Consider the following 57671-nt stretch of genomic DNA (forward strand, 5'->3'; position numbering starts at 1 on the left):
AACGAAGGTCGCTTTCAAGTTTCCGTTCATTCCTTGGACGAGTTAGTCCCTAAGCATCATTTAGTACGTAAAATCGAGAATGCCATCGACTTCTCTTTCATCTACGATCTGGTTCGAGACAAATATAGCGCCGAAATGGGACGACCTAGCATTGACCCTGTCGTCCTCATCAAAANACCGGTGGTTTCTAGGCTACGACTTTACGCAGCCCATTCCTCACTTTACGACCTTCGGGAAAAACTATACGCGGCGGTTTCGGGACACGGATGTTTTCGAGTCGATCTTTGCCCGAATCCTCGAAGAGGCTGTCCAGCATGGTTTTGTTGAACCGGACGTTCTCTTCGTTGACGCTACGCATGTGAAGGCCAGTGCGAATAAGAACAAGTATGTAAAGGTACTCATTCAGGAACAAAGCAAAACATACCAGGAGCAACTAGAGAAAGAAATCAACGAAGACCGTGCCAAGCACGGAAAGAAGCCACTNATGTGAAGGCCAGTGCGAATAAGAACAAGTATGTAAAGGTACTCATTCAGGAACAAAGCAAAACATACCAGGAGCAACTAGAGAAAGAAATCAACGAAGACCGTGCCAAGCACGGAAAGAAGCCACTCGTAAAAAAGCCTGAGCCCGCTCAAAAAGAGGTCAAAGTGAGCACGAGCGATCCGGAGAGCGGGCTGTTTGTAAAGGGCGAAAAAGAGCGGGTATTTGCCTACACCTTTCATACGGCTTGTGACCGCAATGGCTTTGTNTGCTCATGGATGACGGCATTCGCCCGGTTATGCCGTACACGCGTCCACAAACGAAGGATGGTTTCTTTAAGAAATACGAATATGTGTACGACGAGCACTACGACGCTTACATTTGCCCCAGCAACGAATTTTTAACGTACGAATTGACGAACCGGGACGGCTACCAGGTGTACCGTTCTAACCCGGAGCGATGCANNNNACGACGAGCACTACGACGCTTACATTTGCCCCAGCAACGAATTTTTAACGTACGAATTGACGAACCGGGACGGCTACCAGGTGTACCGTTCTAACCCGGAGCGATGCAAGTCTTGTTCTTTCTTGAAACAATGTACGGAAAGCAAGGACTTTAAGAAGCGAGTGAGCCGTCATATCTGGGCGGATTACCTTGAAGAAGCAGAGCATCTNTCGGAAAACCGGAAGCCGTGGCGGTCGACGCCGGTTACAAGACGCCGTACATCAGCAAGCTGCTCATGGATGACGGCATTCGCCCGGTTATGCCGTACACGCGTCCACAAACGAAGGATGGTTTCTTTAAGAAATACGAATATGTGTACGACGAGCACTACGACGCTTACATTTGCCCCAGCAACGAGTTTTTAACGTACGAATTGACGAACCGGGACGGCTACCAGATGTACCGTTCTAACCCGGAGCGATGCAGGTCTTGTTCTTTCTTGAACCAATGTACGGAAAGCAAGGACTTTAAGAAGCGAGTGAGCCGTCATATCTGGGCGGATTATCTTGAAGAAGCAGAGCATCTGCGCCATACAGAACGGAACAAGCGGATCTATTCCAAGCGCAAAGAAACGATTGAACGCGTATTTGCAGACATGAAAGAAAAGCATGGCATGCGATGGACCACCTTACGAGGACTGCGGAAGGTATCCATGCAGGCGATGCTCGTTTTCGCGTGTATGAACCTCAAAAAACTAGCCACCTGGCTTTGGAGAACCGGTGGCTCAAAACAGAAACTTACTGCATTTTTGAGTTTTTTATTTCTCCAAACAAGACAAACTCCTGAGTTCCATTCGGAACAAAGGAGTTTGTCTGCAATCTGGGGTACTACAAATCGTAGTACCTTTTTTTGATGCGTTCTATAAAAGTTGGATCTGATGCGGGGAGGGGGTGCCGGTTTACAATGGCAAAGAGAGGAGGGGATAGCGATGAAGCAATCATCTCTGACGAAACAAATGATAAACCCTGCCCCCATTGTTCTGCTGATTGACGGCCCATGCAATTTATGTCAAGCCATATCACGGTTTGTTATCCGGCGGGATCCGGGTATGCGATTCCGCTTCGCTTCCATCCAATCCGCAGCCGGGCAAGAGCTTCTGGCCAGATTCGGCTTGTCCCAGAATGATCTGGATACCTTCGTGATGGTGATGGATGGCAGTTTCTATATCAAATCCGATGCGGCTCTGCGCGTATTCAAGGAGCTTGGAGGAATGTGGCCTCTGCTATACGGCGGTATTATATTCCCGCTGTTTCTGCGCGACAAAGTCTATGATGTGATAGCCAAAGGACGGTACCGCTGGTTCGGGAGAAGTGAGGTCTGTATGCTCTTGACCGCAGAACATAAGCAACGATTTCTGGAAGATGATTCGGGGGAGGCTACCGGTTATGAAAAGAAGACCGATTTATGTTGAACTAACAATCGGTACCGATCTGGAAACGATCTGGAAGCATACCCAGACGCCGGAGCTGCATCAACAGTGGGATCTCCGATTCTCGGAGATCACTTATCTGCCCAGAAGGAGCGCGGAAGATCCGCAGGAATTCCTGTACCGGACAAGGATCGGATTCGGGCTCGACATCTCGGGCACAGGAGCCGCAAGGAGCTTGATCCGCCCTGCGTCCAGCGAGCGGATCTCGACCTTGAAATTCGGCTCCGGTCAGCACCTGTCCCTGATCCGCGAAGGCAGCGGATACTGGAAGTATACGGAGACAGAAGGCGGAGTCATCTTTCTGACGCAGTATGGCTACCAGACGCGCTTCGGGGCCGCAGGCCGCTGGTTCGATGCGCTGCTCTTCCGTCCGCTGTTCGGGTATGCAACAGCGTGGAGTTTTGACCTGCTGCGTATCTGGCTGGAGCAGCGCATACCGCCCGCCGTCACGATCCAGCGGGCGGTACTCCACTACTTCAGCGTGCTTATGCTCGCGCTGCTGTGGGGGTGGCAGGGCCTGGTTCCCAAGCTGCTGTATCCGCAAGGCGGGGAACTTGCCCTGCTGCAGGCGACAGGCTGGCTCGCCGGATTCGAGCGGCCTGCGCTGGCACTGCTCGGCGCAGCGCAGATCGCGGCCGGCGGGCTGGCGCTCTGGCTGCACCGGCGCAGATGGGCGTACACGGCCCAGATCGCGGCGCTTGTCCTGCTTGCGGCTGCGGCGCTCATTCACAGCCCGGCGCTGCTGCAAGCTCCCTTCGGACCTGCGGCTCTGAGCGGGTCGATGATTGGCTTCTGTCTGCTGGCCGGCTGGTCCGTACAGGGAATCCCGCAGGCGGGGCGCTGCAAGCGCAGACCCCATCATTCTGCGAAGGAGTGTGATGAAACGTGACGTCCATCTATGAGCTGGCGTTAGGCCCTGCTTTTAAGAGCCTGCATCCGCGCATTCAGGAGCGCTTCGGGTTCTGCAGCTCCGACCGGACAGCCTCTATCGGTCAAGGAGTCATGGAGCGGATCTGGTTCAGCAAGTGGACCGCTCTCCCGCTGCTTCTGGGCACAACCCGCCATATCATGTTTCCGCAGGGAGGCACAGGCATTCCTTTTACGATAGAGAATTACGCTTATCAGGACAGCTATGGACGGGAAACCGTAACCTGGATACGTAAATTTAAATTTCCGGATGCGATCCGGTATTTCGACGCTACCATGATCTACAGTTCGCAGCGGCAGGGGATTGTAGATTATCTCGGTAACAAGCAGCATCTGGCGGTCGATTTGGAGATAACTGCAGCTTCTAACAGGGGGATTCGTATCCGCTCCGGCGATCAGCGCTTCTACGAAGGCTGGCTCGGCTTCAGGTTCCCCCGGATATTAACGGGTACGGCGGATGTATGCGAATGGTATGATGAGGACATAGAGCAATACCGTATTTCGGTAGAGGTCACGAACCCGATTCTGGGGACCGTTTTTCAATACGAAGGCAACTTTCAGGCGCATTTTATCGAAACGCAGCCTTCCTTCATTCCACTGGATGTGAAACCGCTCCGGGAAGAAAAACGGGAATAAGTACGTGTAACGGGAACCATTTCCGTTTTGAATGGTCTTATTGGTAGAGGTGATACTTTTGGAGCGGCATTACTTGCATGATTTAGCCCCTGGTTACGACCGCGATCAGGTTTTGGCTGATCTTATGACCGAATACGGGGAGGACGTCTGGAACTTTGCTTATTTTCTCACGCGCAAATCTCATGCCGCAGACGATATTTCCCAGGAAGTCTTTCTGGTCGTTTACAACCGTTTATATACATTCCGGGGCGAATCTACCGTCAAAAGCTGGCTGCTCAGCATAACAAGGAACAAATCACTGAATTATTTGAAAACCGCCTTCATTCGTAAAGTGATTCTTGTTGATGTTCTGACAAACCGGACGGAATCATCACCCTCGCCGGAAGCCGTCGTATTCGACCGTATGGCCACGAAGGAACTGTGGGATTGTGTGATGCGGCTACCGCTCAAATTCCGTGAAGTCATTCTGCTTCATTATCATTACGGACTGCCGAATAAAGAGATCGTTCTGCTGCTACAGATTTCTGAAGGAACGGTTAAGTCGCGTATGTACCGGGCCAAGAACAAATTGAGTGCCATGCTGACCGCGCAGCAGGAGGAGGGGAAGTACCATGAAGGACTCTGAACATCTGAAACTGTCTTGGGAGAACAAGCTGAGAGAGCGGCCTTTCAGGGACTCTCATTTTACAGAGGCCATCCGAAGCAAGGTGATGCAGCGGACGAAGCTTCGGAAGAACAAGCTGCGCTATGCGGGGGCAGCCGTCACCTTGGCGGGTTGTCTGCTTGCAGCGGGGCTTTATACCTCTTGGGACTATCTTAACAAGGACTCCTTCGGGATCGGCATAGTGAACCAGGAGGACCTGCGTGTCCGTCATTCGTATGCCAGGGAAGGAGTGGAGCTGCTTAATGTTTATCCGGACCCTTACTTGGAAGCAGGCCGCAGGATGGGGTACATGTTTAGCTTTACGGAACCATTTACGGCCTTTAAAGGGAAGAGCCTTGCGATTACGGCTGTACATCCGATAAGCGGCACCAGGCTGGTGGTGTCTCCTGCGCAGGAAGTCACACATCCGAGCTCAGGGTATGAAGGCCTGGAGAGATATACAACCTCGTTTGGACTGCCATTTGGGGGGATTTGGCGTTACGAGATTGAACTGGACGGACAAACTTATGCGGACGTAGTTCTTTCGGTTAGTGAACCTTCGTGGGAGATAAGTCCTGTGTTTCCTTATGAGATGTATACTTTAAGAGGGAAGAAAGGCGAGCTGGGTTTTATTGACGCTCCATTTATTGCAGGCCGGTCACAGAAGTATATGTGGCACTTGTGGAATAAAGGGGAAGCAATCGGGAATTTTCAAGTAAAAGCGGTAAAACAGGGAGAAACGAAGATCTACGACATTTTTACGACCGATTCTCCAGGAGAAGCTTCAAGTGACAGGGTTCACCGCATACCATCCCTGATGAAGCTTCCCGAGCCGGGTGTATGGCGCCTGCTTCCTTATGCCGACGGACAAATGGTGGACAGCATTGTGGTCGAGGTGAAATAAAAGAGGAGAAACGGATTGAGAAACGGATTCTTGAAAAGTGATTAGAAAGAATGATGCTCCTGTGATAAACTATACAGGAATAACCTTATGTAACTGGCGTAACGTGGGGGATACCACGAGGGAGCATAAGGGGGATAGAGCCGTACGCCTGGGCAAAAGTAGTTAATGGTTCATGCCATTAAGTACTTTTTTTGTTTTTTATAAGACAAATGGAGGGATTGGAAATGGGTATCGAACTTAAATCCAGGGAACTTGCCAATGGCGTGTCGGCAGCGATTATCGAAGAAGTAAATCAATTGAAAGCACAAGGGATCACCCCGAATATCACGACTATTCTGGTCAAAGGAGATCCGGCTTCCGAATACTATGCCAAAGCCAAAGAAAAGCTAGCGCTTAAGCTGGGCGTACACTTTACACTGCTTACGTTTGATGAAGAGGTGGCAGAGGAGAAACTGCTTGAAACAATCCGGCAGCTCAACGAAGATCCTGCCGTTCACGGAATCATGCTGGAACTTCCCGTTCCGAAGCACATTCGTGTCCAGAAATTGTCGGATGCGATATCTCCTCTCAAAGATGTGGATGGGATTTCCTCGGCTAACAAGCTGGCCTGCATGACAGGAGAGAAAGGATTATATCCGGCAACTCCGCAGTCCTGTATCCGGATTCTCAAACATTATGGATACGGGCTTCAGGGCAAGCATGTGGTTCTGGTAGGCCGGGGGGAGACGGTGGGCCGTCCTCTCATGCAGCTTCTTCTCCGGGAGAATGCAACGGTCACGGTCTGTCATTCGTATACGGACAATTTGAGCGATCACCTGGCTGGGGCGGACATTGCGATTACAGCCGCAGGCAGAGCGGGACTCATTGAACCATCTATGGTGCATCCGGGTCTCGTTGTAGTCGATGCGGGTATTAATGAGACAGACACAGGTATCACAGGAGACGTGAGTCCGGATACGATGGAAGCGGTTCAGGCGATGACACCCGTACCGGGTGGTGTGGGTACGCTAACGACGGTGCTGCTCTTCGAGAATTTAATTCATGCCATTAAATATCAACAGGAGCAGGATGCCGGGGAAAAAGTGAGCTTTGACCTGCCGATCCGGAGCTTCTTATCCAAATCGGCTTCAGGATCTCCGACGCCCGGGGGCGGAAGCATTGCGGCGCTCTCGGCGGCCATGGGCGCTTCTATGGGTTCAATGGTTGCTAACCTGACACAAGGTTCCAAGTTCCAGGACGTAAAGGAGCAGATGGTGCAGCTTGTTGAAAAGATGCAGGCGGGAATCCGTGACTCCGAACAGCTCATGCAGCAGGATATCGGTTCTTTTCAATCGTATATGGATGCACTGGGTCTGCCGAAAGGAACCTCCGAAGAGAAGGAGGTTCGTTCCGAAGCGCTTCAGCAGGCTGCTCTTAACAGCGCAGAGGTGCCTTTCCGGCTGATGCAGCGCTGTGTGGAAATGATGAAGGTTCTGGAGGCTATTACGGACAAAGCGAATCCGAATGTCATCTCCGATCTCGGTATCGCGATTCTTTCTCTGGAAGCAGCCGCGCAATCCGCCTGGCTGACCGTGGAAATTAATTTGAGCAGCCTCAAAAATGAGGAGCGGAGAAAAGCCTATCAGCACAGCGGAGAGCAGCTTATTCAGTCCTCGGAAGCAATCAAAAGCAGAGTGATGCAGCGTGTCCGGGAGTTACTTTAACCGGAGCAGCAGCGGGGGCGGGTGCCGGGTGCCGGGTGCCAGATGCCAGATGCCAGATGCCAGATGCCAGATTAAGCGAAATGCTCGTTTATATGCCGTATGACTCTGCATTAGGGTTGTCTATCTTGTACGGCGCCAAAGAATGATGAAGGAGCCTGCTCAATGGGTGAGCGGGCTCCTTTGTTTGTGATTTTAGCAGCATCGCTTCCGGTAATCTTCCGAATTCACCGATGATTCGAATAGCCGGTAATCGGCCGCCTTTTGTGTGAGGTCATTCTTTACAGATCAGCGGGTTAATCCCGCGGGTGTGCTGAACCATTAATCAGCTGAGGCGGAACCAGGAATTCTCTGCCTTCCATATAAGGCTGAAGGGCCTCCGGAATCCGGATCGAGCCATCTTCCTGCTGATGGTTCTCCAGCACCGGGATCAGGATCCGGGGCGAAGCGACCGCGGTATTGTTCAAGGTATAACAATACCGCAGCTTGCCGCTCTCATCCCGGTAACGGATATTCGAGCGGCGCGCCTGGAAATCATGCAGGCTCGACGAGGAATGCGTCTCGCCGTAAGCCTGGCGGCTCGGCATCCATGTCTCGATGTCGAACTGCTTGTAGGTCTTCTGCGACATGTCGCCGGTGCATACCGCCATGACCTGGTAGGGCAATTCGAGCAGCTGCAGCAGTTCTTCGGCATTGGCCGTTATCTCCTGCAGCAGCTGATCGGAGAGGGCCGGGTCCGCTTCGCACAGCACAACCTGCTCGACCTTGGCGAACTGATGGACACGGTACAAGCCGTGAACATCTTTGCCGGCCGAGCCTACTTCGCTGCGGAAGCAGGTCGAAGCGGCCGCAAGCTTCACCGGCTCGCGAAGATCAATGATCTCATTGCTGTAGTACGCAATGAGAGGAACTTCCGACGTACCGGCGAGCCAATTGTCGGAACCGGCAAGCCGGTACGTCTGATCCTGCCCGAGCGGGAAGTAAGCGGTATGGTACATCGCGTCCGTCCGGACCATCAGCGGAACTTCGAGCAAGGTGTAGCTTTTGCTCACCAGCAGGTCAAGCGCAAGCTGCTGAACGGCCCGATGCAGGAGGACACCGGCTCCCTTCAGGTAATAATTGCGCGATCCCGCCGTCTTCACTCCGCGCGGGATATCCATCAGATCATGGAGCTTGCCGAGCTCCACGTGATCTTGCAGCGGGAAATCAGCCTCGCGGGGTTGCCCGATTTGCCGGAGAAGCACATTGTCCGCGTCCGAGCGGCCATAAGGAGTATCCGGCGATACAGCATTCGGGACGAGCAGCATTAGCTGCTCCAGCTCTTGCTGCGCCTCAGCGAGCTCACGATCGATTTTGGCCAGCTTCTCATTAATTTCTCTTACATGCCGCTTGATCTGCCGTGCCCCTTCTGAATCACTTTGCGCGACCAGCTGGCCGATTGCTTTGGACCGGGTGTTGCGCTCCTGTCTTAACTGCTCCGCATCCTGCTGCAGATTCTTCCTGCGGTCATCGACTGCAAGGAGATGATCCAGGGAAAGGGTAATTCCCTTCCAGTCTGCGATCTTTTGAACCGCATTCTTGTTCTGACGAATCCATTTCATGTCCAGCATCCCGCCGCACTCCTTTTCGCATAAAATACAAAAAAGCGCCCTCGTCCGTTTGGGACGAGGAGCGCTGTGCTCGCGGTGCCACCCAACTTGACCAGCCAGCTGAGCTGACTAATCCTCTTTGGTTCCGCGGTAACGGGCGGGTCCGGTTAACTTAGGGAAGGGGATCTTCCCTTGGCGAGAACGCCTCCGAGTTGGATTCTCTTCACAGGCATAATGGATATCGATTTAATTTGTTAGTAGTATAGCTCATCATGAACTTATCTTGCAAGCCTCGTGATGAAAAAGTTTGACGTAGGGCCGTCCGCTCTACTTTTGCAGCCCCCGTTCTTTCCATACCTCAATTAGCTGTTTGGCGCTTTCACCTGTCGTTTTATACTGGAATTCTCCATCTAAAAACGTAGTGAATGTATCTAAGTAGAATACTTCAAGTTCAGTTGTTTGACCATTTTTTTCTGTGATAATAAGCTCATCGGAGCTTCCAATTGCACTGCTGGTACCCTCGGTAATTTTTTTAGCCTCTTTAACGGCTTTAACGAATAAGGCAATCCGTTTTTCTGATAGTTCAACTGCACCATCATTTGTTCCGGTTTCTTGGGCCGTCACTTTATTAATTTCAGAGGGATTGAAAGTATAAGTTTCTTTACAGCCAGCTAAAGTCAAAAGGCAGATAGAGAGTAAGACTAGACGTGTTAAATGCTTGAGAAACATACATGATCCCCCTTCTATAAAATTAATTTAAAACAAGAAAAAATCTCGGGTTATCGTATGATTTGTATCTTTTATTATTGGTATCTACTTACCAATCTCTTTACAGCCACAAAAAAAGCACCCTACCTGATTCAATCAGATAGGGTGCCCTGATATACTAATTGACTGAAGTTCGGCTTGTGCTCGCAGGAGTCGATCTGGATTGAGTGGCGAAGTTCTGAAATTGACCTATCAGTTTATCGCGTGCATCCTTATTTCTCATCAGATAAGCGGCTCCCAAACCTACGGCTGTAAACATCATTTTTTTATTCATTGAATTTACCTCCCTGTATTTTCAAGATGCTTTCTTATGTTATATATACCCCGTGTGCCCGATAAATAAACGTTTGTATCCATGAGTCCTCGGAGGATGCCCTTTCGTCTACTTACAGGGGGGTGAACATTTTTTTCTTTTTTCCTATGGAGTAGGTATAATGTGTAAGGGACAAACTGCGCCTGAATTTTGAAAGAGGATGGAGGCAGACGTGATTTGTAAGAACAGACAGAAGTAACAGTACTGAGGAAAAGGAGATTTTAGTGCATGGATTTTGTAACTATCTTAAAAGCGATTATTCTTGGAATTGTGGAGGGGTTAACGGAATTCGCTCCCGTGTCCTCAACCGGACATATGGTTATCGTCGATGATATGTGGCTCCAGTCCGAACAATTTCTTACTAAGTATGTAGCGAACACCTTTAAGGTCGTGATTCAGCTTGGATCGATCCTGGCCGTCGTCATTATTTTTAAAAACCGTTTCATAGATTTACTGGGCTTGGGACGATTCCGTAAGGCCAAAACAGTTGCAGGAGCAGCTCAGGACCAAGTTCCGGCAGAAGGCCGTTTAAAGCTTGCGCAAGTCATTGTCGGCTTAATTCCGGCTGCTGTACTCGGTCTGCTTTTCGAGGATTACATTGATGATCATCTATTCTCCACAGCAACGGTGCTGATCGGGCTCGTAATCGGTGCGATCTTCATGATTATTGCCGATAAGGCAGCTCCCAAACAGCCTAAGGTACAATCGGTTGACCAAATTACATACAAACAAGCTTTGTCCATCGGATTGATTCAATGTCTGTCTTTATGGCCGGGCTTCTCCCGTTCGGGTTCGACGATTTCCGGGGGCGTTATACTTGGAATGAGTCACCGCGCTGCCGCTGATTTTACGTTTATTATGGCGGTTCCGATTATGTTCGGTGCGAGCCTGCTTTCCTTAATCAAGAACTGGCAGTATTTCACGCTGGATGCCCTTCCTTTCTTTATTGCAGGTTTTATCAGTGCGTTTGTGTTCGCCTTAATTTCGATGAAATTTTTCCTGAAAATGATTAACCGCATTAAATTAGTTCCTTTTGCGATTTATCGTATTGTGCTAGCCGCAGTCGTTTACGTTGTTTTCTTCTTGTAATATTCAAAGAGCCGCCAAAGAGCCTCGTTTCTATTAGAAACGGGGTTTTTTACGTGATTGGTACGTATGCGCAGTAAATTTAAACCAATTTTAAACAAAATGGATCTTGTTCTTAACTTAAATCCACTAACATATAGAGGTGTTCAGAAAGAAAGTACAATTTATTAGGGGGTCCTGCCATTGTCTGTTATCCAACGTTCCGCTGCCAAAATCCTCGCGGTTACATTAGCTGCCAGCTGTTTATTCCCGGCTTTGGGCCATGCTGCCGTTGTCGGTGCAAAGGAAGACCCGGCGCCAATCGTGAGTTCCGTTGAAAAATTCAACAAGAACTGGTCCAAGTGGATCATGCAACATGCGTATTCGTTAACTTCGATTCAGCCGGAGAAGATGGTGAACGGTGCCATCCCCAGCAGTAAATTCCAAGATTTAACCTTCCTTAAACCTCTTTTGCTGGATAAAAAGCTTGTGTATCTCGGTGAAAATACGCATGGCGCAGCGGAGTACAATTTGTCCAAAACAAGGCTGATCCAATACCTGCACCAGGAGCTTGGTTATGAAGTTCTTGCATTCGAGTCAGGTATGGGTGACGCAGCAGCCGCTTACGCCAGTGCCAAGAAGATAACCCCGGAGCAGCTTATGAAGAACTCGATATTCGGAGTATGGTGGACACAGGAAACCTTGCCGTTATTCGCTTACATCCAAGAAAGCCTGAGTACGGATAGGCCGCTTATTCTGGCCGGATTCGATATGCAGATTCAATCGCCGTATTCGGCTTTCATGAAGGAATGGATTTCGGGCAAAGATAGTAAGCGGGCGGAGGCTTTTGTGAAAGCGGATCAGGAACTGGGGGAGTGGGGCTTAGGGACAGATGAGAAGGGCTATGCGAAAGCTAAACCGGAACTGCTTAAGACCTATGAAGAAATGAAAGTATTCCTCACCCGGAATGCCGAATCACTTCAAGCCGCATACCCGGACAATCCCTATCTGCTGAAGATTGCGGAGCGTGTCATGGATAACCGGATCCAAGTGGTTAATCAATATACAGAGGCAAGCATACGGAGTAACATTAGTTTAGAGAAGCAAGATTTGGAGCCATTCCTGGAGACAATGCGCCAGCGGGATAAGATGATGGCGGACAATTTGACCTGGCTGTCTGAGAAGCTGTATCCGGACAAGAAAATAATTGTCTGGGGCCACAATGTTCATATTCGCAAGAATAATGCCAAAATCATGAATTCCCCTTATTCAGGCTTGAAACTTATGGGAGACCTTATGCCGGAGCGTTTGAAAAAGCAGAGTTACGTAATCGGGCTGTATATGTATCAAGGCAAGGCTGCTAACAATGTGGGGGATGCCTATGAAGTTGTGAAGCCTGAAGCGGGCAGTCTCGAACACATCCTCCATGAATCCGGGCATGCTTATACGTTCGTCGATATGAAATACCGGAAGGACCGCCCGGGCACCTCCTGGATGTATCTTCCTCGAGTATCGCTGGACTGGGGGATAATGCCGGAAAGTTTCATCCCTCGCCAGCAGTATGACGGGCTTCTACTGATTGACACGGTCAAACCGCCCGCTTATATACGAATCAGCAAGTAATAGACGGGGTGTTAGAAAGGCGTCTGATATACTCGGACGTCTTTTTGTTTGGCTGTGTTAATTCTTAATGTTGTTTTATCCCGCAAAAAACCTACCCTTTGAAATGACGGTTAACTAAACGATCATTTCCGGTTAATGGTACTGAAACCCGAAGCATTGTTTCCTAATTTTTCTCTAATGTAACGAGTGAATAAACGCCTCCACCGCCACCCGCTCCTGACATAGCACTCTGAGAGACAACCTTCCATCCCTCTTGCAACAGTTGATTTAAATCATCCAAGTTATTCTTCTTTTCGGTAAGATAGTAAACTACGATTGCCTTTTGCATGATACGCCTCCCTTCAGAACACATTATATCATATAATAATAGTTCATCATTCTACCCCGCTTCTTCCTTTAACACCGCGTAGTACAACAAGAATTTCAACTAATGAGAAGTTTAATGTCATTAATTGTTCCGTGATGGAGGAGAAAGAATATGAATGACTCTATATCTCTATATGAAGCGATCAAGAATAAATCAATAGAGCAAGTAAAACTCGCAGCCGAGCAGGCGAATCTGAACGAACGGGATAAATTCGGACGGACTGCACTTCATTATGCCATTACGCAGAAATCAACCGGAGAGATGATCGAAACCTTGCTTAAACTGGGCGCCGATCCCGGAATTCCGGACAAGCTTCATGAAACTGCTCTGAGTAAAGCGATCAAATTCCAGAACAAAGAAGCGGTAGAGCTATTGCTGAATGAGCTGGATTCTCTGGACCATCCGGAGGGAATCCGGCATACGTACTGGTTCCAAGCAAGACATGATCCGTCGCTGGCAGATACGATGCTGGCAACGAAAGGGTCGGTCAGACTAACCTTGAATGAAGCGGAGAAAGATCTGCTCGATGAAATTCTGTACCCTGATTCAGATGAACAGGAACAGAAGTGGAGGGAGCTGGCCACACCGGAGCTGCTGCATGCACTGGTTATGAATTTTAACTGGGACGACGAGCCGGAGCCCATGCATGGTGTGATCGAGCATCCGGCTTGTCTGGAAATTACCGCAATTGACATGTATGATCTCGTTGACGGGGATTATTGGAGAAGCCTGGACGAAGTCCAAGAGGATTTTCAGAAATCGTATCTTTCTCTGGTAGATAAGATTGCGGCGAGATTTCCTTCCGTCCTCGAATAAGCCTAACTGATACAAGCATACAATTGTACAGAGGTGGGGCGGGTGAGTAAGATTAATGAACAGATTGATCAATTCCCGGTTGCAGAGGATACCAAATTTATGCTAAAAGAACTGGTTTCCCGCAAAAGGAAAACAGACGGACTTAAATCCAGAAGAAATGGTTTAACGCTCCTGAATGGAACCTTGATTATTGTTTTGATGTTTTGGTTGATCAAGGCTGCTTCATCCGCTTCGTCGGGTAATGTATTTAGCCTGATCGGCTATCTGGGTTCCAGCTCAGCTTCAGTGATCTTTATTCTGCTGGCCGTGTCTCTTTTCGCTTATTCGGGGTCTTTGTCCAAAGAGTATAAAAAACAGAAGCAAAAGTATGAGGATTTGAGAGCAGAGACACTCTTGAAATTAACCGCTTCTTGGAAATCGAGGGAAGATTCAAAACTTCGTGATGAAATTACAAAACTGTTAAAAGATCAGATGGATATTAATCTGAGGTTCTATAGCTGACAAAATCGAGAACAATTTGCACGGATGTTAACCCTCTGGAACTGCTGCTGAGCGGCAGTTTTTTAGTTTCTAAATCCAATGCTATCCCTTATACTATTAAAAATACTAAATGATTCCAATCTACTAAAGGAGCACTTGATCGATCATGACTTATGAGAGAGAACACCGGATTCAGTCGGAAGAGGAGCTGCGGGAATTTCTTGGCTATCCGAATCCGATTGTCAGCAGTATGACGATTCACAGGCTGGATCCCTACTGCCGCAATTATATCAGTCAATCTCCTCTGTTATTCCTATCTACTTCAGATGCGGACGGATATTGCGATGTGTCCCCGCGCGGAGATGCAGCGGGCTTCGTGCATATCGTGGACGATTATAATCTGGTAATTCCCGAGCGCCCGGGGAACAGGCGGATGAACTCATACCGGAACATTTTGTCGAATCCGCATGTAGGCCTTATTTTCCTGATCCCCGGGCTGGAGGAGACGCTTAGAATGAACGGGGAAGCGTATTTGACCCGGGACCCCAAACTACTGGCAGTCATGGAGGCGCAAGGAAAAGTTCCTAAACTGGCTATTGCCGTTAAGGTTCAGGAATGTTTTGTTCACTGTGCCAAAGCATTTAAGAGATCCAAGTTGTGGGAACCGGAATCTTGGCCTGCCCGTCTGCCTTCTATCCCGGATATGATCGCTGCTCACGTGAATAAAGAAGAAGTTACGGCAGAAGATGTTGCCGGAGCCCTGAAGGAAAGTTACGAGCGGCGGATGTACTGAAACGGCGGCGCGCGGGTTATTCTTTTGCAGCAAATAAGAGAAGATCAATAGGAGGAGGCACACATTCAGTGGAAGTTAAATTTGGCCTATATACCATTAGTGATCAGAAAGAACGGCTGGATATCGAAGCAATTGCAGGCTATTTGGCTAAAAGCTACTGGGCTAACAACCGATCACAGGAAACGATCGGTAAATCAATCGAAAACTCGCTTTGTTACGGAGTCTACGACGGAGAGAAGCAGATTGCTTTTGCTAGAGTAATAACAGATGATGCGACCACGTACTATCTTTGCGATGTCATCATCAATGAAGCGTACAGGGGTCAGGGGATCGGGACCTATCTCGTCCAGACCATTGTAGAATCCGAACGCTTACGCGGATTGAACGGTATTCTGGGCACACTGGATGCACACGGATTGTATGAAAAGTTTGGTTTTGAGAGAGTGCCTGACCGGTTTATGAGAAGGGCGTCAAAAGAGTGAGGACTGCATTCTGAGAATGTACAAATAAGTGTGTACGGATCGGCACAAAGGCTTAATCTGCTTCTGCATGACCTCATACTCTTCCATTAATCCCGTACTCATCTAATAATGGGTTAAGGCCAGACCCTGCCCGATCAACTTGCTCCCGCAAGAACTACTAAGCTGAACATGCAGCATAGGGACAGCGCCGATAAGGCGTTTTTTTGTGCTTTCAGTAGGAGATCGGTTGCTGAATTAGTTTAAAGGAAAATAGTAAAGGAAGTTCAAATATTAGAGACGACAGCTGCTAAAACTGTCGTTTTATAGTTGTTACAAGTGCTCGTTTCTAACCAATTTTGCAGAAAATAAATTGTTTTTGTTCCATGAAACATTTTACTGCTTATCAACGTGTTAGGAATGAAAGGCGGGTATAAATGGGTGATGACGATATCGTTAAGAGGGAACACTTTGCGAATATAGTAAACAAGTACGCTGATATGGTGCTGCGCCTGGCACTTACTTATCTCGGAAACCGGGCGGATGCCCAAGATGTCTATCAGGATGTTTTTAACAAGCTGTTTAAATATGAACGTCCCTTTAATGATGCTGAGCATGAGAAGGCTTGGATCATACGAGTAACAATGAATACGTGCAAATATGTGATTAGAAGTCCGTGGAAGAAATGGTTCGCAGTTATTGAAGATATGCCTGACAGGCATATTGAAAATCTGGATATCGTGTCGGTAGTAATTACACTCCCGCGGAAGTATAGACTGGTCATTCATTTATATTATTATGAAGGCTACAAAACTGCAGAAATTTCCAATATTTTTGAACATCAAAGAGAACACTGTCCGGACACAGTTAAGACGAGCAAAGGAATTACTGAAAGAAAGGATGTTGGGAGGATGGGACGATGAAATTTAGGACGGAGTATGTGAAAGAGATGAATGAAATAAAGGCGAATGAAGAGCTTAAAAACACAATTATTAACCAAGCAGCTTCGAATGCAATTGGTTTGCCAACAGTCGCCCATAGACGCCGGAGTAAGGTCGGAATAATTATTGCTTCTAGTGTGATTATGCTCATCCTTTTCCTGAGTATTGAAACTCTCTGGATTTATGACAAGGCGGAGAAATAGAGCAATGTTCTATCTCATTTATTTAAAGGTTTTGTAGTCACGGCTTATGCGGCAGACGGCACTTCTGTAATAGTAAGCCCTGATATAGAATTTCCACTTGGTCAATACTCTTTGATTATGAGTAATTTACCCGGTTTTCCTATAACCATTACTTGTCAGGATACAGACAACATTAGTTTACGAACCTCAGAAGGAATGCTGTTATCATGGAATCCTTCTGTTTCAAAGATAGTGCAGTTAGGAAAGGAAGCAAGCGTTAAGACAGGTACAACGATTTATTGGACGCCATTGGTTGAAGGCAGTCTCGCACAAAAAGCCACACTTGAATTAACGGCTTATAAAGATAAAAAAAAGCTGGGCAGCAGTTTAATTGAGATATCGACGGAAGATCACATCATGTATAAGGGGAAGCTAACTTCTAAATGACAACAAATGTGTATGCCTGGCGAGATTCTTGTAGTACCGCGTGCTGTGGTAACTCCGTGTAAAACAGTCTCGGTTTTCGTCTTGCCAGATCCATGAAGGCCCTTCCCGTTGGTTGCTGACTGTTGTTGCCCATGTCAAAAACACCTCCAAAGTTTGTCCTTCACATCTACGATATGAAGTCATCCTCTTGAAGGTGCTCTGATTTATCTCACGCTAAGGGAGCAGTCCCGCGTTCTCCGCCGGTTGTTCACTAATGATTCCATGCGCGGCTGCTTTGTTTGTCAAACACGACAAAGAGAGCAAATACGAGCAGGATGGCTCCAGTGAACACAAATCCCTCCATTATGGTGAAAGGCAGCCAGCCTATCACGGAAGAGCCGGCAACGACGCCCAGAGAGAAGAAGGCATAGAAGTATCCATATGCTTTTCCACGCAGCTCGGCGGTCGTAGCTTTGATAAGCATCGTATTGATAGACGGGAACAAGAACGCAAAGCCTACTCCATATAAACCTAATACGAGGTAAAGGGATAGGGTAATCGTCGATTGGCTGATAAGCAGTTGACTGAGTCCCATCAGACAAAGGCCGATCGCCATTGTCCTGGCTGGGGCCACACGATCGAATATCCGATTAGTCGGGAGTACAAATACCAGAACAGCAATGATCCCGAAGGTGCTCATTAAAGTGCCGCTTAACTTCGAATCATAGCCAAGCGCTTGAACATGCAAGGGCAGCAAGTAAGCGATCACGCCTTGTGAGAACATTAAGAAAAAAGCCCCGCCATACGCCTTTAGTATTCCCAGATTGAAAAGCGAGCCGGATGTCTGATTACTAGAAGCGTCTTTCACCTTCTTGGATATTTTGAACTTTCTTAGAAAAATAGCCGATAGAAGGGTTAATACAAATCCTAAAATAGCCACACACGTAAAGACGAACGGAACGGAAGTTTTGCTTGCCATAATTCCGCTGAAAGCAGGGCCGATAATGGCGGCTAGGCCTACAAAAGTACCGGTGAAAGCAACTTTTTTGCCTTGCTGATCGTTTCCCGTTGTATTCGCAGAGAATGTAAATGCAGCAGGGACTATTAATCCCGAGACAAAGCCATGGATGATCCGGACCCCTATCAATAAATAAGGTTGATCGACAAAATGATAAAGCAGCAAAGCGATACTGGTTAAAAACAATCCGACCATTAAAATCTTGAAAGGCCCGACCTTATCGGTCATAATTCCAGATAAAATATTGCCAATCGTATTGGTTAACGAATATAGACCCACAACAAATCCCGCAATAAACGCACTGGCACCGACTGATGTCGCGAACGTGCTCATGACCGGCAGTTGGGTGAATAAATCAATAAAAGAAAAGAACACAATGCTATACACGATCAGAGCGTAATTAAAAGGCTTTACTTGATAGTGAGCCTGCGCCTTCTTCAGCCTCCAATCGAGCAAGAAATTGCCGAATGGCACGAAAGCTGCCAGGACTGCCGCGGCCGGCCATAAGAGACTCCACTGAATCCGGATTGCTGCATATAGGATAGCTAGTGCATACAGAGTGAAAATTCCCCCGTGAATGCTTCCGACAATCGTAACAGCTTGATCAATTCCCCAGATATATTTCATGGGCATAGCGATGCCTAGCAAGACTAATAATGAAATCCCGTCTAGAAGACCTGTTATACGTAACATATGAATCGGATGTATCCGCAACTTGTTAAGCTCCTTATTTGTAATTTGAACTGATTACTCTATCCTAACATTTTATTAGCCGAGTAAAACAGGATAGATTTGGCGGAGTGAAAATTCTATAACAAGAAAGCGATTGCATTTCAATTGAAAGGTCGCGAAAGCCGCAGTTTCTCAAGAATCCGCACTAATGTGGCGAATTTTTAAATTTTATGCCGCTTAGTCTTTCTTATCATTTTGAAGAAACCTGACAATCGTTTAGCTAGAAAATAACCTTGACCAGTTGGTCAAGGTTATTAGGAATTCATCTATCAAAATGTTGTTTCAAAAGTTCTCTAAATCTTACGGAGTCAATCTTCTCTTTGGTAACGTCACCATGCTCCCGGATTGTTAGTGATGTGTCCGATAGGGTTACGCTCCCCCGCTCTGTTTGTTTCGTAATCAAAGGGTGTGTATTAAACGGAGATTCCGGGTGCTGGGCGATAATTGTCTGCACGCTGTTAAGTTCCGATACATCCGCAATAGGCAGTCCAGAATGGAATGCATACCCGACCTTCCAATCGGAGTCCTTATATCTCAGTTTCATTTCGAAGATAAAGTCTCCATACTCGCTGTTCACTCTCTTAGTCCGGAAATCCCCGTTCATGGACGTTATCATTTCTCCGTTCAGAGGAACAGGCTTAAGCGGCAAATTGCCTCCGAATCCCGTATCAACCAGATAAGTTTGTTCGTTATGAGTCAGCAGGATCGTGGCATGAGTTCTTCCAAAAGGGGCATAGCTATGGGTGTCGTGATTGTACACAATAGCTCGCGTGAGAACAGCGTCAAAGCCTTGATCGATTAAAAAGAAATAGAGAATCGTGTTCAGTTCATAACAAAGGCCGCCTTCTTGCTGCACGAATATTTTATTCATTAAGTTATCTTTAGTAATCTCACGGGTCCTGTTCTCCATAATACTCAAATTTTCAAAAGGGATATTCCTCGGCATTAATTCCAGAATGTTAGTTAAACTGGCGAAAGAAATCGGTTCATGGGCCGGAAATCCGATTCGTTGACGAAACCGTGTATTAAGCTCACTCACTAGACATGCCTCCACTATGTACTTCGAATATATTTCATTTCGCTTTCCTTACAAAATTGGGGATTTCGTTCGCGAACTTCTACCGGTATCTGAATGATAAAGTGTTTTCAAGCTGCGGACAATATCCTATCAGGTTAACTGTACCGATACAGATAAGAAATGATTTATAATAGATGAAGATAAGGGGGGAGTTATCTGAGAAAATACATGTCTTTTCTTTCCGATCTCGAGCAGAAAATTACGGAAGGACATTACGGCCCCGGTCAGAAACTGCCTTCCGTCCGCAGTGCGGCCAAGCTCTACGGATTCAGCATCAGCACCGTTATACGGGCTTACGCGGAACTGGAGAAGAAGCATGCCATTTATTCGGTACCGCAAAGCGGTTATTACGTGGTAGGCAAGCCGGAAGAATCGGACCTAACAGAGAATTCCCCGATTGATTTTGCCTCGGCGCTGCCGGATTTAAATGTGTTCCCCTACTTGGACTTTCAACATTGCTTGAACAAAGCGATTGATACCTACAAGTCTCAATTGTTCACGTATGGGGATGAGAAAGGGCTGGAGAAGCTCCGGTACACACTATCTTCATATTTGGCGGGCGATCAAGTGTTTGCGGACCCGCAGCAGATCGTGCTTACGTCGGGAATACAGCAGGCACTCGGTATTTTAGCGAAGATGCCGTTTCCGAACGGGAAATCGGTTATCCTTCTTGAGCAGCCCAGTTACGATATTTATATGCGGTTTCTTGAAGAGGAAGGCATACCGGTTTGCGGAATCGCTCGTACGGCGGATGGGATTGATTTGCATGAATTGGAAGAGAAATTCAAATGCGGCGGGATTAAGTTTTTCTATACGATGTCCAGGTATCACAATCCACTCGGAACCTCGTACAGCGCACAGGAGAGAAAAACGATAGCCCGGCTGGCCGGCAAATACGACGTGTATATTGTAGAGGACGATTATATGGCTGATTTGAGCGAAAATCAGAAGTTTGATCCGATCTATGCATACAACCGGACTTCTCATGTCGTTTATTTGAAAAGCTTCTCGAAGATCATTTTTCCAGGCTTGCGGCTGGGCGCGGCTGTATTGCCGGATAGCTTGCTTAAGACGTTTCACGCCTGCAAAAGATATGCGGACACTTCACTATTATCGCAAGCGGCACTTGAAGTGTACATCAAGAACGGAATGTACCAGCGGCACAAGCACAAAATATCCAGCCAATACAAGGAAAGAATTCGTGTTTTGAATGAAGCGGTAGAGCGGTACAATGAGAAAGGAATGATTGGAGTATCCAACGTTAATTCGGGTATGTACGTACAGTTTAAACTGCCGCAAACCGTAAATCTGGAACGGCTGATAAAACGGCTCGCAGCGAGAAACATCCGCGTTGTCTCCGGGAAACGATTTTATTTAACCTCGTACCTGAAGCGGGAAAAGTTTCTGCGGATCAGCGTCTCACGTGCGCAGCCGGCTCAAATCGATGATGGAGTCCGTGCAATCTTCGAAGAGGTAAGGCTGGAAGTATCCAGCCCTCACTTATCTTAATTACTTCTGCTTCGGATAGGATCACAGCGTATTTCAATTCCCGCCGTTCTGATACAGGGGGGCAATGCGGTCTATCCGGTTTGTCCAGATCCCGCCCGTAAAGCCGCCGGGGAGGCGCTGTATATCCTGGGGAGTATCAAATCCGCTTGAGAAATCGCTGCCGCTGCCTCCGACCACGATAACGCGGGTGTTAGCCCGATCCATCCGGCTGAGCAATCGGTCCGGCCATCCCCACAGCCAAGGGGCGATTTTCTCGGGGATGTGCAGCTGCGTGTTCTCGCATGCGGAAGGCATGTATCCGGTCCATCCGGCCGCCAAGTAGGGAAGCAGGCAGCTTTTCATCGTTGCCAGAGACATGACCCGGATGCCGGGGAGGCTTGATTGAAGAGCTGCGATAGGCTCATCGCCGCCATACACGGTAAGCTGCTGCAGTCGATTGTCCGGCAAAGTCTCCAAATACCGGGCTAACTGACCACCTTCTTGCGGATCATTGCTTTTTATATGAATCAGGAACGGCTGATCGGGAAAATAAGCAAGAACTTCTTCAAGCGATGGCATCAGGCCTATTCCTTGTCCGCGAAACGGGTAGGTCTGTCCTTGATCGGCGGTATATCCGTATCCGATATCCATTTTCTTTAATTCCGCCAGAGTAAAGTCACCGACCTTGCCTTGCATGTTCGTCCGGCAGTCCAGTGTCCAGTCGTGAAATACGGCAAATTGTCCGTCTTTGGTCGGCTTGATATCCAGTTCAACGATGTCTGCTCCGGCTCTAAAAGCAGCTTCCATAGATGGAATCGTATTCTCCAGGAAAGGATGCTCCGGTTCATAAATCCGTTCAGCCGTACAGGTATCTCCCGTGATGCCTTCCATGGTAAAGGTCTGGGCAAGCCCCCGGTGAGCGAGAAGAAGGGGCGCTCCGCTGCGTTGTTCCGTAAAGAAAGAGCTGTTATTCAAATAAACAAAGACGAAAAGTAAAAGAAGAAAGAGCACGAGCTTACTTTTGATTATACGTACGAATCGTTTCATGATTTCCCTCCGAAATCCAACCACCTTTCTTCCACTATAACGTATTGAAAAGAAAAAATCAGGCAAAGAGACGATGCGCAATGAATTCAATTGTTCACGTATCTCAGAGAACCGATCCAGTCAAGGAGGTGCATTCAAGTGACATTGCAACAACTGAAATATGTGATCGAGGCAGCGAACCGGGGATCGATGAATGAGGCGGCGAAGCGCTTGTTCATCTCACAGCCCAGCTTGTCGAGTGCCATCAAAGATCTGGAGGAAGAGCTTCAGATTGTGATCTTTGAACGCACGAATAAAGGAATTTCCTTGTCCGTGGAGGGGGCGGAGTTTCTCGGGTACGCCAGGCAGGTTATCGAACAGGCCGAGCTGCTGGAAAGTCATTATCTGGGTGCCAAACCTTCTCCACAGCATTTCTCGGTGTCGACCCAGCACTATGCTTTTGCGGTGAATGCCTTTGTGAATCTGGTTAGGGAATATGGCCAGCAAGAATACGAATTCGCTTTGCGTGAGACCAAAACGTTTGAAATTATCGAAGATGTGAAGAGTATGCGCAGCGAGATCGGAATTTTATATCTCAACGAATTCAATTCGAAAGTCATCCATAAGCTGCTTAAATCGGCCAGTCTTGAGTTCAACAGTTTATTTACGGCGAAGCCTCATATCTTCATCAGTATTCATAATCCGCTTGCCAAGCAGTCCATCGTTACCATCGATCAGCTGCATCACTATCCGTATTTGTCGTTCGAACAGGGAGAATACAATTCCTTTCATTTCTCCGAGGAAATTCTCAGTACACTGTCCCATCCCAAAAGCATCCGGGTCAATGACCGGGCCACGCTCTTTAATCTGCTGATCGGATTGAACGGATATACCATTTCTACCGGGGTGCTCAGCTCCGATTTGAATGGCAATGATATTATTCCAGTGCCTCTGGACTGTGACGAAACGATTAAAGTCGGCTGGATTTGCCATAAAAACATCGCATTATCCAAGCTTGCCCTCGCTTATGTAGAGGCTTTGAAGCAAGCCACGGCTTACTAATTTACTTGTTATAGTCTTAGGTTATATCTAGATAAAGTTATTTGGTGTTACGCTATAACTGAACATTCGTGATATCTTTCTTGTAACAAATAAGAATGACTAAAGGAGCTAACACGAATGAGCAATCTGACACACACGGCATCACAAAGAACGGTAACCCCTTTCAGATACGATACGGTTGGCAGTTTTCTGCGTCCGCTGGCGCTAAAGGAAGCGCGGAGTAAATTCCAGAATAATGAGATTTCTGGAGATGAATTGAAGAGAATTGAAGATGAAGAGATTATCAAGCTGGTAGAGAAGCAGAAGGCAGTGGGACTAAAAGCAGTTACGGATGGTGAGTTCAGACGTTCCTGGTGGCATCTTGATTTTATGTGGGGGCTGGACGGTGTAGAGAAGGCTCTTGTCGAGAAGGGCTATCAGTTTCAGGGAATTGAGACTAGGGCGGAGACGGCCCGTTTGACCGGCAGAATCGGATTTTCCGCACACCCGTTTGTCGAGCACTTCAAATTTCTGAGAAGTGTCGCAGGCGAAGAAACAATCGCGCGCCAGACTATTCCCGCTCCCGCACAATTTCTGGCCGAGCTGCAGCGTGCAGAGAACAAAGCGAGTACGGATGCTTATTACAGCAGTACGGACGAGCTCGCAGCAGACATTGCGAAGGCCTACAATGCCGCCATCCGCGCCTTCTATGAGGCAGGCTGCCGCAGCTTGCAGCTTGATGATTGCACTTGGGGAATGCTCTGCGATAAGAACTACTGGGAAGCGAGGCAAGAGGAGGGAGTCGATGTAGCTGAACTCGCGAAGCTCTATGCGCGTGTCAATCAAGAAGCGATCACGGGCCTTCCTTCCGATCTCATCATTACCACTCATGTATGCCGCGGGAATTACCATTCCACCTGGGCATCCTCGGGCGGTTATGAGCCCGTAGCGGAAACCCTTTTTGGAATCGCTCATATAGACGGTTATTATCTGGAATTTGATACAGATCGTGCGGGTGATTTTGGACCGCTGCAATATCTGAAAGATCAGCAGGTTGTGCTCGGACTGTTCTCCTCCAAAACAGGCCAGCTGGAAGAGAAGAAGGAAATCATCGACCGGATCAGGGAAGCCGCGAAGATTGTGGATCTCAATCACATTTGCCTCAGCCCGCAATGCGGATTCGCTTCCACGGAGGAAGGCAATATTTTGACGGAAGAAGAGCAGTGGAACAAGCTTGCTTTCATCAAAGAAATTGCCGAGGAAATCTGGAAGTAAGGGCAATGCTCCCGCTTTAACTTGTTAACTCAGCTGAATAGGACGGAAGGCAAGGACTCGTTAGTAAATGGATCCTCCACTGCCCCAACTTTAACCTTAAAATCCTAAAACCACGCAATTGAGCGTGGTTTTTGCTTTGGTAAGAAGATCCGGTGAAGACCTCGCTTGCGATTTGATCACGCGCTCATTCAAATTTTTCAAAAATCCGCTGAATCGGATCATCCTTTGAAGTAAAATAGTGAACATCTATTGGAATAGATGTTCAATAATGGTAGAAACATGGTTTATTACATGGTAGTGTCTAAAGGTATGGTCATCGAGTTACCGAAAGAAAAAACGTTTAATTCTTGCAATCATCCCGATATTCAACGAAAAAGTAGTCTGTGTTTGAGGCAGAAGGAGGTTACCTTGGATCGTTCTTTACAAACATCAGATCTCGAAAAACTGATTTTCAACAAAAAATATTGGCAGTATACCGGTGGTGATGTGGATCTTTTCGTCAAAGGGAGTGAAAAAGGTCCGGATGAGCATTATCTGGCTATGGCGCGGGAAATTGTTTCGAATATGGAGACTCATATGGAATCTGCCGTGGGTTTCCTCAAGCACTTTCTCAAGCTGGAAGGCGAGTGGTCTCTTTATACCGCAGACTTCGGCTGCTGCTGCAGCTGCGTTTCCCATGATTTCGAGTTCACGATTGAATTCGAGGAACCGGGTGATCCGTACAAATTCGTCTATACCTATTTTGTGGTTAGTTTTGATATCCAGAAATTCGGCAGGGAACCCTATGTGAAGCCGCAGCGCATTGAAATCGGCTTCAGATAGTCCCGGATTTTTAACCAAGGGTTAAAAAATTGATTTAAAGCAGGAATTTGTCCTATACTGTTGTAATAATTAAAGACAAATAGCCGGGAGGATTGTTATGACTTTTGAATCCAATCTTGATAAATATGCGGATCTTGCCGTGAAGGTAGCGGTAAACTTACAGCCGGGGCAAGACCTATGGATTAACGCACCCATTCATATGCCGGAATTCGTGCGTTTGATCACGCGTAAAGCTTATGAAGCGGGAGCCAAACATGTACATATCGAATGGCAGGACGAAATTTGCACGAGGATTAAATACGAGCATGCGCCAGAGGAAGCATTCGAAGAATATCCAGCCTGGCGTGTAAAGGCGCTTGAAGATAATGCGGAGAACGGGGGCGCTTATCTGTTCATCGAATCCGGCAATCCCGAGCTGCTGAAGGATGTGGACGGCAAGCGCGTAGCGGCTTTCTCCAAATCCGCAGGCACGGCACTGGCCAAATGGAGAACTTACATGACCTCCTACAAGATGACATGGTCTATTATAGCCGCGCCTTCGGCAGAATGGGCGAAGAAGGTGTTTCCTGGCGTAAGCGAAGAAGAGGCTATCCGCGCTTTGTGGGATGCGATTTTCAAGGCAACCCGGGCCGATCAGGATAATCCGGTTAAGCTGTGGGCGGATCACAATGAAGTTCTTAGCAGCAAGCGGGAAGAGTTATCCGCTAAGCAGTACAAGAAGCTTCACTACCGCGCTCCCGGAACGAACTTGACTGTCGAATTGCCTCACAACCATATTTGGAGGGGCGGAACAGCCAATAACGCCACAGGCGAAATCTTCAATCCGAATGTTCCGACGGAAGAAGTATTCGTATCTCCTCACCGGGCAGGAACAAGCGGAACCGTTTGCAGTACGAAGCCTTTGAGTTTTCAAGGCAAGCTGATTGAGAATTTCTCCTTAACGTTCGAGAATGGCCGTGTTGCGGACTTCCAGGCGGAGAAAGGGTATGACGCGCTCAGTACGATGCTTAACATCGATGAAGGTGCCCGGTATCTGGGCGAAATTGCACTGGTTCCGGACGATTCTCCGATATCGAACTCCAATCTCATTTTCTATAACACATTGTTTGATGAGAATGCCTCCTGCCATCTGGCGATCGGCCGGTCATTCGCCTTCTGCGTAGAGAACGGCACTTCGATGTCGCCGGAAGAACTGCAGAGAGCAGGTCTTAATGACAGTCTGACGCACGTTGACTTTATGATTGGATCACCCGAGATGGAAATTGACGGAGAGCTTGCGGACGGTACGCTGGAGCCGATCTTCCGAAAGGGCAATTGGGCGGTTTAATCCGTCTTTCGTCCTTCATAAAGACAGAACTCTGCAGAGCAAGAGAAGCCTGATGCAAGAAAGCCTGACGAATCAGGCTTTTCTTCTTGTGCGGATCCAGATACAGGAGGGAAACCATTGCCCCGTAACCCCGAGAAAGATCAACAATTGAGAGAACAGAGAAAACAACAAATTTTGCAGTCCGCCTTACAGGTTTTTTTCCGTAAAGGGTACAGCGGCGCCAAAGTAAGTGAGATTGCATCGGAGGCTGGAATCAGCCATGCGAATCTGTACAACTTTTACAAATCCAAAGATGACATGTACGAGGCTTTGCTCGATTATGTGCAGGATTTCTACGGACAGTTAACAATAGAAGCTTCCCGCCAGCTTGGCTCCGCAAAAGAAAAGCTGCTCTGGCACTGCCGGCATCTGCTGAATTCCTCCGTTAAAGTTGAATATATTTATCTCATCGTGCAGACGCCTTCTTCAGATTCTATACCGGAGAACATCCGGTCCAAAGCGGCTGCCAAAGCCCGTGAGAATCTGGAGCCATTAATCCGAATCATGCAAGAGAGCCATAGGGAAGGTAAGGCCGTGTCGGATCAGCCCGAAATGATGGCGTTATGTTATTTGTCTTTGATCCAAGGCTTGGCGGTATGCCGTTTTCGCGGATTCGGAGAGCTATCCCAACCGCTGCCGGAGGAAGTCGTGCGTTTTTTTATAGCGGATTAAAGGGGCCTGAGGAAATAAAAAAGAATTGACAGGGCAATAGCCGCTTGTTAGAATCAGTTCACAGGCTGACAGATTGATCGTTCTGTATTTTTTTAATCCTTATTCCCAGTTTCCTTATAGGATAAGTAAATATTAAGGATCCACCAGATCACTGGAGATTCAACGAATGATTAATCGTTGCGTCTCTTTTTTTATACCCGAAACCTGATGAAACTGGAGGAATTGAGAATGAGTGAAACGACTATTGCCGTAGAACGTCCATTGAATCTGCCCTACCGCAAGGGGGGACGTACGGGTCCGTACGTGCTAAATCGTCTGCCGGAAGGAGCTGAGGAGAAGCCGTACACCTTATTCACTGTAAAACCGCTCGGTCCGATTATCGGAGCAGAGATCGAAGGCATCGATCTGCGGATTCCGCTTACGGATGAACTGAAAGAAGAATTGAACCGGGCGCTGCTCGAGTGGAAAGTGATTTTCTTCCGCAATCAGCCGATTACATCGGAGCAGCATTTGGATCTGGCCCGCAGATGGGGGAGCCTGGAGACTCATCCTTTTATCCCGCAGGGAGATGTGGAAGAAGTCGCGCGTTTTACGAAGAACGAAAAAGCGGTCGGGTACGAGAATGTCTGGCATAGTGATGTTTCATGGCGGCTGAACCCGGCACTCGGCGCGATTCTCCGCCTGGTTGAAGCGCCGCCTGCCGGAGGCGATACACTCTGGGCTGATATGGGGGCTGCTTATGATAATCTGCCCGATGAAGTCAAGGAGCGGATTGAAGGGCTTACCGCCATTCATGATTTTACCCATGCCTTCGGCCGTCACTTGTCGGAAGAAGCGCTCGCCGCTAAGCAAATTGAGTTTCCGGCGGCGGAGCATCCCGTCGTACGCACTCACCCGGAAACCGGGCGGAAGACGTTGTTCGTGAACACGGCCTTCACTACCAGAATCACAGGTCTGGAGCAGGATGAAAGTGAAGAATTATTGCAGGTTCTGTTCAAGCAGGCACATACTCCCGAATATCAAGTCCGTTTTCATTGGGAGCCGGACTCCCTTGCTTTCTGGGATAACCGTGCGACTCAGCATTACGCGGCTTCCGATTATTTCCCGAATCGGCGCCAAGTGGAACGCGTTTCCATTGTGGGGGATCGTCCTTATTGAACCTGCACGGTTCCTTATGTTTACATACATGAAACCAGATCCGAGAAGGAGGTAAGACCTGACATGAATGTGCAGACAAATAGCGCGCAGACATCTTTTCAGGGTGTAATCGGCCGCACGGTCCAAGATTCCGTCCCCTGGTGGCCGGAGCGCCCTAAAGCTCCCGAAGGTGCGCCCAACGTGGTGTACATCGTGCTCGACGACACGGGATTCTCGCACCTGGGCTGCTACGGGTCGGATATCTCGACCCCTAACATAGATAAGCTCGCCGAGGGCGGGCTGCGCTACAGCAACTTCCACACGACGGCGATCTGTTCGCCGACCCGGGCCAGCCTGCTGACCGGCCGGGACGCCCACTCCGTCGGGCTGTCCTTCGTAGCCCTGAGCGACACGGGCTACCCGAACAACCGGAGCCGCATCAGCCGCGACTCCGCTCTGATCAGCGAGACGCTGAAGGCGAGCGGCTACAGCACATTTGCCGTCGGCAAATGGCACCTCTTGCCCGGCGATGAAATCAGCTTCGCCGGGCCGTTCGAAGATTGGCCGCTAGGCCGCGGATTCGAACACTATTATGGTTTTCTCGGCGGCGAGACGAGCCAGTGGAATCCGGAGCTCGTTATGGGCAACGAGCGTATTCCGCAGCCCAGACGTGCCGAGGAAGGCTACCATCTGACTGAAGACTTGACGGATAAGGCGATCGACTATATCCGGAAGCAGAAGTCGGCCGCACCGGAGAAGCCGTTCTTCTGCTATCTGGCATACGGTGCGACGCACGCGCCGCATCATGCGCCGCAGTCCTATATCGATGCATACAAAGGCAAGTATGATAAGGGCTGGGATGTTGTAAGGGAAGAATGGTTCAACCGGCAGAAGGAGCTGGGGATTATTCCGGCCCATGCCGAGCTGCCGCCTAGAAATCCCGGCATCCGACCTTGGGCGGATCTGAGCGCAGATGAGCAGAAGCTGTTCGCCCGGATGCAGGAAGTGTTCGCCGGATTTCTTCAGCATCTGGATGACCATGTCGGTCGTCTGGTCGGTTATCTGGAAGAAATCGGCCAGCTCGACAACACCGTTATCGTTCTCCTGTCGGATAACGGGGCAAGCCCGGAAGGCGGACTGCTCGGTTCGTGGAACGAGTGGAAGAATTTCAACCTCGGGATGAGAAATGATGACCTCGCCGGGGAACTGGCCCGGATCAGCGAGCTTGGGACGCCGGCCGCTTACAATCATTACCCGCTCGGCTGGGCCCAAGTCGGCAATACGCCGCTCAAATGGTACAAAACTTTCGTTCACGCGGGCGGAGTGAAAGACCCGCTCATCATTCACTATCCGAACCGGATTAAGGATGGAGGCGGCATCCGTAGCCAGTATCATCATGTATCGGATGTGACACCGACCGTGCTGGATCTCATCGGCATCCAGCCTCCCGAATCCGTTAACGGATATGCTCAGCGTCCTCTGGACGGAGTGAGCCTGCAGTATACGTTCGATTCCGAGGATGAACCGACCCGCAAAGAACTTCAGCTGTATGAAATGGTGGGCAACCGCGCCATCTGGCAGCAGGGCTGGAAAGCGGTCGCCAGGCATGTACCTGGCACTTCCTTCGAAGAAGACGTATGGGAATTGTATCATACCGACGAAGATTTCTCCGAGAACCGGAACTTGGCGGATAAGCACCCGGAGAAGCTGCAGCAGCTGATTGACCTGTGGTGGTCGGAAGCCCGGGCCCGGGGTTACCTGCCGCTGAACGGGACCTATTATTTATCACGGGGGGACGATGATGCCAGAGGGGCGGGACCAAAGCTCATCCGGACTTATTATCCGTCGGATTTTGGACTGGATGTCGCATTGTCGCCGAATACCCGCAATCAGAGCTATTCCTTCACCGCTCATGTAGAAAGGCAATCCGTGCACGACGAAGGAGTGCTGGTCTCCTTTGGAGGCAGATTCGGAGGGTACGCCCTTTTCGTGCAGCAGAACCGCCTGATCTATCACTACAACTATCTGGGTGAAAAGCATACGGTCATTACATCGGAGCTTGAAATCCCTGTCGGCGCAGCCAGACTGAGGTTCGAGTTCCACCAGGCACCGGAAGGCGGCGGTGGTACAGGACGGCTGTTCATTAATGAAGTGAAAGCCGGCGAGGGAATTATTCCTCAAGTGGCTTCGATGGTAGAGGGTCCCGGTGTGTTCAGTGTCGGAGAAAATGAGGTTACTCCGGTAAGTCCGGTCTACGAGGTGCCGTTCCGGTTCGGCGGACTGCTTCGAAAAGTAGATTTTCAGGCCGAGAGTCTGAACCTCGGCGAAGATCAGAAGCTCCAGCTCGAGCTGGCCAAAGATTAAGCGTGGAAAAAAGAGTCTACCGGACCGCTGGAGACTTCATGAACTCAAGAGGACGGTGGCTCGGATGAAATCAATACCTAAACGATATGTCCTGCTCGGGACACTGTGGTTTATTTTTATGATTAATATGCTGGACCGCGGGCTGACGACTACTCTGCTTCCGCTGATTCGCAACGATTTGGGACTGTCCCTTTTTATAACGGGTCTGGCCAGCTCCAGCTTCTTTATAACCATTATTATCGGGAATATGTTCGGCGGGTATTTGTCAGACAAATGGGGAGGACGAATCATCCTCAAAGTCATCACCATTGCGTTCAGTGTCGTGACAGTGTTTACCGGAATGATTCAGAACACGGTTCATTTTATCGCGGTCCGTCTCAGTCTCGGATTGTTTGAAGCTCCGGATATTTCGGCATCTCTAGGTCTGATCAGCCGGTGGTTCCCGGCCAAAGAGAGAGGAAGAGCGACATCGCTTCTGATGACCTCTGCCGTGCTTGGCGGCATCCTTCCAGTCGTGATTGCCATTCCGCTTACGACGTATTTCGGGGACTGGCGTCCGGTTTTCTACGTGATGATCATTCCTGGGCTTCTTGCCGCATGGGCGGTATGGAAATTCGTCTATGACAGCCCGGAGAAAGCTCTTGCCCGCGGCCGCTTATCACAAGAAGAATACGCGCTGATCACAGAAGGTGCGCTGGCGTCCGGACTGCCGGTGCAAGCTTCGAAAGTCGACCGGAGCGTGGTGGTACAGCTTATGAAGGACCGTAATTTCTGGTTTGCGATCCTCCTTATTTTTGCCCAAATCTCGCTGGGGGTCGGCTTTGGATTATGGCAGTCTACCTACTTAATGGAAGGACTGCATTTTACCCTGTCTCAGATGGGCATGATTGCTATTATACCGGGAATATTCTCGCTGCTGGGTATACTCTTATTCGGTTATCTTCATGACCGCAGACCCGGAATAGGCAGCCGCTGGGTTCTGCTGGTCAGTTTTGCGGCATCTGCGGGTGCGCTTTTCTTGCTATCGCTCGTGGAATCTTCTTCACAGCTGGGCCTGCTTATAACGGGAATGGCCATGCACGGTTTCTTTATGACCGCGAGTATGGTGCCGATCAACATCTATTTCCAGAAAAGATACGGAAGCGGCATGGTCGCCACGGCCTATGGGTTATCGAACGGTTTGGCTCAAATCGGAGGCTCGTTCCTGACGCCGATCGTGGCAGGCGCACTGATCGTCCAGACGGCGGCTGGACTGGATTTCAGTCTTGTGTTTGTTCTATTCATCGGCATTGCACTTGCGGGTGCTGTGACGTCGCTCTTCCTCACGGATAAGCCGTTTACGGTGACGACTCATCAACTGAGCGATTCCCGAAATGTAAGCCAGGAAAGTGTGCCCGTATAAGGCTCTACTCCATACAACTCCGTATACATCAGCGTCTGCTGCCGTATACGGAGTTTTTGCGTTTGCGTGATAGAGGCGGACAGCTTGTTTTTTGGCTGCACCCCGCATACATAGATGAGATCAAATTCATCGGTGAATGACCGGCATCATTAATGAAGTCATTCACATAGTCGCAATCTTAAAGTTTAATGTCGGGTAAAGGAGGAAAATGTTACCTTTCCCAAGAATCCAACAAGATATGCCATTAACTATTGAGCAGTAAAAGAAAAAGGGGAGAGCAGGTTTGAATTCAGCGGGTCTTTCAGATAGAAATGTAAGTCAATCTCTGAAAATCGGAGCACGGATTCTCAGAGAGGATCAGGCGGAGGTAATTCTGCCCGGCTACAGCAAGATGAGGGAGCAGATCGGACACTTTCGCTCGGATGCCAAGAGCCGCAGGGACGCAGAGGAGAGCAATGACAATCCGATCCTGATTCATTATAAACAGGATTTTAGAACGAATTATGATAATGTGGTTTCCCTTCTAGGTGAAAGGGGCTCCGGTAAATCCTCTGTGCTGCTTACTTTAAAATATCATCACACGAAGGATTTCGCGGATACGGATTTAATTTTCCCGCTCATCGCACCGGATCAGATGAGCAAGGCCAGCGATACGCTGGGATGGCTGCTCAGCTTTCTTCAAGAGGAAATGACCACCATTGACGCCTTGCTTCAAGCTGACCGAGAGAAGAATGACCGCTGGTCGCAAGATACTTTTTGCAATAAAGAAACCAAAAGCGAGCTTCAGAAAAACTACCTGGATTTGCAGAAAGCTTATTTGCTGCGGCAGGATACATATGCAGCCATTGTCCGCCGCCGGGATGAAGGTGTCTACGAGCATATTCAGGACAGCCAGAAAATAGTCAACTGTGACCGCGGATTGATGGAAAAGTTTCATACCTTTGTCGATTTGCTTCTCGAGACGAAATCACGGCTGCTGCGCAAACATGGCAACCATCAGGAGCCGATGATTCTAATCTTCTTCGATGATGTAGATATCAGCTCGGGACGCTGTATGGAAGTACTGGAGACTGTCCGGACGTTCTTGTCGCATCCGAATGTGATCGTTTTTGTTTCCGGTGCCTACAGCGTGTTTCTGGAGGCAGTAACCATTCATATGCTGCATGACGAGAAGGTGGACGCAAGAAGCTATGACAGGGATTTTGCACCTCAAGTGGGCGAAGCTGAGCGGAGTGCTCTTGAGCGAAGACAGGAGCGCAGCCGGGAATATTTGAAGAAGGTGTTCCCTCCTGCATTCCGCTATGAAATGAAGAATCACCTGTCCGAGCAGGAGAAAGCAAATTTCGCCTATTATTTCGACGACAAACAAGAAGAAGAGGCCCCGACCTTCTTGGACTTGCTGAGCGGGATACGCGGCAGTACGGGCATGGCGCTTGGTGAGCGATTTGCGGGTGCAGGAACAACAGCTGCTGAAGGAATTGAGGGTAAGGGAGTCCGGCGGAATCAGATTCCCGTTACGTATTTCCGGGTATTCGATCACAATCCGCGCGGACTAATCAGTCCGTACTATTTCCTGTACCAGCGCAAAGACAAGGAATGGACTGGAACCGATGTGACCCGGTTTCTGGAAGTGATTTTACATGCGAATAGTCAGCTTATGGATCATCAGAAGAGAATCAAAGATATCATCCGGATCGAATTCGATGCCGAAGGAAAGCTTCTGGATAAGGAGCGGACGTTTATTGATTATTCGCTGCTGCAAGGGGACCGAATATTGGTTCTTACCAAAGAAGAATCGGTTTTCCGGCGAATGGCACGGCAAGATCTTACCCTCTTGCTTCTGGCAGATTTGTTGGAGAAAATGCTCGGCTTATTCGATCCTCGTTTTGCTATAGCCGATCATGTGAAAGCAAAGCAGCTGGCTAAGCTTTTAAACCGGATTTATGGTTCCAAGCTGTTTCCGCAGATATCGCAAGTCCGGGAGCTCCTCTCTATTCATGAGAAATTAACACCGCTGCTGTCGATCGTCAGCAGACAAATGTTTGATGTCACATCAGATACACATTTTCTGGAGAGAAAATATATCGAGAAAGTGTCGGAAGACAAAGGATTACATGCTTTTCTAAAGCAAAGCTACGGTGAAGACAACAGTTGGCTGGATGAGATGATTTCCTATATGGGTCAAATCGGCCGGACAGACCAAGAAATTTATCATTCCATTGTAGATCGCATTCATTTGAATACGGCATTTTGGGATAATGAGATCTACAGCGAGATAATGCCCGATCAAGAACTGATTTTTAGGATGAATTTAGAACAAATAGATGGAATGATGACCCGAATCTCACAGCAGCCTATTGACCCTGACAAAACGAGGACAACGATCATATCCGGGATGGATATCTTGTCTCTTTTTGAACAAGAAACTCAGCTCGAACAAGAGATACATCAAGTTAGGGAGGAAATAACAAACCTTTCCGGCAAAATTCAAATTTTAAACCAGTCAAGGTGGCTCCGCAATTCAGACAACTCTGCGAGTGATAAGAAAAATTCGTTGCTGAGCAAGATTGAAAAGCGCATTAAAAAGAATGAGCAAATGTTGAATAAATTTAAAAACATTCAAGATACGCAGCAATTGTTATATACCTATTTTAACGAAGAAGTTATAGGCATTGACAGTTTTGACATCGAAATGGCAATAAGCAGTAATAAAGACAGCAATGAAGACTTGGCCGAGAACTTTTTGGACCATGTGGATGGTATGCATATTACGTATTTCAATCCGATAGTGGTTTTAAAAGAGTTTCTTAATATTTATCAGATCAAACAATTCATCAAACAGGAATCCACCGATTTTATCGCCTTAATATTCAATGACCCTGAAGAAAATGACCATTTGTCAGAGGCGGAACAAACTTCCATATCCAATTATTTTGAATTAACGCATGAATTGGAACTGTTGAAGAAACTGCTTCCTCCCGCATTTACAACCAACGTTAACGAAGTACGCGATATTAATCTGGAAATTAGTGCAGCACAATACAAACTCGAGAAACTGGAAGACCAGAAAAGCGATGTCTTTGCGGATATGCAGCAGTATTCCAAAAGTTTGATTGAAAGCGACAATGTACCCTTAAATAAAGCGCTGCACGACTGGTACCAAACAAGAACCTACAAGAACAGAAAGAAGGTATTAAGTGAATTTGCCTCCATCTATTTAAATAATGAGAACTATCAATTTTTCTTATCTTACAAAAATTTATTCGATGGAAACAATGCGATTGAAAGTTTGTCTGCGCAGGATACGGTTCGAATCTGGCTGGGAATTGCTCAAAATGTGGAGTTTTTGTTAACACAAAGAACCCAATTCTATCGTTCTTTTCATGCTCAAAAGGAGTTTTGGGCTGAAGTATTAGCAGAGATGGATCAAGAAAGCGGAGAACTTATCCCCTCCGTTTCTCTGTACGTTAAAGCCCTGTACGAAATTGAAATGCTCCGTATTAAAGCGGACGAAGAAGCTGGAGGCAGTATTGCGTATTTTAGGGAGGAAAAAAGACAATTAATTGAAATGGCTTCCAAGAATCATAGCACCTTCGACCTCTATCTAAAACAAAAGCTGGTCCGCTCATGAGGATTGCCTATGTTTAGAAACAAGATGGATTTACGAATCAAAATGGCCATTCTTCCATTTACCGACTTCCAGTTCTACAGACGCGATTATATAGCTGAAATCGGACAAAGCCAATCGACTCCGGAATACAAGAAGTATATGAAGAAGACATTCATCAAAGACTTGCTGCCCGCGCTTCACCAGACGGAACGGATTGAGCAGCTGGATGAAATCGAGCTGCTTGCCGAGAAGTTCTATTCCTACCGGAGCGTGACGGAATGGACAGAGCAGGGTGCGCAACCGGAGCAGTTCTATATGCAGCGGCTCAAAGAATTAAGCCGGTTGTTCTTAACCCACCGCAACGGCAAGGTAGCGTTGAAGTACTGGGAAAGCACGGATGAGAAGCAAAATGCGAACAGCATGTTCTCCGCTTACCGCGGGATCTACAAAGTAGCGTTGTGGAACTCACTTAACCGTATGATGTGTACCGATCTGATGGTCATGATCTACCTGTTGTCGAACGGACTGGAAGACGAGCATGTGCTGGGTGCCTATCATGCCCTTGTGTACCTGCCCGACACGCAGTTAGAGCGGGTGCTGGACAAGGGCGTCGCGGAGACGCACCTTCATCTGTCGGCTAGCGGGCAGTTTAGTTTGAACTGGCAGCAAATTATGGCTCCTGCCAGGTCCGCTCAGAGGAAAGCGGACGAGAATCATACGTATATCGACCGCCTCACCGGCCGGGATCCAGACCTCCAGCTGTACACGCTCGCGGCCGCAAGTATCCGCCTGCTGCTGGGGGCTTATCTTCAGAGCATACAGGGTCACCGGATTACGGAGAACAGGATGCTGCCGGATTATTTGCAGAATCTTGCTGCGGCAAAGGAAAACGGGAGGGGCGGGATGAAACCATTCATCCGTCTCGTGGAATTCTTCTACGCAGGTGCGAATTTAAAAGAACAGGGTTATGACGAGAAGTCTCTGCAAGAGTTATTCGAGGATCTAAGACATGAGTTAACAGGCGGTGGAGCCCGCAGTGACCAGCCTCACCGTTTATGGTCTGAACGAATGGCGGCCATGGACAGCCTATATCCGATCTTTGGCGCTCATGCTCATACATCCCTGGAGAACCTGCTTTTATTCCGCTCTCTGAGGTATATGCTGCAGCAGCCGGCTGACCGGTTGTTCACGAAGCTGTTCTGGCAATATATCCGGATCAAAAATCAGCAGTTTACGAGAGCGGTACAGCGCAACCATATCCGCGGATTGCCTTACTTCCTTGACTATTTCGACAAAGCGACGGATCGCAAAATAAGCGAGAACAACCTGGAATACTATGGATTTATGCTCCACCATCAGCTGCAGAACCCGCATTTGAAGAAACTCGAAATCCGCATTGCACCGCCCAAGAAAGGCAGTGTTCAAGAGATGAAAACGGAGGCAGCCGGCAAACTGCTTTCTTTTTTCAAAGCGTACCAGCAAATTTTGGAGGAAAAAAACGAGGCTCAACAGGGTGGTTTTGCCCCTCTCGCAGGGATTATTTATCACTTCATTAAAATGCCGGATGAAAAGCACCAGGAAAAATGCTGGTTCGATTACAGCGAGCAGGATAGAAACAAGGAGAAGCTCAGCTTCAAAACAAATCAGGTCCATTATGAACGGCAGATGATTGCGGTCAGAGAATTAAGGGAACACATACCCGGTCTCGCCGATTATATTGTCGGAATCGATGCCGCTAACCTGGAGACCGCTGCGGAGCCATGGGTGTTTGCCCCGATCTTCCGCCAGGCGCGCAACAGCGATACGCACAAACTGGTGTATCCGGATTATCCTCTGCGTAAAATTAACAATTTGGGCCTGACCTACCACGCCGGAGAAGATTTCAGACATATGCTGACAGGGCTTCGGCATATCCATGAGGTCATCGATCATTTTCAATTCAGAGCAGGCGACCGGATCGGACATGGCATGGTGCTCGGAGTTGAGGTCCGGAAGTGGGCGCTTCGTAACCGGGTAGTTATTCTGCCCAGAGTGGAATATCTGGAAAACCTCTTGTGGGTTTGGGGGATGTGCAGAAGCGGCCACAAGTTGACCGATGTGGATGTCGCCGCGCTGGAACATAAAATTGTCTTATTGGCAGAAGGGATCTACCCTTCCATGAATGGAATTACCGTTCATCTGCTGTGGAAAGCTTATCAAAGTAAGTTTGCATGGATAGGAGAGAGTATGAACAAGGTCGGCGATTCGACCCGGGAAGCCTGGTTCTGCGAGCAGCTAAGTCCCGGGACCCGGTGGACGGAAGATATGCTCAGCCATACCTATCATTGCAAGTGTTTTATGAACCGGATGCAGGAGCCGATCGAGGTGGAAATCACTGCCTATGAGGAAGTCCTTATACACGAGGTTCAACAAATTGTTCTCCGTAAAGTAAGTTCAGATGGGATTATTATCGAAACGAATCCGACCTCTAACGCCGCGATCGGGGAAATTGAACATATTTTTGAGCATTATATTCACAATTTAAACCGCAGAGGTCTTCCGGGCAATCAGCAGTTGGGAGATAGTGTCATGGTCTCGATTAATACGGATGACCCGGTCGTATTCAATACGAACATCGATAATGAATTTGCCTATATCTTTTACTCCCTACACGAAAAAGGATATGCAAGGGAAGACATTCTCGGCTGGATTGATCATGTGAGAGAGATGGGGCTAACGAGCAGCTTTATAGAGTCCAAACAAATCCCGATCCCGAATCTTATAAGAGAACTGACAGCTATTATCAGCAGACTAGAGGAATACCTGTACGGATCTTAAAATAACAGCGGCTGCCTAATCTCCTTGGAGAATTACAGCTGCTTTTTTCTATGCGCCGCCCTTCTTACAGCACGGATTATCAAGAATCTGCACTTAACTTCTAGTAAAATGAAGGGGTCAGCGAATAGAACGAATAGAAATAGATGGGGGAGCGCACGATGGATGTTTATGAACGGATTCAGCAGTCGGTTCAATACATAGAGAGTCATCTTCAGCAAGATCTTCAAATAACCGACATTGCTTCAAAAGCGTTTTATTCCGCTTTTCATTTTCAGCGATTGTTTCATTCTATAACGGGATTCTCAGTGCATCAGTATATCCGGAGGAGAAGATTAACGGAAGCGGCTGTCAACTTACTGGAAGACAGGAACTCCATTCTGGAAATTGCTTTATCTTATCAGTACGGCTCGCAAGAAGCATTTACCAGAGCGTTCCAAAGTATGTTCGGGCTGAGTCCGGCCCAATATCGTCAGACAAGCTTCAGGGACGTACAATGTCAGCATGCGATCAACCTTCTGGATTATAAAACCAAGAGCGGAGGAGACTTCTATATGTATAAACCCGAATTCGTCGAGCTGGATCCGATCCGGATAATAGCCCGAGAATATCAGACGAATCTTAACAATGAGAAACATTACGAGGAAATACCCGGATTCTATGAGGATTTCGGAAGAAAAGAGTCTTATTTGTACATTCCCAATCAGGCAGCTCCGGGCATGGCTTACGGGATATCCGCACATTTTCAGGATAACGGTGATTTTACCTTTATGGTGGGTGAGGAAGTCTCTTGCTATGAATCCGAGCTGGCAGAAGAGTTTGTCCGTTTTACCATTCCGGCAGGCAAATATGCCAAATTCAAAGGAGACGGACCCGCGGGGCATGTTGCCGATATCCGGAACTTTATCTACGGAACTTGGTTTCCCAATTCCAACTATGAGCGGAGAGAAGGACCGGATTTCGAAGTGACTGACGTGATGCGCTCCCGTCCTGAACATATGGTCATAACAATTTACATCCCGCTTGTTTAGCGGGAAGTTAGAAGGAGAGGCTATCCCATATTCTCTCCTTCAGCGGCGGGTACAGTTAGCCGGCGGAACTTATACTTGTTCTTGCGCGGCAGGGAGAGTAATATCGGCGGTCGTACCGACCCCAGTTCACTCTGAAAATCAATCCGGCCTTCATGAGCCGCTAGTATTCTGAAACAGCTCATAAGGCCTAAGCCTGTCCGCGCTCTTTAGTCGTATAGAAAGGTTCCCGAGTGAGGCAATGCGGTGAGCCGGAATCCCTCTGCCTTGATCTTGTATCCGGATGTGGACGGAATCCTTCTCCCGAGTTACCTCCACACGGTAATCATCCCTGACCCGCTTCCCCTTACAAGTCAAGAACAAAGGGGCTGTCTCAAAAGGGTAAACCTGAGTGAGACAATCCCATAATATGTGCAAAAGAACCTTCAAAACCACTATAAAAGTGGATCTGAAGGTTCTTTTTTTAACCGAATATCACGTGAAAAGTGGGGACTGAATTTTCTTGAAATGACTTTTGGGACAGCCCCTTTATTGATCAGGGAGTACGCTTCGCAGGCTAAGAACCATGAAGTTTATGCAAGCAGTCCATTTGTGCGCTATGCCAGTCATGAGTTTCTGCGTGGATTTATTAAAGTTACTTCCTGTCGTCGAGAAACTTCCTGACTACCCGGTAAAACCCGTTAGGATCCGTAGAATGAATATCATGACCGCACTCATCGAAGACGGCCAGTGTAGTGCGGGGTCTTCTTGTGATCATAAGTTCGGCCTGCTGTAAGTCTAGTGCGAAGCTCTTGCGGCCATGAATCAGCAGGATCGGACAGGCAGAGGAGAGCCAGTCGTCCCACCATACGCCGTTAATGTGCTGTTGAGAAATTCTCATCCCTTTCAAATCCGTCCGGAATCCCCAGCCTTTGTCATCTTCAAAGACACTCTCGGAGAAATAATCGATGGCTTTAAGACCCGCCCGCTTAAGTGACTCTCTCAGATCGTGCAGGGAAGCGGAGCGGTTTGGAAGCTGATCGGCAAAGGATAGATCGGCGTTAATCTCAACGCCGATGTCTTCCACGATAACAGCTTTGACCAAACTTGGATAACGGGAGGCAAACTGGTAAGCGTTAACTCCGCCTAATGAGTGGCCGAGCAGAGTTACAGGTTGCCCGTCCAGTTCTCCGCGTATCAGATTAAGAATATCTTCCACGTAGCTGTCTCTTGAATAATCCCGATCGGGGGGATGCTCACTCCAGCCATGTCCACGCTGGTCTAACCCGATAACATGCCGGTCTGGAAATCTGGCGGCTGCTTCTACAAAGGTTCTGGCATCATTCATATGTCCGTGTAAGAGCAGCAGGATGTCCCCCTCTCCGCCGAAGTCCAGATAAGAGAGCTTAAGATTGCCCGAGTTGAAATACTTTCTTGTCGCGAATTGAGTATCCTTAGAACCTGACATATCATTTCCTCCTCTTCATTTCACAAATCAGACTGGACTCTTTCCTTACCTTAACAGATAATAGTGACAGCAATTGTCATAATTAAAAAATCGGAGAATACCATGTCGAAGTCTAAAAGACTAATGGAACTAATGATGACGGTCAATCAGAAACGCAAGTTTACGGTCAGGGAACTTGCCGAAGAGTTTGGTGTCTCTCAGCGGACAATTTTAAGAGACTTACAAGAATTGAGTGAACTGGGGGTGCCCTTATACTCCGAGGTGGGCCCTCATGGCGGCTACCGGGTGCTCAGGGAGAGGCTGCTGCCTCCTATCGCTTTCTCCGAGGAAGAAGCCGTTGCGATCTTTTTTGCCATTCATGCGCTCCGGCACTATTCCTCTCTTCCTTTTGAAGCCGAATCGCATTCAGCATTAAAGAAGTTTTATTCACACATGCCGCATGACACCAGGGACCGTATAGATCAAATGAAGAACCGCGTTGATTTTGTTACACCATTCAGACAGGCAAGCTCACCGCATTTATCTATGCTGCTTACCGCAGCCGTTCAGCAGCAGGTGATACGCATCGATTATGAATCCAGGCAGAGGCGATCAAACAGGGATATCCAACCGGTAGGCATATACACAAGGAATGGACTCTGGTACTGCTATGCCTATTGTTATCCAAGCGCGGAGTATCGTGTGTTCCGGTGCGACCGGATTCATTCTGCCGTACCCTCGGACTTAGGGGCGATGGATCTCCGGGAGGTTCACCTGGAGAACAGGGATTTGCCGAAACCGGAGGGGCAGGATAATCTTACCGTCTATGCGGAATTGACCCGAGAGGGCGTCCTGGCGTGTGAAGCGGAACCTTGGCCGGAACCGCAGCTCCATATCCGGCAGGATGGAACCGGCTGGCTGGAGGGGGAGTTTGCGAAGAATGATCTTCCGTATTTTGCGAAGTTTTTCATCGGCTTAGGTAAGGAGGCGAAGGTGATACAACCGCCGGAACTTCTGGATTGTCTCCGGCAGCATCTCGCGGATCTTATGGCCCGATATATGGACTAGCTAAACATGCGACAAGATAGAGCGTTCATGTACATTCTCCTTGTACCCTCTTACAGGTGCTGGTAAGATCAGACTATTAGAAGGGAGCTCATCTCTATTTCGGTGAACTTTATTCAAGCTTCTCTCCAAGAAGGAGGAATATGGAATGGGATCTTTACATGGGCAAATTGCGATTGTCACAGGTACAAGCCGCAGTCAGGGAATAGGGGCCGCGGTTTGCCGCTTGCTGGCGCAAGATGGCGCTGATATCTTCTTTACTCACCTGTCTAACTATGATAGAAATGTGGCCCGCTATGAGGTTGAGGAGAACTGGCCCGATATCTTCGCTGCCGAGCTGCAGAAGCTCGGGGTTCGTGCGGGACATATGGAACTCGATATCTCGCAGGCTGACGCGCCCGAGCGGCTATTGGACAAAGTGGAGGCTGCCTTCGGGGCGGCGCCCGCTATTCTTATCAACAATGCCACGTACAGTGTGGATGCGGATTTCCGTGAGCTTAGTCCGGCCATACTGGATGAGCACTGTGCGGTTAACGTGCGGGGGACTTGCATGATGTCCGCTATGTTCGCACGCCGCATAGAAGGCAGGCACGGCGGCCGTATTGTGAACCTGGTCTCCGGCCAGGATAAGGGCGCCCAGCCTGGAAACCTGGCATATGTAGCCACCAAGGGGGCCATTTCCGCATTTACCCGCTCTCTTGCAGCAGGTCTGGCCGAGCACGGTATCACGGTCAATGCGGTAGACCCGGGACCGACCGACACGGGTTGGATAAACGATGATCTGCGGGCGCAGCTGCTGACTCAGTTTCCTCTGGGCCGCCTGGGCGTTCCGGACGATGCGGCTCGTCTGATTGCTTTTCTAGCAAGTGAAGAAGCCCGCTGGATTACCGGGCAAATCATCCATTCCGATGGAGGTTTCAGATAACTAATAAGAGGACAGGAGCCTGTTATATGAACAACACCTGTGATTCCATATCCCCTCAAGTACAAGCGTATTTGGATAGAATAGGCTACGAAGGCCCAATCGACGGTTCAGCCGAAGTGCTTGCTGCATTGCAGGAATGTCACCTTCATACAGTCCCTTATGAGAATTTGGATATTCTAAACCGCACACCTTTATCCCTTGAAAGGGAGGCCCTTTACGATAAGATCGTCATGCGGCACAGGGGAGGGTACTGTTTTGAACTCAACGCTTTGTTCGGGTGGCTGCTCCGCGAGCTGGGCTACACCGTTACGGACTTCGTGGCCCGCTTCTGGCGCGATGAGACGGATACGCCTCCCAAGCGGAGACATCATGTGCTCCAGGTGGAGGCGGAAGGACAGCTTTATTTGTGCGATGCAGGCGTGGGCGGCATAGTTCCCCGCAGACCTATCCGGATGATTGAACAAGTGGAGCATCCGCAAGGGGAAGAGTGCTACAAATTGGAGCGGGACGCGGAGTTTGGCTGGATGCTGCTTGAACTTCATCGCGGACAGTGGAGAAGACTGTATTCATTCACAGAGGAGCCGCAGCTTCCCAAAGATTTTCTTATGGCTTCTTTCTGGTGCGAACATGCGCCGGATTCGATTTTCACCAAAGAAGCTATGCTTGCCATGCGGACACGTGAAGGCCGTAACACGGTTGCCGGTCAAGAATTCCGTATTTTCTCGGGAAAAGATGTACATTGTTTCACTCCGCAGACTCCGGAAGCCTATGACGAAGCACTGCTCACTTACTTCGGTATCCCGTTAGCATCCAGGTAACCCGGTAGTCTGCTCCTTGTTTGTCAGCTTTCATTACAAACCTGAATATTTGCAAACTGCTGACTTTCGGGTCAGCAGTTTTTTTGATAGGAAAGAACAAGTTTCGTCAACGGTTCTATAAAAGTTAGAACTGATCTGTTTGACTACTCTTTGATACGATTAGAAGTAAGAGCTGGCAGTTTCTGTACAGCTCTGAAGAGGGGGAGAGATATGACGGATCAGAATCGGATGGCGAAATATGCAAGGGGTGTGTTTTCAAAATTAGCTGCTTCAGGTTCGCTTTTTCTCCTCTATGGGATCGTCATCATTTTTACTTCCGGATTTGATTGGGTTGGAGTTTCTGAAGCGATCCGTATGAGGTTTTGGTGGGTAATTTTTTTTGGATATGCAAATGGTTTTTCCCTTATAGCCGATGTGATTATTTGGAGAACACCAAGCGAACGGAAACAAATAGCGAGCCTTCTGCTTTATATTTTGGGAGGGTTCGCTCCGTTCTTACCTTTCTTATCCGATAATGTTTGGCTGTTTATGTTTGCAGGCATCTTGGGGGTAGGAAGCTCTTTAATCTATTACGGCATTCTTAAATTATGCGAGAGATTCAAATTCCGGGAGATTGCCTCAGGCTCCATACTCATTCTAAGTTTGTTAGTGGCGGCAGCCCGGACAGATTTTACAGTCACCGAGGAATGGACCGAAGTCAGGTTGGAGACGTCTTACGAAGCTAAGTTCACTTATTTGAACGGATACAAAGCAGTGCCGATCGATATAGCTAAAGGACAGGAGCTTGAATTCACGATTACGTGGGGGATGGCAAATGGCGGCAACGGATTTCATGTGCTTGATGAAAAGGACCGTTATGTCGGGCTGGAGAATATAGACGACAGGAAGTATAAAATCCCGGCCGGTGGAGATCAGCGATACCGTCTTATTCTTACAGGAAAGAAACTGAAGGGCAGTGTCCGTATAACATGGACAATACAACCGGCTTCCTCAAGCAGTTGAACGTACACAACATGTAAGACTGCGTTGAGACGCAGTCTTTTTTGAGTTGCAGGAAAACGCCTTTAAATGATGACATTATGTCAAAAGAAAGGCGTATTTTTAAGCGAATGTGTCGCAATTTATCCCGAACAGGATTATGATAGGGATATATATACTGGGATGGGGGTTTAATATGCATAGCGCATCAGATGGACAGAACGATTTTTACGAACAGCTTTATTTATGCGCTCCCATAGGTATCGCTAAGTTATCTACAGACGGCCATTTCCTGCAGGTCAATCCTGCTTTATGCCGGATGCTTGGTTTTGAGGCAGGCGAACTGCTCGGGCGGCATGTCCAGAATCGCGCAGATACGAATGCTTTTATGCCCGTTAGCTTGATGGACCTTAATGAAAGCGCTCCTCATAACTTGTTGGAATTTGACTTCCTGCATAGAAAAGGCCACTCCGTTCGATTATCCGCTGAGCTTACGCTCATAAGCGGACAACAGGAGGGGACCGATTCTTATTATATAGCTTACATTCGGGAAACCGGCGGGATTGAAACAGTCCAGTCTCATGAGAATAATCACTTGTACGAGCTGATTGCAAACTATGCCCACGAGATGATTTACATTTCATCGCGGGACGGGATTTGTCTGTTCTGCTCCCCTTCTACAGCGAAGATACTCGGGTATCGTCCAGAAGAGCTGATTGGGCGAAACAACTATGAATTGTTTCACCCTGATGATCTCAAAATCATTCAAGACAAAACCAAGGATAGTGAGTCACTGCTCCAATATCGCTTCCGCCATAAGAATGGGCAATATATGTGGCTGGAAACGTCTTTCCAGTTTGTAACGAGTAATCAAGGCGAGAAGAATTATGTCCTGGCAATCGGACGTGAGATCACCGAGCGGAAGCATCAGGAAGATATCCTGGCTGAAGCTATGCGCGTAGCAGCTGTCGGAAGCTGGGAATGGCGGGTGCAGGAGAATCTTGTCACCGTATCGGATCAAGTTTACCGGATCTACAACCGGAGCAGGAGGGCGAGGGACGGACGGCCTTTCGAGCTCGCTGATTTCGTAGAAGAGAATGACAGAGAGCCGTTAAAGGCCAAGGTGCAGAAAGCGCTGGAAGGAAACGATCTGAACTACGAGTACCAGTATGTAAGGAAAGACGGCAGTGTTCAATACCTTCATCTGCGCGGAGTCGTTTCATTCGATGAGAGCAGCAAGCCGATCCGGATGAACGGGACGGTACAGGACGTTACGGACCGCAAACATGCAGAGTTCAAGCTTCAGGAAACGATCGAAAGATATACATCGCTTAAAAAGTACAACCATGATGCTATCTTTTCTCTCGATCTGAGCGGTCATATCATGAATGGGAATGTAATGGCGGAGAATCTGACCGGTTATAAGATAAGCGAACTCTCCGGAACTATTTTCTCTGAATTTATAGGTGAGAATCAGCTGAAGCTCGTACTGGGCGATTGTCTGCAAGACAACTCCTCCCATAACCAAATTGAATGGATCAAACATAAGAGTGGTCATGTGGCGGAAATTCTAAGTAACATTGTCCCGATTATTATTAACAATATTAAAGTTGGCTTCTATGTGATTGCCAAAGATATTACGGAACAAAAAAAGCTTCTGATTGCCAAGGAAGCGGCCGAGAGCACGAATAAAGCCAAAAGTGAATTCCTCGCGATGATGAGTCATGAAATCCGCACGCCGATGAATGGCGTAATCGGGATGACGGATCTTCTGATGGAGACGACAGTTCTGGACAATCAGCAGCTGGAGTATCTGGATATTATCCGTAAAAGCGGGGATGCGCTGCTGAAGATTATTGACGATATTCTTGATTTCGCCAAAGTTGAATCCGGTAAGACCATTTTACAGGCGGAGGCTTTTGATCTGCGGAACTGCGTTCGTGAAACCGTGAGCCTGCTTTCGGCCAAAGCCGAAGAAAAGCGCCTCAAAATTAGCTGGCAGGTGTCTTCTGATGTTCCTGCGCAATTGATCGGAGACTCTGACCGGCTCAAACAGGTGTTGATAAATCTGATCGGAAATTCCATCAAGTTCACGTATACGGGCGGGATAGCGGTGTCCGTCGTTAAGCTTGATCAGGATTCGGAGAGCGTTAAGCTCAAATTCGTAGTTAAAGATACGGGTATCGGTATACCGCTTGATCAGGCAGATCAGCTTTTCGAGCCTTTCTATCAGCTTGGGAACTTTATGACCCGCAAATTCCAGGGGACAGGTCTCGGGCTGGCGATAAGCAGGAAGCTTGTCGAGCTGCTGGGCGGTGAGATTTGGCTGGAAGAATCGAATGAATCCGGAGCGGCTTTTGCGTTTACTGTCCGGTTAACAGCCGTTCATACGGAGCCTCTTGACTCTACCGGCGATTTGCAGTCAGGCATGGAAGAACATCAGACAAGAAAGCTGAATATCCTCGTGGCTGAAGATAATGAGACGAATCAATTTGTCCTCCGTAAAATGCTGGAAAAACACGGGCACCGCATCCAAGTAGCGAATAACGGCAAAGAAGTGCTGCACGCGGTGGCTTATGATTCCTTTGATCTGATCTTCATGGATGTGCAGATGCCTGTGATGAACGGGCTGGAAGCCGCTCAAATGATCAAAGAAACGATCCATGAGGACAAGCGTCCCGTGATTGTGGCTGTAACCGCGAATGCACTCAAAGGGGATCGGGAACTATACCTCCAGGCAGGAATGGATGATTACCTTTCTAAGCCGATCAAGAGCCAAATGATTGCGGATATTATTCAAAAATATTTCTCAACATGACACCTCTGCCTCGTATAGTAAAGACAGAATAGTGGCAAACAAATAAGGACGGCCCTTTTCAATGACAGTGATGTCAGAAGCGGCCGTTTTTACTTTTCGCACAGAAGGGCACTGTTCCTGCTCCATTCTCAGACTGCGCATTCAATATGACAAAGGTTGTCATATATCCCCGGTATAGTAAAAGAAGAAGTACAACATACAAGAATGGAGTGAAATCATGGAAGCTAGACAATCATTGCGGGGTAAAGTAGCGATAGTCGCCGGGGCTACACGGGGAGCGGGAAGAGGGATTGCAGCCATGCTGGGAGAAGCCGGGGCAACCGTGTACTGCACAGGCCGGAGCACTAGAGGGAACCTCTCCAGCATGAACCGGTCCGAGACAATCGAGGAGACCGCCGATAGGGTAACAGCGGGTGGAGGCAGAGGAATTGCGGTCCGGACCGATCATACGGTAGAATCCGATGTGAAGGCATTGTTCGACCGGGTTCAAGAGGAGCAAAGCGGACAGCTGGACCTGCTCGTTAATGACGTCTGGGGCGGAGATCCCCTTACGGAGTGGGGGACGCCGTTCTGGCAGCATTCGCTGGATAACGGTATACTCATGCAGCAGAGAGCCGTTCACTCGCACATGTTGACAAGCTATTACGGCGCCCCTATGATGACAGCCCGTAAGCAGGGGCTTATCATCGAGATTACAGACGGGGTAGATTACCGGTACCGGGGGAATCTGTACTACAGTCTGGCCAAAATAGCTGCGATTCATCTTGCAGCCGCCATGGCCGGGGATTTGAAACCTTACGGGGTAACATCCGTGGCGCTTACACCGGGTTTTCTCCGCTCTGAAGCGATGCTCGATCACTTTGGCGTAACGGAGAGCACGTGGCAGGAAGCGGCTAAGACCGACCCGCATTTCCTAATGTCCGAAACGCCGGTATATATCGGCCGTGCCGTGGCGGCTCTGGCTGCGGACCCGCAGGTCCATGATAAAACGGGGCAGGCGCTCAGTACATGGGGACTGTCTGAAGAATACGATTTTACCGATGCGGACGGGAACCGGCCTCACTGGGGCAGATACGCCGCATTGAACGGGCTCTGAGATGATGCGCGAACGGTACAAATCAAGAAGGAGTGAACCCGATGAGAGCGGACCGGCTTATCGCCATTCTGCTGGCCTTGCAGAATAGAGGCCGTATGACTTCCCGTGAGCTGGCGGATAGGCTGGAAGTATCCGAGCGGACCATTCACCGGGATATGGAGGCACTCAGCGCTGCGGGAATCCCTGTGGTGGCCGAGAGGGGGAGCCACGGCGGATGGACCTTGCGCGAGGGTTACCGGACGAATCTGACCGGAATGAAAAGCGGCGAGATGAAATCTCTCATGCTCGCTCATCCATCCGGTCTGGTTCAAGACCTCGGGCTGCGAGGAGCTTTCGACGATGCATTCCAGAAGCTCCTCGCAGCTTTCCCGGTCTCCCTGCATAGGGAGGCTGAGCTTGTAAGGCAGCGCATTCATATCGACGGAGCCGGATGGCGCCAGCATGAAGGGCAGCTGCCTTTCTTATCTCTCATCCAGGAGGCCGTATGGGATGAGAGGAGGCTGCGAATCCGATACAAGAGGGAAGAGGATTATGTGGAGAGGATACTTGATCCACTGGGTCTTGTCGCCAAAGGAAGCATCTGGTATCTGATCGCCTCCGTAGAGAACAGTATGCGGACTTACCGTATTTCACGCCTCACGGATGCGGCTGCGCTGAATGAAACATTCGAACGTCCGGAGTCTTTTGATCTAGCCGCTTACTGGGAGGAATCGACCGCGGCTTTCCGTTATAACTTGCCCCGTTATCCGGCTCGTCTGCGGCTTAAGGAACGGACGCTCCAGCGTTTGGCGGCTCAGTGGTATGTGAATGTTCTTCATTCTTCGCCCGTTGAAGACGACTGCTTAGAAGCGGACATTGAGTTCCGTACCTTGGAGTCGGCCTGCGAAATTCTGCTGGGACACGGACGGAATATATATATAATCGAGCCGCCAGAGCTGAAGCAGCGCGTTCTTGAGGAAGCCAGAGCCATAACAGCCCAATATGAATAGAAGATGAGGCCAGATGATTGCCGCCATATAATGGCGGTTTTTTTATGTTACTTTTGCGTATAGTTCATTATATCGACTTTTTTATTCTTATTTAAAAGATATATTATTGTTTTTATAGATTAGTTGTTTCATTATTAACTTTTTTGGGTTAAGTCTTAATGAATTTGATCTATACATAGAAAAGGTTGTGACAACGTGAGGAAGAAGCAAATCATCGGTTCCACCCTTATTACTGCGATGCTGTTGGCATCCACGGCATGCGGGAATGGGAACCAAACAGGAGAAGCCAATTCAGACAAAGGTGCACCGCAAGAGAGCAGTATGCCCGCCGCTTCGGTATCGCCGTCTCCGACCCCACCCAGTACACCTGCTGCCGGCGGCAAAGATACGGTTCTTAATCCGAACATCGCGGAGCAGTCTAAAGGCAAAGTAGAAGTTGTGTATACAAACAGCAAACCCGGATATACGCATGATATGAACGGCTTTAAAATCAACATTGAAGAATATCAAATTGTTAAGGTTACCGGTATGAGCAAAGACATGGCCATCCCTTTCAACGATCAGACGGACGGCTACGTGGTAACCGCCAAAGTAAACATGGAGAACGGTACAGGCAAAGCTATGTATTATCCGACGAATAAATACCGCCTGCAAATCACAAGCTCGGATTTTATATCGGCAGATTTGAACCGGACATTCGTCAAGAAAGAGGATCAATTGAAATCCAAGGTCGAAACAGAGACCTCTAAATATGGAGCAGGCGAGAAGCTCACAGGTTATGTTACTTTTACGCTGACGAATGAGGAATTTGATGCGCTCAAAAAAGTAAAACCTAAGTTCGTGATCGAAGGTGGAGCTGCGGATAACAAGGAGTTCAAAGGCAGTTTCAAAGGAAATGCCACATTCGACTTTATAATTGGAGAGGATCAGAAACAGCAGGCGGAAGCTTATTCTAAATTTTACCCGGACCGCCTGGTAACGGATAATATGGCGGATAAGAAGATGATTTTCGAGAAAGCGGATATTAACGAAACCAAACAGCTAAGCGGTGTCAAAGTAACGGTTGAAGGCGTTCAGTATACGGAAATTACTCCTACGCCTGATAATAAAGAGCGCTTCAAGAACTTCGGAGACAACGGAATCGTGGCGCTTACCGTCAAAATCAAGCTCGACAACCAGTCAAGCGAGACGCTGCTTCTTAACAGCATCGGTTCCAAAGTCCGGATCGATGAGAATCGCGGCAATGTGCTGTCTCAAGGCGGCGTGGAACCAAGTGCACCTGGTGAGCTTGCAGCGGGTGCGCAAGGGGAGAAACTGCATGTATTCCTCATGAGAAAGGACGAATTCGAGACGTTCAAGAAATTTGAATTGGAATTCGGACCGTTCCGCGGCAAAGACGGCAAAGATATGTTCAACAAAGAAACGGTCAAATTCACGCTTCCCAGATAAGAAATAATGCGGAGCAACAATATAAAAGCTTCCGACCCGGGAATGATCCCGTTCGGAAGCTTTATTTGTGTCTGGGGACAGCTATCTGTCACCGGCATTTCGAAACTCGATTTTTTCGATTTTCATAACAGAAATACCGGAAGGCGTCTCAATCGAACATACTTTTCCGACATCTCCCAGAAGCAGACAGCTTCCGATCGGAGAGAGGAATGAAATATAGTTGATATTCGGATCAGCTTTGGATGGAAAAACAATCGTATATGAATCGGTTTCTTGATCGTCCATATAGCGGACAAGGACCCGGCTTCCAATTAAAACGCGGGAATGAAGTATCTCTTCCTTAAATTCTTGCATGAGCCGTGTTAACTCAAGACAATAATCCATTAGATGCTGCCTGGTTGTGCTGCGGATTTTGGACTGATTAGGCGTATAAGCTTCCAGAAATGTAGTCAATTCCTCGTCAAAATACACCAATTGTTGAATAAGCTGCGTTCTGGCGCCCAAGAGACTATGGTTCATAGAAGATCTCACCTTCCATTCTCAAATCCATCTCAACCGGCTGTGCATGACAAACCCTTTCCATTCTTGTTTCCTCCTCATGAACAAATAAGACTCCTCCAGGGAGCCTCTACTTTTATAGTATCAGAATCGGGTTGAAAAGCTATCTTTCATTTTCGACAAAAAAAATAGGTCTTTAATATTTCTAAAACTAATTGAAAGCTGGAAAAAGATAAGCTACAATGAAAAAGTAGTTACCAAAGGTTGTAAACGAGGGGAATGATAAGCAAAATTCATAAAGTTTTCTAAGTTGTCTTATGAAAACGTTTACAGCTTGTCCGACTTACAAGCATCTTATTTAAAAAAGGAGAGAAATAAAATGGAATTTTTGAGAACAAACCGCTATGCAGCAGGGCTTTTGCTCATATTGAGGGTTTATCTTGGCTGGAAATGGATGACCGCAGGCTGGGGCAAAATTACGGGTGGATTTGATGCTTCCGGCTTTATTAAAGGGGCGGTTTCCAAGCCGGTTGTCGACAAAGCAACGAATGAATTGGTATACCCTACGTATCATGCTTTTCTAGAAAATGTTGCATTACCTGGTATTGGCGTGTTTAACACTCTCGTACCATGGGGCGAATTTCTTGTCGGATTAGGTCTAATTTTGGGTGCTTTAACGACAGCTGCCGCGTTTTTCGGCCTGTTAATGAACTTCATGTACATGTTTGCCGGAACAGTGAGTACCAATCCATGGATGATCCTTCTGGGTGTGTTCGTAGTAGCTGCTGGCGCAAATGCGGGTAAATTCGGCGTCGATTATTATTTACTGCCCTACCTGCGGTCCAAATTCGGAAGAAAAGCGCGAGTATCCAGTGTCTCCGATCGGTCTCCTATTATGGATTCGTAGAGTCTTAATTCGATTATGATCGTATGATACTTTGGCAGTTACTGACCGGTTAACCCGGTTTTACAAAAGGGTATGAACCTGCAAGGCCCGTTGGCCTTCTTTGTAAGCGGCATAGACTTTAATGCGTCACATTGCAAAACTAAAAAAACCTCCCCGGAAACGGGGATTTTTATTTTGTCCGCAATCCCTAATGGCGTTGTACAATATGCTAAAGAATTTTTTGAAAAGTAGATTACACTTTGACAAGAACAGAAAAAGAACACAATAAGTCTATGAAGAAATGAACAATCAAACGGGAAACGAAAGTGGAGAACTGCAGCGGCAGTTACTCCGCTTTTTCATTTATAGAAGGAAGGGTCACCCAGTTTCAAATGTCGCTAATGTAAGTCAAGAGTGGAGCTGCTCCGGCAGTTCTCTGATAAATCTACATATAGAAAAGGAAAACGATACAGTCGTATTGAATTTCCTACTAAGCTAAGTGATACAGTCTAGGGATCGATGACAATTCATTGTGAATCGGTTAACGAAAGGGGAAAAGAGATGGTTACAGGCGTCCTATTTGATTTAGACGGGACTCTGCTGGACAGGAATCTTTCATTGCTTCATTTTGCCGATGCCCAGTATGACAGCTTGTTCACAACCTATGCAGAGGACAAACAAGTTTTTATAAATCGGTTTATTGAATTAGACCAAAGGGGATACGTCTGGAAAGATAAAGTGTATCAGCATCTTATCGAAGAGTATCGTTTACCTTATACATGGGAAGAACTGCTGGACGATTATTTAAATGGATTTCCAAAGTACGCCGTATCCTTTCCGCATACCCTGCCGTTATTAGAGAGCCTCAAGAAGAAAGGGTACAAGCTTGGCATGATTACGAATGGATTTAAAGATTTTCAGTCAGCCAATATAGATGCGCTTGGAATTCGCTCTTGTTTCCATGACATTCTGATCTCAGAACAGGCGGGACTTCGCAAACCGGACCCGGCAATTTTTAGAATGGCGGCTGAAAGGCTGCAGATTAAACTGGATAACTGTGTTTATATCGGGGATCATCCTGTGAATGACGTTGCTGCGAGCCGGTATGCAGGTATGCGAGGAATCTGGAAAGAGGACAACTACTATCCGGATGATTTTGAGTATGATGGAATCGTAAGAGATCTGCTGGAGCTTGAACCTATTCTGGATAAATGGACTGCAAGAATTTAATTAATAAGATTAATGATTAATGATATTAAATATATATAATCGAGTGGAGGTTAACCCCTATGAAGCTAATCGGCACTATTCTGGCTTGTTTTCCTTTAGTCTATGTACTTATTTGGTTTGAAATCTATGGCTATGCGATTGGAGCAGCGATTGTAATAGGAACTCTGTTCAGAATCTGTTATATGCTGCATCAAATCCGGCGTACCCTTGGGACCATGAATAGACATGAGCTCAAACAATACAACCAGGCTCTTGTAAATAGAGCTTTAATGGAGAAATAACAGCCAGACAGCACTTTAAATAACAGGAGGAGTTAAATTGATTACAATCGGATTCGTCAGGCATGGGAGTACGAAGTGGAATAAGGAAGGAAGAATTCAGGGGAGCTCGGACATTGCGCTTGATACAGACGGGTTGAAGGAAGCATCCAGACTGGCTGAACGAATTAGTCATGAACAATGGGACCGGGTTTTCTCCAGTTCTCTTCTGCGTGCGCTGCAAACCGCTAACCAATTAGCCCCCCTTACCCGTGATACGAAGGTTCATCTAGATTCAAGATTACGGGAAGCAGGCGGAGGACTAATCGAAGGAACCACGGAAGCGGAACGGGTGGCCAAGTGGGGAGTTAATTGGCGAGAGCAGAACCTTGGGGTAGAAAGCGCCGAGAGTATGATCGCCAGAGGTACTTCTTTCCTCATGGAAATGTCCGCCAAATACCCCGGAGAGAACATACTGATCGTCAGCCACGGGTCTTTTATTCGTACGATGCTGAGACATCTTGCACCGGATACAGGCAGGGATACGTTCTTGAATAATACGTCTTTGTCCGTCCTGCACTATGATCTCCGTACTTGGAGCTGCGAGCTGTATAACTGCACCCGGCATCTGATTGAGCAAGAGGAAGCATATGGGGAATCACCTCAAGAAACGGAAAAACTCGTACGCTGAGCAGCACATCACATGAAAAAAAAGGATTCTTAAAGGAAGTCCGGTTCTCGTAAAGTCAGTGAAGTTCAAGCAATCTTCCCCGTAAGCGTAATCTACAGCAAGCGGTCAAAGAAAGCGCGAAGCGGGTTAGTTTCGCCAGATGGTGACTGGAAACGTTCCTGGATAGCGCGAAAATCAGTGTTGTCACTGATTTGGTCGATACCGCCGAACCTAAAGGCAGCAAGCTTGCGGAGAGATGAATCCTTTATCTTGGATACCAATGCATCTGCAAAACGATTACCCCCGATTACCGAAAACGGCCGATCGAAGAAGAGATTTACCTTCACTTCAATTGGTTCGGTCAATTGCAGTTCATTATGCATCTGTGCGACAATTTGATAGGTTGTCGATAGTGCTTGCTCTCGCTCTCGCCACTCTTTTGCGTTCTGTGCTGCTTGCAGATGAGGCAATAACTCATCTGCACAAGCTAGTTGCCGGAAGGCGGTGCCGAACCATTTGGGATAAGGGGCATAGCGCCGTTCGATTAGGAAGCAAAGACTCATGACGTCCCTAATGAGTCGAGAAGCAATAAGAGCCGCCCCCAGTTCATCTCCCGCAAAGCCTGCCCTGGGCATAAGGTGTTCCTCCTGTCCGATACGGTGCCAAACCGATGCCATCAGAAATAGCCATACATCCGGCGGATAAAAACTCAGATGCTCGCGAACGACTGTCAGCTCGCCGATATCATCCCGGTAGACGGTACCACCTGTAAGCTCTGCCAATGTCTGAGCAGGGATAGTCAGCCAGTCGAGCAGCTCCAAACCCCCGAACAATCTGAGGGGTGAGAGTCCCAATCGTCTGCCGAAATAGGCGGGAACTGTGGTCACAATCGTTTGATCGACTTCAAGCGGGAAACCATTAAACGTTGCAGGGGCTGCCTTATGGAGGGCCGCATAAATGGCTTCACGCTGAGATACGTCGGCTTCACGGACGAATATCAGCACACGCGGCCCCCAGTCGTGGTCGCGCGACATTGGTGTATCGAAACCCAGAACTTCGCTACCTGTGCCGACAAGCGCTGATGCATACGATAACGTGGGCATGGCAGACGAAAGACGAGGCACAATATAATTATCATAAAACCGCTGGCTTAACTGAACACCTGTGATATTGTCGCACACGATTTGTAACTCCTTTCAGCAAGTAGATACCAACAATGAGGTTTTCATCAGAGAGGCGGTAACGAGCCCTGTTTGATCGATGCCGCTAAGCAAAAATACGCCGATTAATATTTATTATGATCCTATTCTGACGCGTTTTCCAGTGGTCTATTAACTTCAGCTTGAGATATCGTTCTTTCTTACCTAAAGAAAGACTCAGATTGGTATTCAGTCTAATTGGCAGGTAAGCTTAAGGTAGAAGGAGCTTACTACGCTTATTTTAAAAGGAGCTTACTACGCTTATTTTAAAAGGATTACATTAAAAAAGCCTTGGCCTCAAGAATCATCTGCGTCAACGTTAACGAGTACGATACCTGAAAACAACAACCAAAAAGTCGGTAATCCTAGCGTAGGAAAGCCGGCTTTTTTTGGTGTAAACTGTCTTAGCCATTACGTTATTGGTTGTCGCTCCCTTTTGCTTAAATGAACCTTTCCGGTACGTTAAGGAGAGGAATTTGGCTTTTTATATCCATTTTTGGGCAGGCTAGCTGTATGTGTATATGAGTATTCTTTACTATTGCGTAAGGGGCTAGAGACGAAATGGAACTATTTATCATGGTGCTGATGCTGCTCGTGCTCATTGGCTTGTCCAATGTTATCAACCGCTTTATTCCGTTCGTTCCGGTGCCGCTTATTCAGATCGCGCTTGGAGTAGCGGCAGCCTATATGCCGGGGTTATATCATGTGCCTTTGAATCCCGAATTGTTCCTGGTCTTGTTTATTGCGCCGCTGCTCTTTAATGACGGGAAAATCACTCCGCGTGACGAACTTTGGAAGCTTCGCGGTTTCATTCTGCTGATGGCGCTCGGACTGGTATTTGCCACCATCCTTATTGCGGGTCCGTTTATTCACTGGCTTATTCCGGCGATTCCGCTGTCGGCTGCGTTTGCTCTCGCGGCGATTTTGTCGCCCACGGATGCGGTAGCTGTCGGTTCTCTATCCGGACGAGTCAAGCTGCCCGGCAAAATCATGCGTCTGCTCGAAGGGGAAGCGCTGATGAATGACGCATCCGGGCTGGTTGCGTTCAATTTTGCCATCATGGCGACCGTGAGCGGGCAGTTCTCATTGCCCAAAGCAATCGGGAGCTTCATTGTCATCGCCGCTGGCGGACTGCTCATTGGTGCGCTGCTTGGCTTTATGATCATTTGGCTGAGGGTGTTCCTCCGGCGCCTCGGTATAGAAGATGTAACGCTGCACATGCTCATAATCATTCTTACACCGTTTCTCATCTATCTGGCTGCCGAAGAGTTTCATCTTTCGGGGATTCTAGCTGTCGTAGCGGCAGGAGTCGTTCATGCGGTCGAGAGAGATCGGCTGGAGTCGAGTTCATACCGTCTTCGTGTCGTATCGGATAGCACCTGGTCGGTCATTCTTTTTTCCCTGAATGGTTTTGTGTTCCTTTTACTCGGGCTCGAAATACCAGGT

49 protein-coding genes, 6 pseudogenes and 1 riboswitch (1 of these 56 cut by a window edge) are annotated in these 57671 nt (G+C 48.1%); of the genes and pseudogenes, 45 read left to right on the forward strand and 10 right to left on the reverse strand.

The window, feature by feature from the left end:
• Nucleotides 1-33: 33 nt before the first annotated feature.
• The 11 genes and pseudogenes from EDM21_RS00465 to EDM21_RS24790 all read left to right on the forward strand — a co-directional run.
• Nucleotides 34-358 (forward strand): annotated as a pseudogene (locus tag EDM21_RS00465) (transposase); the annotation flags it as partial.
• 236 nt (nt 359-594) lie between these two features.
• Nucleotides 595-866 (forward strand): annotated as a pseudogene (locus tag EDM21_RS25425) (IS5/IS1182 family transposase); the annotation flags it as partial.
• Between the two features lie 118 nt (nt 867-984).
• Nucleotides 985-1200: pseudogene (locus tag EDM21_RS25430) on the forward strand (IS5/IS1182 family transposase); the annotation flags it as partial.
• Nucleotides 1164-1841, forward strand: a pseudogene (locus EDM21_RS00475) (transposase); the annotation flags it as partial. The pseudogenes EDM21_RS25430 and EDM21_RS00475, both read left to right, overlap by 37 nt.
• 75 nt (nt 1842-1916) lie before the next feature.
• Nucleotides 1917-2399, forward strand: coding sequence for a thiol-disulfide oxidoreductase DCC family protein (locus EDM21_RS00480; protein ID WP_235917960.1), 483 nt, complete (start codon nt 1917-1919; stop codon nt 2397-2399).
• Complete coding sequence (locus tag EDM21_RS00485; protein ID WP_157331867.1) at nt 2374-3306, forward strand: DoxX-like family protein; 933 nt, start codon at nt 2374-2376, stop codon at nt 3304-3306. The genes EDM21_RS00480 and EDM21_RS00485 overlap by 26 nt, the downstream gene beginning before the upstream one ends.
• A complete protein-coding gene (locus tag EDM21_RS00490) occupies nt 3303-3980 on the forward strand; it encodes a DUF4166 domain-containing protein (protein ID WP_166541754.1) in 678 nt (225 codons plus the stop codon). The genes EDM21_RS00485 and EDM21_RS00490 overlap by 4 nt, the downstream gene beginning before the upstream one ends.
• A gap of 73 nt (nt 3981-4053) precedes the next feature.
• On the forward strand, nt 4054-4605 hold the full coding sequence (locus EDM21_RS00495) for an RNA polymerase sigma factor (protein ID WP_235917961.1): 552 nt from the start codon (nt 4054-4056) through the stop codon (nt 4603-4605).
• Nucleotides 4592-5527, forward strand: coding sequence for a DUF4871 domain-containing protein (locus EDM21_RS00500; RefSeq protein ID WP_157331871.1), 936 nt, complete (start codon nt 4592-4594; stop codon nt 5525-5527). Before EDM21_RS00495 ends, EDM21_RS00500 begins: the two co-directional genes overlap by 14 nt.
• Nucleotides 5528-5606: 79 nt before the next feature.
• A riboswitch (ZMP/ZTP riboswitch) is annotated at nt 5607-5688 on the forward strand.
• Between the two features lie 63 nt (nt 5689-5751).
• Nucleotides 5752-6588: pseudogene (locus EDM21_RS24785) on the forward strand (bifunctional 5,10-methylenetetrahydrofolate dehydrogenase/5,10-methenyltetrahydrofolate cyclohydrolase); the annotation flags it as partial.
• Nucleotides 6589-6639: 51 nt separating this feature from the next.
• Nucleotides 6640-7230 (forward strand): annotated as a pseudogene (locus EDM21_RS24790) (cyclodeaminase/cyclohydrolase family protein); the annotation flags it as partial.
• A gap of 293 nt (nt 7231-7523) precedes the next feature.
• On the opposite strand, the gene serS reads toward EDM21_RS24790, so the two are convergent.
• The 3 genes from serS to EDM21_RS24510 form a co-directional block, all read right to left on the reverse strand.
• Nucleotides 7524-8837: a serine--tRNA ligase gene (gene serS / locus EDM21_RS00510; protein ID WP_157331875.1), complete on the reverse strand. Its 1314-nt coding sequence runs from the start codon at nt 8835-8837 to the stop codon at nt 7524-7526.
• 306 nt (nt 8838-9143) lie between these two features.
• Nucleotides 9144-9545, reverse strand: coding sequence for a hypothetical protein (locus EDM21_RS00515; protein ID WP_157331877.1), 402 nt, complete (start codon nt 9543-9545; stop codon nt 9144-9146).
• 157 nt (nt 9546-9702) lie between these two features.
• Nucleotides 9703-9858 carry a hypothetical protein gene (locus EDM21_RS24510; protein WP_166541755.1) on the reverse strand — a complete coding sequence of 52 codons (156 nt, stop codon included), beginning with the start codon at nt 9856-9858 and terminating at the stop codon, nt 9703-9705.
• 267 nt (nt 9859-10125) lie between these two features.
• Between EDM21_RS24510 and EDM21_RS00520 the strand changes: the two genes are divergently transcribed.
• Nucleotides 10126-10986: an undecaprenyl-diphosphate phosphatase gene (locus EDM21_RS00520; RefSeq protein ID WP_157331879.1), complete on the forward strand. Its 861-nt coding sequence runs from the start codon at nt 10126-10128 to the stop codon at nt 10984-10986.
• Between the two features lie 180 nt (nt 10987-11166).
• Nucleotides 11167-12585, forward strand: coding sequence for an erythromycin esterase family protein (locus EDM21_RS00525; RefSeq protein WP_201280736.1), 1419 nt, complete (start codon nt 11167-11169; stop codon nt 12583-12585).
• Nucleotides 12586-12748: 163 nt separating this feature from the next.
• Here the strand turns inward: EDM21_RS00525 and EDM21_RS00530 are convergent, their stop codons facing one another.
• Nucleotides 12749-12913, reverse strand: a complete 165-nt coding sequence (locus EDM21_RS00530; protein WP_157331881.1) for a hypothetical protein — start codon at nt 12911-12913, stop codon at nt 12749-12751.
• 150 nt (nt 12914-13063) lie between these two features.
• On the opposite strand from EDM21_RS00530, the gene EDM21_RS00535 reads away from it, so the two are divergent.
• From EDM21_RS00535 to EDM21_RS00565, 7 genes are all read left to right on the forward strand, one after another.
• Nucleotides 13064-13768, forward strand: a complete 705-nt coding sequence (locus EDM21_RS00535; RefSeq protein ID WP_157331883.1) for a DUF4274 domain-containing protein — start codon at nt 13064-13066, stop codon at nt 13766-13768.
• Between the two features lie 42 nt (nt 13769-13810).
• Entirely contained in the window at nt 13811-14269 is a 459-nt protein-coding gene (locus EDM21_RS00540; protein ID WP_157331885.1) for a DUF2663 family protein, read from the forward strand.
• Between the two features lie 145 nt (nt 14270-14414).
• Nucleotides 14415-15041 carry a pyridoxamine 5'-phosphate oxidase family protein gene (locus EDM21_RS00545; RefSeq protein WP_157331887.1) on the forward strand — a complete coding sequence of 209 codons (627 nt, stop codon included), beginning with the start codon at nt 14415-14417 and terminating at the stop codon, nt 15039-15041.
• A 68-nt stretch (nt 15042-15109) separates the two neighbouring features.
• A complete protein-coding gene (locus tag EDM21_RS00550; protein WP_166541756.1) occupies nt 15110-15523 on the forward strand; it encodes a GNAT family N-acetyltransferase in 414 nt (137 codons plus the stop codon).
• A gap of 413 nt (nt 15524-15936) precedes the next feature.
• Nucleotides 15937-16422, forward strand: coding sequence for an RNA polymerase sigma factor (locus EDM21_RS00555; protein WP_157331889.1), 486 nt, complete (start codon nt 15937-15939; stop codon nt 16420-16422).
• A complete protein-coding gene (locus EDM21_RS00560; RefSeq protein WP_157331891.1) occupies nt 16419-16643 on the forward strand; it encodes a hypothetical protein in 225 nt (74 codons plus the stop codon). Before EDM21_RS00555 ends, EDM21_RS00560 begins: the two co-directional genes overlap by 4 nt.
• A 111-nt stretch (nt 16644-16754) precedes the next feature.
• The gene (locus EDM21_RS00565) at nt 16755-17069 is read left to right on the forward strand and encodes a hypothetical protein (protein WP_157331893.1); all 315 of its coding nucleotides are present in this window, start codon (nt 16755-16757) and stop codon (nt 17067-17069) included.
• A gap of 250 nt (nt 17070-17319) precedes the next feature.
• Here EDM21_RS00565 and EDM21_RS00570 read toward each other — a convergent pair whose 3' ends face one another.
• Both EDM21_RS00570 and EDM21_RS00575 read right to left on the reverse strand, forming a co-directional pair.
• Entirely contained in the window at nt 17320-18780 is a 1461-nt protein-coding gene (locus tag EDM21_RS00570; protein WP_157331895.1) for an MFS transporter, read from the reverse strand.
• A 280-nt stretch (nt 18781-19060) separates the two neighbouring features.
• Entirely contained in the window at nt 19061-19837 is a 777-nt protein-coding gene (locus EDM21_RS00575; protein WP_166541758.1) for an arylamine N-acetyltransferase, read from the reverse strand.
• 195 nt (nt 19838-20032) lie between these two features.
• Here EDM21_RS00575 and EDM21_RS00580 point away from each other — a divergent pair, with 195 nt between their 5' ends.
• Complete coding sequence (locus EDM21_RS00580) at nt 20033-21385, forward strand: aminotransferase-like domain-containing protein (RefSeq protein WP_157332600.1); 1353 nt, start codon at nt 20033-20035, stop codon at nt 21383-21385.
• A 33-nt stretch (nt 21386-21418) separates the two neighbouring features.
• On the opposite strand, the gene EDM21_RS00585 is transcribed toward EDM21_RS00580, so the two are convergent.
• Entirely contained in the window at nt 21419-22411 is a 993-nt protein-coding gene (locus EDM21_RS00585; protein ID WP_157331897.1) for a glycerophosphodiester phosphodiesterase family protein, read from the reverse strand.
• Between the two features lie 138 nt (nt 22412-22549).
• On the opposite strand from EDM21_RS00585, the gene EDM21_RS00590 reads away from it, so the two are divergent.
• The 11 genes from EDM21_RS00590 (at nt 22550) to EDM21_RS00640 (ending at nt 39924) form a co-directional block, all read left to right on the forward strand.
• A complete protein-coding gene (locus tag EDM21_RS00590) occupies nt 22550-23452 on the forward strand; it encodes a LysR family transcriptional regulator (protein WP_166541759.1) in 903 nt (300 codons plus the stop codon).
• 117 nt (nt 23453-23569) lie between these two features.
• Nucleotides 23570-24706: a 5-methyltetrahydropteroyltriglutamate--homocysteine S-methyltransferase gene (locus tag EDM21_RS00595; protein WP_157331899.1), complete on the forward strand. Its 1137-nt coding sequence runs from the start codon at nt 23570-23572 to the stop codon at nt 24704-24706.
• Between the two features lie 408 nt (nt 24707-25114).
• Entirely contained in the window at nt 25115-25528 is a 414-nt protein-coding gene (locus EDM21_RS00600) for a hypothetical protein (protein WP_157331901.1), read from the forward strand.
• Between the two features lie 97 nt (nt 25529-25625).
• Nucleotides 25626-26855, forward strand: a complete 1230-nt coding sequence (locus EDM21_RS00605) for an aminopeptidase (RefSeq protein ID WP_157331903.1) — start codon at nt 25626-25628, stop codon at nt 26853-26855.
• Nucleotides 26856-26972: 117 nt separating this feature from the next.
• Entirely contained in the window at nt 26973-27566 is a 594-nt protein-coding gene (locus tag EDM21_RS00610; protein WP_157331905.1) for a TetR/AcrR family transcriptional regulator, read from the forward strand.
• Nucleotides 27567-27794: 228 nt separating this feature from the next.
• Nucleotides 27795-28724, forward strand: a complete 930-nt coding sequence (locus tag EDM21_RS00615; protein ID WP_157331907.1) for a TauD/TfdA dioxygenase family protein — start codon at nt 27795-27797, stop codon at nt 28722-28724.
• Between the two features lie 63 nt (nt 28725-28787).
• Nucleotides 28788-31067, forward strand: coding sequence for an arylsulfatase (locus tag EDM21_RS00620; RefSeq protein ID WP_157331909.1), 2280 nt, complete (start codon nt 28788-28790; stop codon nt 31065-31067).
• A 64-nt stretch (nt 31068-31131) separates the two neighbouring features.
• Nucleotides 31132-32469 (forward strand): MFS transporter, encoded by a 1338-nt coding sequence (locus tag EDM21_RS00625; RefSeq protein ID WP_157331911.1) that lies wholly within the window; start codon nt 31132-31134, stop codon nt 32467-32469.
• Between the two features lie 283 nt (nt 32470-32752).
• Nucleotides 32753-36100 carry a hypothetical protein gene (locus tag EDM21_RS00630; RefSeq protein WP_157331913.1) on the forward strand — a complete coding sequence of 1116 codons (3348 nt, stop codon included), beginning with the start codon at nt 32753-32755 and terminating at the stop codon, nt 36098-36100.
• A gap of 9 nt (nt 36101-36109) precedes the next feature.
• Nucleotides 36110-38896, forward strand: coding sequence for an amidohydrolase family protein (locus tag EDM21_RS00635; RefSeq protein ID WP_157331915.1), 2787 nt, complete (start codon nt 36110-36112; stop codon nt 38894-38896).
• A gap of 158 nt (nt 38897-39054) precedes the next feature.
• On the forward strand, nt 39055-39924 hold the full coding sequence (locus tag EDM21_RS00640) for an AraC family transcriptional regulator (protein WP_157331917.1): 870 nt from the start codon (nt 39055-39057) through the stop codon (nt 39922-39924).
• Nucleotides 39925-40555: 631 nt separating this feature from the next.
• Here EDM21_RS00640 and EDM21_RS00645 read toward each other — a convergent pair.
• A complete protein-coding gene (locus tag EDM21_RS00645) occupies nt 40556-41368 on the reverse strand; it encodes an alpha/beta fold hydrolase (RefSeq protein WP_157331919.1) in 813 nt (270 codons plus the stop codon).
• 102 nt (nt 41369-41470) lie between these two features.
• On the opposite strand from EDM21_RS00645, the gene EDM21_RS00650 reads away from it, so the two are divergent.
• The 8 genes from EDM21_RS00650 (at nt 41471) to EDM21_RS00685 (ending at nt 51485) form a co-directional block, all read left to right on the forward strand.
• Entirely contained in the window at nt 41471-42415 is a 945-nt protein-coding gene (locus tag EDM21_RS00650) for a helix-turn-helix transcriptional regulator (protein ID WP_157331921.1), read from the forward strand.
• A gap of 145 nt (nt 42416-42560) precedes the next feature.
• Nucleotides 42561-43337: an SDR family oxidoreductase gene (locus EDM21_RS00655; protein ID WP_157331923.1), complete on the forward strand. Its 777-nt coding sequence runs from the start codon at nt 42561-42563 to the stop codon at nt 43335-43337.
• 26 nt (nt 43338-43363) lie between these two features.
• Nucleotides 43364-44155 (forward strand): arylamine N-acetyltransferase family protein, encoded by a 792-nt coding sequence (locus tag EDM21_RS00660; RefSeq protein WP_157331925.1) that lies wholly within the window; start codon nt 43364-43366, stop codon nt 44153-44155.
• Between the two features lie 210 nt (nt 44156-44365).
• Nucleotides 44366-45157 carry an LTA synthase family protein gene (locus tag EDM21_RS00665; protein ID WP_157331927.1) on the forward strand — a complete coding sequence of 264 codons (792 nt, stop codon included), beginning with the start codon at nt 44366-44368 and terminating at the stop codon, nt 45155-45157.
• 172 nt (nt 45158-45329) lie between these two features.
• Nucleotides 45330-47951, forward strand: a complete 2622-nt coding sequence (locus EDM21_RS00670; RefSeq protein ID WP_166541760.1) for a PAS domain S-box protein — start codon at nt 45330-45332, stop codon at nt 47949-47951.
• A gap of 217 nt (nt 47952-48168) precedes the next feature.
• Nucleotides 48169-49047, forward strand: a complete 879-nt coding sequence (locus EDM21_RS00675; RefSeq protein ID WP_157331931.1) for an SDR family oxidoreductase — start codon at nt 48169-48171, stop codon at nt 49045-49047.
• Nucleotides 49048-49088: 41 nt separating this feature from the next.
• Entirely contained in the window at nt 49089-50036 is a 948-nt protein-coding gene (locus tag EDM21_RS00680) for a helix-turn-helix transcriptional regulator (RefSeq protein WP_157331933.1), read from the forward strand.
• A 195-nt stretch (nt 50037-50231) separates the two neighbouring features.
• Nucleotides 50232-51485 (forward strand): DUF5068 domain-containing protein, encoded by a 1254-nt coding sequence (locus tag EDM21_RS00685; RefSeq protein ID WP_166541761.1) that lies wholly within the window; start codon nt 50232-50234, stop codon nt 51483-51485.
• A gap of 81 nt (nt 51486-51566) precedes the next feature.
• Here the strand turns inward: EDM21_RS00685 and EDM21_RS00690 are convergent, their stop codons facing one another.
• Complete coding sequence (locus EDM21_RS00690; protein ID WP_157331935.1) at nt 51567-52004, reverse strand: GreA/GreB family elongation factor; 438 nt, start codon at nt 52002-52004, stop codon at nt 51567-51569.
• A gap of 358 nt (nt 52005-52362) precedes the next feature.
• On the opposite strand from EDM21_RS00690, the gene EDM21_RS00695 reads away from it, so the two are divergent.
• The 4 genes from EDM21_RS00695 to EDM21_RS00710 all read left to right on the forward strand — a co-directional run bounded on the left by EDM21_RS00695 (nt 52363) and on the right by EDM21_RS00710 (nt 55047).
• A complete protein-coding gene (locus EDM21_RS00695; RefSeq protein ID WP_157331937.1) occupies nt 52363-52890 on the forward strand; it encodes a DoxX family protein in 528 nt (175 codons plus the stop codon).
• A 540-nt stretch (nt 52891-53430) separates the two neighbouring features.
• Complete coding sequence (locus tag EDM21_RS00700) at nt 53431-54099, forward strand: HAD family hydrolase (protein WP_157331939.1); 669 nt, start codon at nt 53431-53433, stop codon at nt 54097-54099.
• A 59-nt stretch (nt 54100-54158) separates the two neighbouring features.
• Nucleotides 54159-54380 carry a hypothetical protein gene (locus EDM21_RS00705; RefSeq protein WP_157331941.1) on the forward strand — a complete coding sequence of 74 codons (222 nt, stop codon included), beginning with the start codon at nt 54159-54161 and terminating at the stop codon, nt 54378-54380.
• A gap of 37 nt (nt 54381-54417) precedes the next feature.
• Complete coding sequence (locus EDM21_RS00710) at nt 54418-55047, forward strand: histidine phosphatase family protein (RefSeq protein WP_157331943.1); 630 nt, start codon at nt 54418-54420, stop codon at nt 55045-55047.
• A 92-nt stretch (nt 55048-55139) separates the two neighbouring features.
• Here EDM21_RS00710 and EDM21_RS00715 read toward each other — a convergent pair whose 3' ends face one another.
• Nucleotides 55140-56207, reverse strand: a complete 1068-nt coding sequence (locus EDM21_RS00715; protein WP_166541762.1) for a DUF4037 domain-containing protein — start codon at nt 56205-56207, stop codon at nt 55140-55142.
• A 579-nt stretch (nt 56208-56786) separates the two neighbouring features.
• Between EDM21_RS00715 and EDM21_RS00720 the strand changes: the two genes are divergently transcribed.
• On the forward strand, nt 56787-57671 hold the 5' end (the start) of the coding sequence (locus tag EDM21_RS00720) for a Na+/H+ antiporter (protein ID WP_157331945.1). The gene runs 1113 nt beyond the window's last position; the window shows 885 of its 1998 coding nt (coding positions 1-885); it begins with the start codon at nt 56787-56789; the stop codon falls past the right edge of the window.

This window comes from Paenibacillus lutrae, from assembly GCF_009757775.1.
GTDB classification, from domain to species: Bacteria; Bacillota; Bacilli; order Paenibacillales; family NBRC-103111; genus Paenibacillus_F; species Paenibacillus_F lutrae.

Coding starts and splice junctions, on each gene's coding strand:
- EDM21_RS24510 (WP_166541755.1), bottom strand. CDS start 9,858: ATGAATAAAAAAATGATGTTTACAGCCGTAGGTTTGGGAGCCGCTTAT.
- EDM21_RS00675 (WP_157331931.1), top strand. CDS start 48,169: ATGGAAGCTAGACAATCATTGCGGGGTAAAGTAGCGATAGTCGCCGGG.
- EDM21_RS00585 (WP_157331897.1), bottom strand. CDS start 22,411: ATGAAACGATTCGTACGTATAATCAAAAGTAAGCTCGTGCTCTTTCTT.
- EDM21_RS00605 (WP_157331903.1), top strand. CDS start 25,626: ATGACTTTTGAATCCAATCTTGATAAATATGCGGATCTTGCCGTGAAG.
- EDM21_RS00500 (WP_157331871.1), top strand. CDS start 4,592: ATGAAGGACTCTGAACATCTGAAACTGTCTTGGGAGAACAAGCTGAGA.
- EDM21_RS00705 (WP_157331941.1), top strand. CDS start 54,159: ATGAAGCTAATCGGCACTATTCTGGCTTGTTTTCCTTTAGTCTATGTA.
- EDM21_RS00530 (WP_157331881.1), bottom strand. CDS start 12,913: ATGCAAAAGGCAATCGTAGTTTACTATCTTACCGAAAAGAAGAATAAC.
- EDM21_RS00670 (WP_166541760.1), top strand. CDS start 45,330: ATGCATAGCGCATCAGATGGACAGAACGATTTTTACGAACAGCTTTAT.
- EDM21_RS00545 (WP_157331887.1), top strand. CDS start 14,415: ATGACTTATGAGAGAGAACACCGGATTCAGTCGGAAGAGGAGCTGCGG.
- EDM21_RS00625 (WP_157331911.1), top strand. CDS start 31,132: ATGAAATCAATACCTAAACGATATGTCCTGCTCGGGACACTGTGGTTT.
- EDM21_RS00655 (WP_157331923.1), top strand. CDS start 42,561: ATGGGATCTTTACATGGGCAAATTGCGATTGTCACAGGTACAAGCCGC.
- EDM21_RS00615 (WP_157331907.1), top strand. CDS start 27,795: ATGAGTGAAACGACTATTGCCGTAGAACGTCCATTGAATCTGCCCTAC.
- EDM21_RS00660 (WP_157331925.1), top strand. CDS start 43,364: ATGAACAACACCTGTGATTCCATATCCCCTCAAGTACAAGCGTATTTG.
- EDM21_RS00515 (WP_157331877.1), bottom strand. CDS start 9,545: ATGTTTCTCAAGCATTTAACACGTCTAGTCTTACTCTCTATCTGCCTT.
- EDM21_RS00700 (WP_157331939.1), top strand. CDS start 53,431: ATGGTTACAGGCGTCCTATTTGATTTAGACGGGACTCTGCTGGACAGG.
- EDM21_RS00485 (WP_157331867.1), top strand. CDS start 2,374: ATGAAAAGAAGACCGATTTATGTTGAACTAACAATCGGTACCGATCTG.
- EDM21_RS00620 (WP_157331909.1), top strand. CDS start 28,788: ATGAATGTGCAGACAAATAGCGCGCAGACATCTTTTCAGGGTGTAATC.
- EDM21_RS00535 (WP_157331883.1), top strand. CDS start 13,064: ATGAATGACTCTATATCTCTATATGAAGCGATCAAGAATAAATCAATA.
- EDM21_RS00665 (WP_157331927.1), top strand. CDS start 44,366: ATGACGGATCAGAATCGGATGGCGAAATATGCAAGGGGTGTGTTTTCA.
- EDM21_RS00695 (WP_157331937.1), top strand. CDS start 52,363: ATGGAATTTTTGAGAACAAACCGCTATGCAGCAGGGCTTTTGCTCATA.
- serS (WP_157331875.1), bottom strand. CDS start 8,837: ATGCTGGACATGAAATGGATTCGTCAGAACAAGAATGCGGTTCAAAAG.
- EDM21_RS00555 (WP_157331889.1), top strand. CDS start 15,937: ATGGGTGATGACGATATCGTTAAGAGGGAACACTTTGCGAATATAGTA.
- EDM21_RS00650 (WP_157331921.1), top strand. CDS start 41,471: ATGTCGAAGTCTAAAAGACTAATGGAACTAATGATGACGGTCAATCAG.
- EDM21_RS00690 (WP_157331935.1), bottom strand. CDS start 52,004: ATGAACCATAGTCTCTTGGGCGCCAGAACGCAGCTTATTCAACAATTG.
- EDM21_RS00635 (WP_157331915.1), top strand. CDS start 36,110: ATGTTTAGAAACAAGATGGATTTACGAATCAAAATGGCCATTCTTCCA.
- EDM21_RS00645 (WP_157331919.1), bottom strand. CDS start 41,368: ATGTCAGGTTCTAAGGATACTCAATTCGCGACAAGAAAGTATTTCAAC.
- EDM21_RS00595 (WP_157331899.1), top strand. CDS start 23,570: ATGAGCAATCTGACACACACGGCATCACAAAGAACGGTAACCCCTTTC.
- EDM21_RS00680 (WP_157331933.1), top strand. CDS start 49,089: ATGAGAGCGGACCGGCTTATCGCCATTCTGCTGGCCTTGCAGAATAGA.
- EDM21_RS00520 (WP_157331879.1), top strand. CDS start 10,126: ATGGATTTTGTAACTATCTTAAAAGCGATTATTCTTGGAATTGTGGAG.
- EDM21_RS00480 (WP_235917960.1), top strand. CDS start 1,917: ATGAAGCAATCATCTCTGACGAAACAAATGATAAACCCTGCCCCCATT.
- EDM21_RS00560 (WP_157331891.1), top strand. CDS start 16,419: ATGAAATTTAGGACGGAGTATGTGAAAGAGATGAATGAAATAAAGGCG.
- EDM21_RS00640 (WP_157331917.1), top strand. CDS start 39,055: ATGGATGTTTATGAACGGATTCAGCAGTCGGTTCAATACATAGAGAGT.